Origin of the sequence: Nocardioides ginsengisoli (assembly GCF_039537225.1) — a bacterium.
Taxonomy (GTDB): Bacteria; Actinomycetota; Actinomycetes; order Propionibacteriales; family Nocardioidaceae; genus Nocardioides; species Nocardioides ginsengisoli.
This window is the reverse complement of record NZ_BAABAC010000006.1, coordinates 230348-285509: the sequence shown is the minus strand read 5'-3', so window position 1 is coordinate 285509 and position 55162 is coordinate 230348. Positions and strand designations below refer to the sequence as shown.

Here is a 55162-nt window from a genome sequence, read left to right as displayed (position 1 = left end):
GCTCTGCGTCGCCAACCGCCACCAGCTCGCCTGGCACATGGTCCGCGACGCGTCGGTGGTCGGCGCGTTGCAGGCGATGGCCCGGTTCGCGGCGCTCGGCTTCGGCGACGCGCCGGGGCCGCTGAGCCCCAACGTCTACTGGTGGGACGGCTCCGGCTACGAGCAGCTCAGCCGGATCGACGACGACGGCGCGCTCGCGATCGTCGTCGGGCCGGCCTTCCAGGCGGTGCTCGACGAGCTCACCGGCGGTCGCTGAGCACGGTCGCGAGCAGCGCCAGCGCGACCACCTGCGCCGCGGCGACGACCGCCGTCAGCACGCCCACGTGACGGGTCACCAGCGCGCCGGCGAGCCCGCCGCCGACGATCGCGCCGATGCCCTGGACGGCCGCGAACACGCCGTACCCGGTGGCCCGGCGCGACGGCGGCACCACGGCCGCCACCTGGGCCTTGACCGTCGAGTCGAGGACGCCGGTCGCGACGCCCCACAGTGCGACGCCGGCCAGCACCACCCCGACCGAGCCCGCGAAGACCAGGGGCGGGAGCGCCGCCACGAGCACCGGGACGACGAGCAGCACCCGCGCGCCCCAGCGGTCAAAGAGCACGCCGGTGCCGAGCGCCGCTACCGCGCCCGCTGCCATCGCCAGCGCGTAGACGACCGGTGCGGCGGCGATCGGGATCAGGCCGTCCTCGACGAAGCGGTAGGAGATCACGCCGAAGGTCATCAGCCCGGCCGTCGCCAGCGCTGCGGCCGTCGAGAACAGGTGGAAGCGGGCCGGCAGGTCGATGCCCACCGCGGCGCCGAGCCCCCGTCGTACCGGACGTTCGGGTCGCTCCGAGGCCGTTTCGGCGACCGCATCGTCCGGTACGTCGGGAGCGGTGATGGTCGGAGCCCGGCGGGCCAGCTGGGCGAGCATCAGCAGCGACAGCGCGCCGGGGATCGCCAGCACCGCGAAGCCCGGCCACAGCATGCCGGTGAGCGCGGTGACGCCGGCGACGGTGAGCGGTCCGGAGAAGGCGCCGACCTGGTCGAGCGCCTTGTGGACGCCGAACGCCCGGCCCATGCTGCCGCCGGCCGCGACCCGCGCCAGCAGCGCCGACTTGGCGGGGCTGCGGATCGCCTTGCCGGTGCGCTCGCCGAGGATCAGGACGGCGGCGACCACGACGCCCGCCGTCCCGAGGGCGGGGGCGACGGCCAGCAGCGGCACGCAGAGCGCGGTCAGGCCGTAGCCGAGCACGGTCAGCCGCCAGTGCCGGCCGCTCCGGTCGGCCCACGGGCCGGTGTAGAGCCGCAGCAGCAGCGCCATCGCCTCGCCGGCGCCGGTGACCAGTCCGACCACGACCGCGGACGCGCCGAGCGAGCCGAGATAGGGCCCGGAGATCGAGCGCATGCCCTCGTAGACCATGTCGGCCAGGAGGCTGACCAGGCCGAAGGCGACGACGGTCCGCCAGGGCGACCAGGTCGGCAGGACGGTGGTGCTCACCTCACGATCCTCGCAGGGACCCGGCTGCGCGCCGCGGATCCGGGGTACTTGTGCTGGGTGTCGCCCGGCGGACTGCGAGGGGGCCATGGAGAGACGTACCGTCGGGGTCGAGGAGGAGCTGCTGCTCCTCGATCCCGCGACCCGTGAGCCCGCACCGCGGGCGGAGCAGGCGCTGTCGTACGCCCGCGCGCACACCGAGGACGGGCCTCCCGACGAGCTCGACCACGAGCTCTTCCAGCACCAGATCGAGACCCGGACTCCCCCTGTCGACGACATCGCCGAGCTGCGCCGGCACGTCCTGCACGGCCGGGAGCGGGCGGCACGGGCCGCCGAGCAGTCGGGACTGGTCACCGCGGCCACGGGCGCGGCGCCGCTGCGCGGGGGCGACCCGCAGACCACCCGCGACGACCGCTACCTGACCATGGTCGCGACGTACGGCGAGGTGGCGCGGCCCGGCGGGACGTGCGGGCTGCACGTCCACGTCGCGATCGGCTCGGACGAGGAGGGGGTCCGCGCGATCGACGCGATCACGCCGTGGCTGCCGGTGCTGCTGGCGATGAGCGCCAACTCGCCGTACTTCCACGGGCGCGACACGGGCTACGCTTCGTGGCGTTCCCAGGCGTGGACGCAGTGGCCGAGCGCCGGGCCGACCGACGCCTTCGGCTCGGCCGAGGGCTACCGCGAGGCCAGCCGGCGGCTGATCGCGTCGGGGGCCGCGATGGACCCCGGGATGCTCTACTACGACGCCCGGCTCTCGCAGAGCTATCCGACCGTCGAGGTCCGGATCAGCGACGTGTGCACCGACCCGGACGAGACCGCGCTGATCGCCGCGCTGGTGCGCGCACTGGTCGACCGGGCCCTGGCCGGCCCGCCGGACACGCCCACCTGGCGGGCCGAGCTGCTGCGCGCCGCGCGCTGGCGGGCCGCGCGTTACGGGCTCTGCGACCGGCTCCTCGCTCCGGAGACCGGCGACCCCGAGCCGGCGCGCGACGTCGTCCGGCGGCTGGTGGAGCGGGTCGGCGACCACCTCACGGCCAATGGCGACCGCGAGCTCGTGGACGCCGTCGTACCGCGGACGCTCGCGCTCGGCGGCGCGGCGCGTCAGCGGGCGGCGTACGAGCGCAGCGGCAGCATGGCGGAGGTGGTGGACGACCTGGTCGCCCGCACCAACGCCGCGTGGCAGCGGGTCAGTGGCTGACGCCCCAGACGAAGCCGAAGATGCCGGCGGCGACGCCGAGGCCGACGATCACCCACAGGGAGATCCAGGCCAGGCTGTGCATGCCGTGCTGGTAGTGGTTCTCGGAGAAGCCGGGGAACTGGTCGGCGTTGATCTCGCTCATCGCGTCGCCCTTCTCATCGTCGTGCTGATCCTGCACGAACGCACGCTACTCCATCTCGGCGCGCTCGGAGGGGGATGACGACGGCCCGCCTCCCAGCGCGGAGACGGGCCGTCGAACGAGCTCGGTCAGCTGGTCACTTGTAGTCGACCTGCATCTCCTTGATCGCGTTGAGCCAGCCCGAGCGCAGGCGGCGCGGCTCGCCCGCGAGCTTGATGTCGGCGGCCAGGTCGGCGAGCGCGTTGAAGATCAGGTTGATCTGCAGCCGGGCCAGGTTGGCGCCGAGGCAGTAGTGCGCGCCGTGGCCGCCGAAGGCGACGTGGGGGTTGTTCTCACGCTTGATGTCGAACCTGAACGGGTCCTCGAAGACGGTGTCGTCGAAGTTGGCCGAGGCGTAGAAGAGGCCGACGCGGTCGCCCTTCTTGATCTTCTGGCCGGCCAGCTCGGTGTCCTGCTTGGCGGTGCGCTGGAAGACGGTGACGGGGGTCGCCCAACGGACGATCTCGTCGATGGCCGTCTCGGGGCGCTCCTGCTTCCACAGCTCCCACTGGTCGGGGTGCTCGAAGAAGGCGTGCATGCCGTGCGTGGTGGCGTTGCGGGTGGTCTCGTTGCCCGCGACGGTCAGCAGGATGACGAAGAAGCCGAACTCGTCGTTGGTGAGCGCACCGTGGTCGTCGTCCTGGCCGACGCTGATCAGCTTGGTGACGATGTCGTCCTGCGGGTTGGCGCGACGCTCGTTGGCGAGCTGGTCGAAGTAGCCGAGGATCTCCATCGAGGCGATGGCCGGGTCGGCGCCGATCTCCGGGTCGTCGTACCCCATCATCTGGTTCGACCACTCGAAGAGCTTCTTGCGGTCCTCCTGCGGGACGCCGAGGAAGTCGGCGATCGCCTGCAGCGGGAGCTCGGCCGCGATCTCCTCGACGAAGTCGCCGCTGCCCTTGGCGACGGCCTGCTCGACGATCTCGTAGGCGCGGTCCTTGAGCGCCTGCTTGAGCGAGGCGATGACGCGCGGGGTGAAGCCGCGGGAGACGATGCCGCGCATCTTGGTGTGGGACGGCGGGTCGTGGTGGATCAGCATCGCGCGCTGGACCTCGACCTGGTCGCGGGTCATGTCCGGGGCGAACCGGATGATGACGCCGTTCTCCATGGCCGACCAGTTGTCGTTGTCCTTGGACACCTGGCGGACCTCGGCGTGCCGGGTGCACGCCCAGTAGCCGGTGTCGAGGAAGCCGGCCCGCGCCTCCGGGACCTGCTCGATCCAGCGGATCGGCTCGCTCTCGCGCAGCGCGCGGAACTGCTCGTGCGGCAGGGCCACTTCGTTGATGTCGGGATCGGTGGGATCCCAACCCGTCGGGATGAGGAGCTCGGTCACGCGCTGAGCCTTTCGCTGCGGCTGATGGGGGTGAAACACGTTCTACAGGGGCTACCGTACAAAGCATCGCGCGATTACGAAAGGGTTTCGTTAAGCCTTTTCGACTGGGTGGGATGGTGCGTAGAACGTGTTCTAGTTCGGTGCTACCGTGACGGCCATGGGAACTCCCGTCATCGTCGAAGCGGTCCGCACTCCCCTCGGCAAGCGCAAGGGCTGGCTCGCCGGCCTGCACCCCGCGCAGACCTTGGGCTTCATCCAGGCCGAGGTGCTGCGCCGCGCCGGCGTCGACCCGGCCCTCGTCGAGCAGGTCATCGGCGGCTGCGTCACCCAAGCCGGTGAGCAGTCGAACGACGCCGTCCGCCGGGCCTGGCTGTACGCCGGCCTCCCCCAGGCCACCGCCGGCACCGCCCTCGACGCCCAGTGCGGCTCCGGCCAGCAGGCCACCCACCTGGTCAACGACATGGTCGCCGCCGGCACCATCGACGTCGGCATCGCCTGCGGCGTCGAGATGATGTCGCGCATCCCGCTCGGCGCGAACGTCCCCCCGGGCATGGGCGACCCCCGCCCCGCCGACTGGACCATCGACATGCCCAACCAGTTCGAGGCCGCCGACCGGATCGCCCGCCACCGCGGCATCACCCGCGCCGACCTCGAGGCCTTCGGCCTCGCCTCGCAGGAGAAGGCCGCCGTGGCCGTCGCCGAGGGCCGGTTCAAGCGCGAGATCGCCGCCATCGAGGCGCCCGTCCTCGACGCCGACGGCAACCCGACCGGCGAGACCCGCGTGATCGACAGCGACCAGGGCCTGCGTGCGACCACGGCGGAAGGTCTCGCCGGCCTCACGTCCGTGCTTCCGGACGGCCTGCACACCGCCGGCACGTCGTCCCAGATCTCCGACGGCGCCGCGGCGCTGCTCATCATGGACTCCGACAAGGCCAAGGCCCTCGGCCTCACCCCGCGCGCGCGGATCGTCTCGCAGTGCCTCGTCGGCTCCGACCCTTACTTCCACCTCGACGGCCCCATCGACGCCACCCAGCGCGTGCTCGACCGGACCGGCATGGCGATCAGCGACTTCGACCTGTTCGAGGTCAACGAGGCGTTCGCCTCCGTGGTGCTGTCGTGGGCCGGCGTGCACGGCGTCGACCTGGACAAGGTCAACGTCAACGGCGGCGCGATCGCGCTCGGCCACCCGGTGGGTGCGACCGGCGTTCGACTGATCACGACGGCGCTGCACGAGCTGGAGCGGCGGGATCAGTCGACGGCGCTGATCTCGATGTGTGCGGGTGGGGCGATGGCGACGGGGACGGTCATCGAGCGGATCTGATCTGTCTCACGGGCTGTCTCGAAAACTGCGGTTTGGGACCAAACCGCAACGGTTTCGCTGCGGTTCGTGACCAACCGACGTCCGTTCCACCCCGTCCGTGGAGTCGTGTGCCTGAGAACCCGCCCACAGGCGGTCTCAGGCACACGACTCTCCACCAGCCAGCACCCACTGCGGTTTGGGACCAAACCGCAACACTTTCCTAGCGAAAGTCCCGTGACGACTGCCGGGCCTGCAGCGCGTCCCCGGTGCCCGGCAGGACGACGTCCAGCGGCTCGACCCGGTCGGCCAGCAGGTTCGTCACCCCGTCCTGCCGCTCGACCTTCCCGCGGATCACCACCGCCACCCGGTTGCGCGCGGCCTGCCGGTGCGCGCGCATCACGCCCTGCGAGCAGATGACGTTGAGCATCCCGGTCTCGTCCTCGAGGTTGAGGAAGGTGACGCCGCCGGCGGTGCCCGGCCGCTGCCGGTGGGTGATCATCCCGGCGACGTGGACCCGCCGCCCCGGCGTGACGCCGGGCAGGGCGCCGACCGCCAGGATCCCGGCGGCGTTCAGCGTCTCGCGGAAGTGCTGGACCGGGTGGAGGTCGGTCGAGATCCGTGTCGCCCACAGGTCGGCGAGGGTCACCTCGAAGTCCGACATCGCGGGCAGCGTCGGCGCGCTCGGCGCGGGGGTGCTGCCGGGGAGCTGGCCGTCGCTCTCGGCATAGCCGGCCATCCACAGCGCCTGCCGCCGGTCGAGCCCGAAGCAGTCGAGGGCACCCGCGGTGGCCAGCGCCTCGAGCTGGGCCGAAGTGAGGGCGGCACGGCGGGACAGGTCGCGGATGTCGGCGTACGGCGTCTCCTCGCGCGCCGCGACGATCCGCGCGGCGAGCTCGCTGCCGATCCCCTTGACGGCGTCGAGGCCGAGGCGGACGGCGAGCCCGTCGTCGTAGCGGAGCGGGTCGGCGCCGCTCGGCGGGCACGGCTCGAGGCCGGCGCGGGCATCGGAGCGCTCGAGGTCGGGGCGCAGGACGGTGACGCCGTGGCGGCGGGCGTCGGCGACCAGGGACTGCGGTGAATAGAAGCCCATCGGCTGGTTGCGCAGCAGCCCGGCGAGGAAGGCCGCCGGATAGCGCAGCTTGAACCAGGACGACGCGTAGACGAGCAGCGCGAAGCTGAGCGCGTGGGACTCGGCGAAGCCGAAGCCGGCGAAGGACAGGATCTTCACGTAGATGCCGTCGGCCTGCTCGCCGGTGATCCCCTTGGCGGCCATCCCGGCGTACAGCTTGTCCTTGACCTTCTCGATCCGCTCGACACCGCGCTTGGAGCCCATCGCCCGGCGCAGCAGGTCGGCGTCGTCGGCGGTGCAGTCGCCGAGCGCGACCGCCATCTGCATCAGCTGCTCCTGGAAGAGGGGTACGCCGAGCGTCCGCTCGAGGATCGGCTCCAGGGAGGGATGGTCGTAGGCGACCTTCTCGCGGCCGGTCTTGCGCCGGATGTAGGGGTGCACCGCACCGCCCTGGATCGGGCCGGGGCGGATCAGGGCGATCTCGATGGCGAGCTGGTAGAAGCTGTCGGGCTTGAGCCGCGGGAGGGTCCCGATCTGGGCCCGGGACTCGACCTGGAAGACACCGATCGAGTCGGCGCGGCACAGCATCTCGTAGACCTCGGGCTCCTCCTTGGGGATGGTGTCGAGGGTCCAGCGGGTGCCGAGGTGCTCGTCGACGAGCCGCATCATGTGGTCGAGCGCGCCGAGCATCCCGAGCCCGAGCAGGTCGAACTTCACCAGCCCCATCGACTCGCAGCCGTCCTTGTCCCACTGCAGCACGGTCCGGTCGGGCATCCGGGCCTTCTCGATCGGGCACACCTCGCCGATCGGGCGCTCGGTGAGCACCATCCCGCCGGAGTGGATGCCGAGGTGGCGCGGGGCGCCCATCAGCTCCTCGGCGAGCTCGACGACCTGCTCGGGGATGCCGAGCCCCTCCTCGACGGTGCTCCCCCAGCCGTCGATCTGCTTCGACCACGCGTCCTGCTGACCCGGCGAGAAGCCGAGCGCCTTGGCCGCGTCGCGAACCGCCATCCGCGGCCGATAGCTCACCACATTGCAGACCTGCGCGGCATTGCGGCGCCCGTAGGTGTCGTAGACCCACTGGATCACCTCCTCGCGGCGGTCGGAGTCGAAGTCGACGTCGATGTCGGGCTCCTCCTCGCGGTGCTGGGAGATGAACCGCTCGAACGGCAGGTTGTAGAAGACCGAGTCGATCGCGGTGATGCCGAGCGCGTAGCAGACCGCCGAGCTGGCCGCCGATCCCCTGCCCTGGCACAGGATCCCCTCGCCGCGGGCGAAGGCGACGATGTCGTGGACGATGATGAAGTAGCCGGCGAAGTCCTTCGCCAGGATCACCCGCATCTCCTTCTCGACCCGCTCGCGCGCCGCGGCCGCGTGCGGCTCGTGGGCGTAGCGCCGCGCGAAGCCCTCCTCGACCAGGGCGCGCAGGTGCTCGCCCGCCGTCCGACCCTCGGGGATGCCCTGCTTGGGCAGCCGGGGCGACGCCCGGCGCAGGTCGAAGGCCAGCTCGTCGGCGAGGACGACGGAGCGTCGTACGGCGTCGGGGCGGTGGGCGAACCGGTGCAGCATCTCGTCGCCACTGCGCAGGTAGGCGCCGCCGGACAGGTCGAGCCAGCCGTCGAGCTCGGCGATGCTGCGCCGCGCGCGGACGGCGGCCATCGCCGCGGCGAGCCGGCGCTGGCCGGGGGTCGCGAGGTGGACGTTGCCGGTGGCGAGGACCGGCAGGCCGCGGTCGTCGGCGATCCGGGCGAGCAGGTCGTTGTCCTCCTCGCCGCCGGGCAGGTCGCTGGCGATCAGCTCGACGACGACGTGCTCGCGGCCGAACCGGTCGACCAGCGCGTCGAGGGCGCCCGCCGCGCCGATCGGGCCGTCGTCGCGCAGCGCCTGGCGGACGGCGCCCTTGCGGCAGCCGGTGAGCACCAGCCAGTGCCCGCGCCCCCGCTCCGCGAGCTCGTCGAGGTCGTGCGCCGGGCTGCCCTTCTCGGGCGCGCGCAGCCCTGCCTCGGTGATCGCGCCGGCGAGCCGGTGGTAGCCCTCGACCCCGCGCGCGAGGACCAGCAGGTGGCTGCCCTCCGGGTCGGGGATGCCGTTCTGCGGGCGGATCACGTCGAGGGTCAGCTCGGCGCCGTAGACCGTGCTCTGGCCGTAGTCGGTGCCCGCCTCGGCGAACAGCGGCGCGCCCGCGAAGCCGTCGTGATCGGTGAGCGCGAGCGCCGACAGACCGAGCCGGACGCTCTCCTTGACCAGGTCGCCGGGCGAGCTGGCGCCGTCGAGGAAGCTGAAGTGGCTGTGGCAGTGGAGCTCGGCGTACGGCGTCGCGCCGTCGGGCCGCACGATCGCCTCGGGCGCGGCCCGCGGCTGCTTGCGCCGGGAGACCGGCGCCTCCGGCGCCGGCGCGCGACCGGAGAGTCGTCGCTCGAGCTCGGCCCACGGGACCGGCGGGTTGTTCCAGCCCATCACTCCATCGTATTCGAACGCCTGTTCGATGCCAACGGGTGGCCCTACGCTTCCTCGGTGACGTCGCCCGGCCCCGCCGCCCCCGACCCCGCCGCCCCCGACCCCGCGGCCTCCGACCCCGTGGCCGCCGCCCACGCCCAGACGGCCCACCCGATCCGCCTCGAGTGGGGGCCGACGGGCGGCGCGGCGGTGAGCGCCGGCGCGGACATCGCGGTCGTCGTCGACGTGCTGTCGTTCACCACCACGCTGACCATCGCGACCGCCCGCGGCACCCACGTCCACCCGTTCGCCTGGAAGGACGCGCGGGCGGCGGCCTACGCCCGCGCGCACGACGCGGTCCTCGCCGTGGGCCGGCTCGAGGCGCGCGGGCTCGCCGCACCACCGCCCAGCCTGTCGCCCGCCCAGCTCCTCGACAGCGCGCCGGTCCCCCGCCTGGTGCTGCCCTCGCCCAACGGCTCGTCGGTCTGCGCCGCCCTCCGCGCCACCGACCCGGACCTGCTCGTCGTCGGCGCGTCCGTGCGCAACCGGCGCGCGGTCGCGGCCTGGCTGTCCCCGCGGATCGCCGCCGGCGCCACCGTCGCCCTCGTCCCGGCCGGCGAGCGCTGGCCCGACGGCAGCCTCCGGCCGGCGGTCGAGGACCTGTGGGGCGCGGGCGCCGTCCTCGACGCGCTCGCCCCGGGCCACGCCCTCGGCGCGGAGGCACTGCATGCTCGCGCGGCCTTCCGCGCCATCGCGGACGACGTCGCCGGCGCACTACACGACTGCGCGAGCGGACGCGAGCTGATCGGGATCGGGTTCGCGGCCGACGTCGCGGCCGCGGCCGACGTGGACGCGGACGACGTCGTGCCGCTGCTCGGGGAGGACGGCTTCGAGGCCGCTCGGTGACGTACCTGATCAGATACAATCCCCTCATGGGAGCAGCTGCCGTCGTACGCCGCATCCTGGAGCAGTCCGGGATGACGAAGTCCCGTCTCGCAGCCGAGGCAGGAGTCAGCCGAGCCCAGCTCGACCGCTACCTCTCCGGACGCACACAGCCCGGCTACGAGCAGCTCGCCCGCCTCGCCGACGCCGCCGGCTTCGACCTCGAGGTCGACCTGCGGCCCCAGCCGAGGCCGTTCCCCGAGGACCTGCTCCTCGTCCTGGAGTTCGGCGAGACCTTCGAGACCAAGCCGCCCAAGCCCCTGATCAACCTCGGCCCCGTCTGGCGCGAGGCGGCACGGAGGCGCGAGGCGATCGCCGCCCATGGCTGAGCCGGCGACGATCGGGCGCTATGAGCCGCTGCTCATGCGGCGGCTCGTCGCCGTCCATGATGCGCTCGACCGCGCGGGGTTCGCGCACGCGCTCGGCGGCGCGCTCGCGCTCGCGGTGCACGTGAAGGAGCCGCGCTTCACCAAGGACATCGACCTCAACATCCTCGCCGACGCCTCCCATCCCGAGCCGCTGCTCGCATGTCTCCCCGACGAGATCGCGGTTCCGGCGTCGGCCGCCCCGGCGATCCGGCGCGACCAGCAGGTACGCCTGACCTGGCCCGACCCCGCGACGCCGGTCGACCTCTTCTTCCCCGCCGATCCGGACTTCCACCGGATGGTGACCGATCGCGCGACGCCCTTCCGGTTCGGCAGCGCCGACATACCGGTGATGACCGCGACCGACCTGATGGTCTTCAAGATGCTGTTCGACCGAACCAAGGACTGGGCCGACATCGAGAGCCTCCTGGAGGCGGACGCCGGTGATCCCGCCGAGGCTGCGCAATGGATCGAGCGGTTCCTCGGCCCGGATGCTCCGCAGATCGGCCGGCTGGCCCGCACCCGCGAAGAGCTCGGGACCTGAGTCCGCTCAGTCCAGCAGCCGCGCGATCTCGGCCAGCACACCCTTGCGGTTCTTGCCGGCGACCTCCCGGTCACGCACCCGCCGCAGCTCCTTCGCGCTGAGCCCGGCCAGCCGCGGCTTCACCTGCGCGACCGTCAGCTCGTCGAGGTCGAGCAGCGGGTCGGCCACCGTCGCCTCAGCCGCAGCCTCGGCCGCAGACTCGGCCCGAGACTCCGGCGGAGACTCGGCGCCGCCGCGGCGGCCCGTGACCAGCTTCGGCGCCTGCAGCACGGTCTCGACGACCAGGCCCGCGGTCGCGCGGACCGGCCCGAGCACCTTGCGCGACTCCATGGAGACCGAGTCGAGGACCTGGAGCAGGGCGTGCGAGTAGGCCTTGCCGGCGCTCACCAGCTGTCCGATCAGGTGGTCGGCCTCGGCGCGGGAGAGCGTGCCGCGGGCGACCATGTCGTCCATCAGCTCCTGCAGCCGGGTCACCTGGATGGTGACGCTGTGCTCGAGCGCGCCGTGCAGCGCCCGGAGGTTCCGGGTGATCAGCTCGGCCGGGTTCACCGTCTTGCCCATGGGCGTCTCCCGTCGTCCTCAGCAGATTAACGCCGCAAGGGGCTAGCGCGGCAGACCCAGGATCCGCTCCCCCGCGACATTGCGGAGGATCTGGGTGGTGCCGCCGGCGATGGAGAGGCAGCGGGTGTTGAACTGCTCCCAGATGTCGGCGGCGAGCGCGTCGCCGGAGGTCTTGTCGATACCGTCCAGGACGGCGAGCGCGTCGCCCTGCAGCTCGACGACCAGCTCGGAGGAGTCCTGCCGGCTGCGGACGCCGAGCAGCTTCGCGACGCTCGACTCGACGCCGGGGCCGTGGCCGCCGAGGGCGCGCAGCGTGGTACGGACGCCGAGCAGCCCGCAGACCGTGGCGAGGGCGACCTGGCGGCCGACCTTGGCCCGCTCCACGGCGCCGAGGTCACGGGTGGCGGCGAGCTCAACGGCCCGCTCCACGCTCTTGGTCAGCCGGGCGCTGGCCATCGCGACGCGCTCGTTGGCGAGCGTCGTCCGGGCCAGCTTCCAGCCGTCGCCCGGCTCAGCGACGACACACTCGTCGGGCACGAAGACGTCGTCGAGAAAGACCTCGTTGAACAGCGCCTCGCCGGTGATCTCGCGCAGCGGCCGGACCTCGATGCCCGCGGCGCGCATGTCGACGAGGAAGTAGGTGATCCCCTTGTGCTGCAGGACGTCGGCGTCGGTCCGGGCCAGGCAGATGCCCCAGTCGGCGCGCTCGGCGACCGACGTCCACACCTTCTGGCCGGTCAGCGACCAGCCGCCCTCGACGCGCACCGCGCGGGTGCGCAGCGAGGCGAGGTCGGAGCCGGAGCCCGGCTCCGAGAACAGCTGGCACCAGGTCAGCTCGCCCAGCAGCGAGGGCCGCACGAAGCGCTCGCGCTGCGCGTCGGTGCCGTGGGCGAGGATGGTCGGGACCGCCCAGCCGGCGATCACCAGGTCCGGGCGGACGACGCCCGCCCGGCCGAGCTCCTGGTCGATGACGATCTGCGTGGTCGCGTCCGCGCCCAGCCCGTACGGCGTGGGCCAGTGCGGCGTCAGGTAGCCCGCGGCCACCAGCGCCTCCCGCTGCTCGTCGGCCGGCAGGCCAGCGATCCGCTCGGCGGTGGCGCGCGCGTCGGGGCGGATCGCCTCGTCGCGGCCCTCCAGGTCGACGGCCACCTGGCGGCGGACGCCCTTGACGGCTGCGGCGGTGACCCGCTCGGCGGCAGTGTCGGCCGAGCCGACCAGCGCGCGCAGGGTCAGCGCCCGGCGCAGGTAGAGGTGGGCGTCGTGCTCGTAGGTGAAGCCGATGCCGCCCAGGATCTGGATACAGCTCTTCGCGACCTCGACCGCGCCGTCGAAGCAGGTCACCTGCGCGACGTCGACCGCGAACGCCCACTGCTCGGCATCGTCCGCATCCGCGGCGACCGCGGCGTCCCAGGCGGCGGCGGTGACCGACTCGGCGGTCTCCAGCATCTGCGCGCAGAGGTGCTTGATCGCCTGGAAGGCGCCGATCTTCTGGCCGAACTGCTCGCGGACCTTCGCGTAGTCGACCGCCGTCTCGAGGCACCAGCGCGCCACGCCCGCCGCCTCGGCGGCCGCGAGGGTCACGGCGAGCAGCCGTCGGCGCTCGTCACCAGCGTCACCAGCGTCGCCAGTGCCGCCGGCGCCGGAGACCCGCGCGTGCCGGGCGCTCAGGTCGATGCCGACCTCGGGGGCGAGGTCGCCGGCGTCGAGCACCAGGGCCTCGGTGGCGTTGCCGCCGTCCCAGACCACGCCACCGGGGCGGACCTGGACGCCGTACCGGCCCGGGGTGCCGGTCAGCAGCGAGCCGAGCGACGCCCCGAGCAGCCCACCGGGCACCAGCTCGTGGGCGCACGCCTCGAGCGCGACCGCCTGGTCGAGCACCGTGCCGCCACCGCCGCCGGCCGACTCGGGGACCGCGATCGCCGCGATGCCCATCTCGTCGGCCGCGGTCCAGATCGCGGCGAAGCCCGCGCTCGCGTCACCCTCGGCGGCGCGCACGGCCTCCAGCGGGGACAGGCTCGCCGCCCACTTGCGCAGGCTGTCGGCGAGCTCGACCTGCTCGTCGCTGATCCCGATCGACATGGTGCTCCTCTAGAACTAGAACGCGTTCTAACCCTACTAGAGTGAGCGGGTGACCGACACCATGCCGTCCGCCCTGCTGGACCACGCCCGCGCCGCGAAGGGCTTCATGCCCGAGGACGAGGGCGCGCTGCTGCACCGGATCGCGCTCGAACGACTCCCTCACGGGCCCGCGCTCGAGGTCGGCACGTACTGCGGCAAGTCCGGCATCTACCTCGGCGCCGCCGCGCAGCAGGTCAGCGCCGCGACCGGCGAGACCGCCGTCGTGTTCACCGTCGACCACCACCGCGGCTCGGAGGAGAACCAGGCCGGGTGGGAGCACCACGACAGCAGCGTCGTCGACCCCGAGTTCGGGCTGATGGACACGCTCGGCCAGTTCCGCAAGAACATCGCCCGCGCCGGCCTCGAGGACCACGTGATCGCGGTCGTCGGGCAGTCCACGTCCGTCGCGCGGCACTGGCGCACGCCGCTGTCGCTGCTGTTCATCGACGGCGGCCACGGCGAGCAGCCCGCCCGCGACGACTTCGCGGGCTGGGCGCACTGGGTCGACCACGGCGGCTACCTCGCCATCCACGACGTCTTCCCCGACCCCGCGGACGGCGGGCGGCCGCCGTACGAGCTGATCTATCTGCCCGCGCTGGCGAGCGGGCAGTTCACGGAGGTCGCCGTCACCGGCTCCCTCCGTGTCCTGCAGCGCACCTCAGGAGCGGCTGGCGACCCGCTCGGCTAGATCTCCCGACGGACAGTCGCACTCGAGGGCGATCTCGTCGAAGTGCGGCGCGAGCGACGTGCCGCGCATGATCCCCGAGCCCGGGGTCGCGTGACCGTAGGTCTCGCCCAGCGCGTCGACGGCGAGCAGCACGGCAGCAGCGGTGTACGTCGTGTGCTCGTGCGGCCAGTGCACGTCGCGCGGCTCGTCGTCGGGCGCCGGGCGGGTCGGGTCGGCGTAGACCCAGCCGGTCCAGTAGCGGCCGTCGTCCTCGCGCAGGTGCTGCATGTCGGTGACCAGTCTCAGCGCGCGCTGGTGGTCGCCGATCGCGTCGAGGGCCATCGCGAGCTCGCAGGTCTCGGCGCCGGTCACCCACGGGTTGGTGTCGACGCAGTGGATGCCGAGGCCCGGCACGACGAAGTCGTCCCAGCGCCGCGCGATCAGCTCACGCGCCGCGTCGCCGCGGACCGCGCCGCCGAGGACCGGGTAGTACCAGTCCATCGAGTACGTCGACTTGTCGGCGAACCGGTCGGGGTGCGAGCGCACCGCGTGGCCCAGCCGGCCGCCGGCGAGCTCCCACTCCGGCTGCGGGTCGTCCATCAGGTCGGCGAGCGCGACGCCCGCGCGCAGCGAGTGGTAGATGCTCGCGTTGCCGGTCAGCAGGCAGAAGTCGTCGACCGGCGTCCAGCGGATGCCGCCGAAGGGCTCCTGCAGCGAGACCACGAAGTCGAGGCCGGCGCGCACGGACGGCCAGTAGCGCTCGACGAAGCGGATGTCGCGGCGCACCAGCCAGTGGTGCCACAGCCCCACCGCGAAGTAGGCCGACATGTTGACCTCGCCGCGCTCGTCGTCGGCCACACCGTCGACGATCTTCATCGGCCACGAGCCGTCGGCCCGCTGCATCGTCGGGATCCAGGCGTAGGCCCGCTCGGCCGCCTCGACCTGGCCGCCGATGAGCATCGCCATCGCGGCCTCGACGTGGTTCCAGATGTCGACGTGCTCGCCCGTCGTCCACGGGACGGCGCCCCACGGCTCCTGCATCGCCGCGATCGCGGCCGCGGTGTCGGCGACCTGCTGCGCCGTGAGGACCCCGTCGACGTAGGGCAGGCGCGAGAGCGCGACCTCGGGAACGGCCGTCATGCGGCGTCCGGCTTGCGGAAGTAGAGCACCATCGACTTGCCGATCATCGGGTCGAGGACCTTGCCGGCGAGCTGGAGCGTCTTGGGCTGCTTCATGATCTCCCAGACCAGCAGCTTGTGATAGGCCTTCGCGAGCGGGTGGCTGTCGTTGTCGACGCCGACCGCGCACTTGATCCACCAGTACGGCGCGTGCAGGCCGTGGGTGTAGCTCTTGCCCTCGAACAGCATCGCCTCGCCGGGCGTGCCGTCGTTGAACCGACCGCCCTTGGTGACCTTGTCGATCAGCTCGTGGTCGGTGTAGATGCGGATGTGGCCGCCCTCGGCGTTGTGATAGTCGGCCGAGAGGCGCCAGTTGATGACCTCGGGCAGCCAGCGGGGCACGGTGACCGCGAGGGTGCCGCCCGGGCGCAGCACGCGGATCAGCTCGCGGATCGCCGCAACGTCGTCGTGGATGTGCTCGAGCACCTCGGAGCAGACGATCCGGTCGAACTCGTCGTCGGCGAAGGGCAGCGCGAGCGCGTCGCCCTGCTTGACGTCGGCCTCGGCGCCCTCGGGCACCTCGCCGGCTTCCTTCATCGCGACGAAGAGGTTGCGGACGCCCTCGAGCTCGTCGGCGTCGAGGTCGAACGCGATCACGTCGGCGCCACGCCGGTACATCTCGAAGCTGTGCCGCCCCGCGCCCGCGCCCATGTCGAGGACGCGGTCGCCGGCCTGGAGGCCGAGCCGGTCGAAGTCAACGGTCAGCATCTGGTCAGTTCTCCTTCGTCGCGGTCTCGGCGGCGTGGTCCGCGATGACCTTCTCGTAGGCCGCGGCGACCTTCACGGCCACGGCCTTCCAGCTGAACTGCTCCTCGACCCGCTTGCGGCCCGCGGCGCCCATCCGGGCCCGGCGCTCGGGGTCGTCGAGCATCCGCTCCAGCGCGTGCAGCAGCTCGCCGACGTCGCCGGGGGTGACCAGGTCGGCGCACTCGCCGTCCTCGCCCACGACCTCGGGGATCGCGCCGGCGCGGGAGACGATGAGCGGCGTCGCGCAGGCCATCATCTCGGCGGTCGGCAGCGAGAAGCCCTCGTAGAGCGAGGGCACGCAGGCGACCTCGGCGGAGCCCATCAGCTCGACCAGCTCGTCGTCGGTGAGCCCGTGCGCGAAGCGGACGGCGTCGCCGATGCCCAGCTTCTCGATGAGCTTCTCGGTGCGGCCGCCGGCGACCGGGCGGGTGACCAGCACCAGCTCGACGTCGCGCTCGGTGCGCAGCTTGGCGAACGCCTCGAGCAGGGTCGCGATGCCCTTCATCGGGGCGTCGGCGCTCGCCATCGCCATGATCCGGCCGGGCACGCGCGGCTTGGACGGGGGCACGAAGTTGTCGTCGACGCCGAGCAGGATGACCTGCATCTTGGCGGGGTCGACGCCGAAGTCGCGGGCGATGTCGCGCTTGGACGCCTCGGACGGCGTCATGATCGCCCGCACCCGCTGTGCGACATAGGCCTGCATCCGCAGGAAGCCGTACCAGCGGCGCAGCGTGAGCTTGCGCCACGGGTTCTTGGTCTGCGCCAGGTCGATGCGCCGGTCGAAGGTGATCGGGTGGTGGATCGTGGTGATCATCGGGATGCCCGCGGCCTTCTCGACGTCGAGCATCCCGTGGCCCAGCACCTGGTTGTCGTGGGCGATGTCGAAGTCGCCCTTGCGCTCGGCCAGCACCTTGACGATGCGGCGCGAGAAGGTGCGCGGCTCGGGGAACCCGGCCAGACACATGATGAGGAACTCCTGGACGTCGATCCAGTCGCGGAACTCGCGCAGCTTGGGCACCCGGAACGGGTCGGGCTCGCGGTAGAGGTCGAGGCTCGGGACCTTGGTGAGGGCCACGCCCTCGTCGAGCTCGGGGTACGGCTGGCCGGAGAACACCTCGACGGTGTGGCCGAGCCGGGTCAGCTCACGGCTGAGGTGGCGAAGGTAGACACCCTGCCCACCGACGTGCGTCTTGCTGCGATAGGACAGCATTGCGATCCGCATCCGGATCTCCTCCCTGCTGGGTCGTGCTGGGCTCTGGGGCCTGGCTCACTTACTCACTGAGTCGCGGCGCCGAGCTCGTCGAGCAGGGCCGAAACAAAACTGGAACGTGTTCCCAATTATGCGCTACCTGCAAGTAGCCTATCTGCTGGGTACCTGACGGCCCGCCTCATCGCACCACCCCAGGGGGAACCTCCGTGACCATCGCGAACTCGTCCACGTCGGACGACCTCGGCTCGGCCGCTCAGCGGGAGCGCCGCAAGCGGATCCTCGACGCGACGTACGAGCTCGCCCGGTCGGGCGGCTTCGACGCCGTCCAGATGCGGGCCGTGGCCGAGCAGGCCGACGTCGCCCTCGGCACGCTCTACCGCTACTTCCCGTCCAAGATCCACCTGCTCGTCTCCGCGCTCGGGCGCCAGTTCGAGGACGCCGCCGGCCGGATGCACGAGAAGGAGATCCCGGGCGACACGCCCGGCGACCGCGTGCTCTGGGTGCTCAAGTGGATGGCCCGCGGCATGCAGGGCGACCCCAAGCTCACCGAGGCCCTCACCCGTGCCTTCATGTTCGCCGACAGCAGCGTCGCCGCCGAGATCCACGTGGTCGGCATGGCGATGACCTCGATCGTCACCCACGCGATGCACGGCGGCACACCCGAGGACGGCGAGATCACCGACGAGGACGTCGCCATCGCGCGCGTCATCGGCGACGTGTGGCTCTCCGCCCTGGTGGCCTGGGTGACCGGCCGCTCCACGGCCGCCGAGACCGCGGCCCACATGGAGAAAGCCGTCCACCTGATTCTCCGCGATTGATCTGACCGACCCCGTTCGGGGCCGATCAGGCCCCGAACGCGTGCGTGGACGTGACGCCGCCGTCGACGGCGATCTCCGCGCCGTTGATGTACGACGACTCGTCGCTGGCCAGGAAGACGTAGACCGGCGCGATGTCGTCGGGCGTGCCGACGCGGCGCAGCGGCACCTTGCTGGCGCCGTACTCCATCGCGGCGTCGCCGCCGTGGACACGAGTCATCGGGGTGTCGATCATGCCGGGGTGCACCGAGTTGACCCGGATCCCCTTGGGGCCGAGCTCCATCGCAGCGCACTTGGTCATGCCGCGGATCGCCCACTTGGTGGCGGCGTACGCCGTGCACGACGGCATGCCGGCCAGGCCCTCGACGGACGAGGCGTTGATGATCGAGCCGCCGCCGTTCTTGCGCATGGTGCGGCTGACCGCCTGCATGCCGAGGAAGACGCCGAGCTGGTTCACCCGCCAGAGCAGCTCGACCTCCTCGGCGGGCATCCGCTCGATGTCGCCGAAGCGCAGGATGCCGGCGTTGTTGGCGAGCACGTCGACCGCGCCGAAGCGGGCGTTGGCGTCCTCGACGACCGAGGCCCAGGAGGCGGCATCGCTCACGTCGTGGTGCGCAAAGTGGGCGGCCGCGCCGAGCTCGTCGGCGAGCGCCTGACCCTGCTCCTTCGCGACGTCCGCGATGACGACGCGCGCGCCCTCGGCGACGTAGGCACGGGCGATCGCGGCGCCCTGGCCCATCGCGCCGCCGGTGACGATCGCGATCTTGTTGTCGAGGCGCATGCTCACACCGTCAGCTTCATGATCGAGTCGGCGGCGAAGCCGACGTTCGGGTCGCGGTCGGCGAAGAAGCCGCCGAGCTGCTTGTCGAGGTCGTCGGCCGACCAGAGGTCGCCGGCGGCGTCGAAGCGCTGCTCGACGACGGGGGCGGCGACGAGGGCGACCATGCCGCCGTACACGACGAAGACCTGGCCGGTGATCCGCTCGGCGGCCGGCGAGGCGAGATAGGCGACGACCGGCGCGACGTGGTCGGGCGAGTACGGGTCGACGGCGCGGCCGGACTGGTCCTCGCCGAAGACGTCGGCGGTCATCGCGGTGCGGGCGCGCGGGCAGATCGCGTTGGCGCGGACGCCGATGCGCGACAGGCCACGAGCCGTCGACAGCGTCAGCGCGGCGATGCCGGCCTTGGCGGCGGCGTAGTTGGCCTGGCCCGGCGAGCCGCCGAGGAAGGCCTCCGAGGCGGTGTTGACGATCGAGCCGTAGACGGTGCCCGACTCGCTCTCCTTCGCCTTGCCCCGCCAGTAGGCCGCAGCATTGCGCGAGAGCAGGAAGTGGCCGCGCAGGTGGACCGCGATGACCGCGTCCCACTCGTCGTCGCCGAGGTTGAAGAGCATCCGGTCGCGGGTCATGCCCGCGTTGTTGACGACGATGTCGAGCCCCCCGAGCTGCTCGACAGCCGCGGCGACCATCGCGTCGGCGGTCGCCCGCTCGCTCACGTCACCCGGTACGACGAGCGCCTGGCCGCCGAGCCCGCGGATCTCCTCCGCGGCCTCGTCGCCCGCGCCCGGCAGGTCGTTGATGACCACCCGCGCGCCGGCCTTCGCCAGCGCCACGGCCTCCGCGCGCCCGAGCCCGGCGCCCGCGCCGGTGACGATCGCGACCTTGCCGTCGAGATCGGTGCCGTCGAGGTCGGTTGCGTGGGTCATGCTCATCCCTCCACCAGCGTGATCGCGGCACGCGGGCAGGCCGCGGCGGCACGCCGTACGTTCTCGATGTTCTCGTCGGTCGTCTCCTCCGCGTGCAGCTGGAGGAAGTCGTCGTCATCGAGCTCGAACACCTCAGGCGCCATCGCCTCGCACAGGCCGTTGGACTCGCAGAGGTCGAAGTCGACCTTGATCTTCATGACATAGGCCTTTCAGCTCATCTTCCGGTGGTCCCAGGACGCGACGCGGTCGGGGTGGATGATCACGCCCACCCGCTTGGTCGCCTGCTTCTCGACGGCCTGGACGCCGATCTCGCCGAGCGCCTCGAACGAGTCGACGCCGGCCATGCGGGCGGCGACCTGCGACCCGATCTCGAAGATCGAGTCGTAGTCGCGGACGATCTCGGCGCGGCCCTCGATGGAGACGCCGCGCAGCTCGAAGTAGTCGGTGCCGTCCTCGACCAGCGCGGTCACCCGCGGGTCACGCTCGAGGTTGACGATCTTCTGGCTGCGCGCGTAGGTCCAGAACGCGATCTTGCCCTCGCGCACGATGTAGAAGAGCGTGGTCAGGTGCGGGAATCCCTCGCGGCCGTTGGCCGCGACCTGCACCTTGAGGTTCTCCTCGAGCAGGCCCTGCACCTCCTCGTCGCTGAGTTTGACCTGGTTGCGTCCGGAGCTCATGGGGTGCTTCAGCTTCCTTCCGAGGAATGGCCGGGGAACACGTGGGCGGTCGGGTCGACCACCACGGCGGCGTTGTTGACGGCGGTCGCGGCCTCGCCGAAGCCGACGGCGATCAGCCGGACCTTGCCGGGGTACTCGGTGATGTCCCCCGCGGCGAACACGCGCGGCTGCGTGGTGCGCATCGACGGGTCGACGACGAGGTGGCGGCGCTGGGTCTCCAGGCCCCACTGCTGCAGCGGGCCGAGGTCGGCGACGAAGCCGAGCGCGGCGACGACGGCCTGCGCCGGGCGGGTCTCGACCACGCCGTCGACGGTGAGCTCGACCTCGGCGAGCGGGCCCGCCGTACCGCCGTCGGCGTCGCGCAGCGCGCTCACCTCGGCCTTGGTGACGATCGAGACGGACGACGCCCGGACCTGCTCGACGGTGCGCTCGTGGGCACGGAAGGCGTCACGGCGGTGGACCAGGGTGACCGAGCGGGCGATCGGCTCGAGGTGATGCGCCCAGTCGAAGGCGCTGTCGCCGCCGCCGACGATGACCACGTCGAGGCCGCGGTAGGGCTCGAAGCTGGGGACGAAGAACTCGACGCCGCGCCCCAGCCAGTCGTCACCGGCCGGCAACGGGCGCGGGCTGAACTTGCCGATGCCCGCGGTGATGATGAGCGCCTTGGCGCGCACCGTGCCGCCGTCGTCGAGGGTGAGCGTGAGCCCGTCGTCGTCGGTGACCAGGTCGGTCGCCGTCCGGCCGAGCAGCTGCTCCGGCTTCGCGGTGAGCGCCTGCTCGACCAGGCCCTCCACCAGGTCGCGGCCCTTGACGCTCGGGAAGCCGGCGACGTCGAGGATCGCCTTCTCCGGGTACATGGCCGTGATCTGGCCACCCAGCTCGGGCAGCGAGTCGATCAGGGCCACCCGAAGTCCGCGGAATCCGGCATAGTAGGTGGCGAACAGTCCGGTCGGCCCGGCGCCGACGACGGCCAGATCGCACTCGATGGCGCTCGTTCCGCTCGCAGGGGTGGTCACCCCCGAACTGTAACGTGTTCTAGTTCCTCTTGTCTCGCATCGCCGGGAGACGTCTCATCCGCCGTTCGCCACCGACGGCGAGGACGACGGCGAGGACGATGACGCCGGCTTCTCCCCCGGAGCGTCGGTGTCGAGCCGGTCGACGAGCCAGCCGTGGTCGGTGTGGACCATCGTCACGAGCACCTTGAACGGCGTCACCACGGTCTGCTTCTTGCCGTCGCGGGTGCGCTCGACGACCTGGTTGAGGAAGATCAGCGCCTCGAGCCGAGTGCGGTTGGCGCGGACCGCGCCCTGCGCCACCACGCTCGCCTGCACCGTCGTCTGCTGCCCGATCACCTGGTCCTTGATGTCGCCGGCGGTGGTGCGGTACTGCTTCGCGAAGCGCGTCGTCATCAGGTCGGCGGCCTTGTCGACCTCGTCGTCGTACTTCTTGTAGTCGACGGACACGATCTCCTGCGCGGCCTTGGCGGCCTGCTCGACGCCGTCGCGGACCTGAAGCGTCGCGGCGACGATCGGCCGGCCCTTCGGCACGCTCAGCGTGGCGCCGTCGCCCGCCGCCTTGTCCTTGTCACTGCCGCCGATCTGGTCGGCGAGCAGGATCGCGAACTCGGCGACCAGGGCGATGGTGACCAGCGCCAGGACGGCGATCAGGACCCGCGTGGTCTTGGGCCGGGCGAGGATCCCGGGGCTTGCGGTCTCCGGTCGTACCGGACGTTTCGGTCGCGGATTCGGCGCTGAGGCGACCGAAACGTCCGGTACGTCGGAGACCGGCCGGCCCGAGGCAGGTGCGGACGGCGTGGCCTGGCCGGCGATCTTGCGCGGACGCGGCGTCTGACCGCGCGAGCTCGCGGGACGGCGGGGCGTGGGGCGACTCATGCCGATGTCTCTCCTCAGCCCAGGGCCACGTACTGGAGGTCCTTGGTCAGCCAACGACCGTCCTCCCGTACGAGCTGCAGCTGGAGCCGGTAGTTGCGGGCCTCTTCCTTGAAGCCGGTCGTCTTGTTCTTGACCGTGCCGGACGTCGCGACGATCACCGTGGCGGTGTCGTCGTCACCGGCGACGAGGCCGGCCCACACCACCTTCGCGGTCATGTCGGACTGCGCCTTGGTGGCCAGCTCGCGCAGCCCCTGGGCGCCCTTGGCGTACTGGGTCTTGAACTCGCCGGTCGCCATCGAGCTGACCGCCTCGATGGTGCGGTCGGGGTCGCGGTAGTCGAAGTTGACGAACGCGGTGACCATCTTCGACGCGGCCTCGATCTGCTCGGCGGAGCGCGTCTGCTCCGCCTCGCTCGCGAGCGGCACCGGCTCGACGATGCCGCGGCCGACGTCCTGGCCCGCACCCGGGACGACGTCGGTGCCGCCGACCTCGGTGTCGGCCCTGCTCACGTGGATGTAGAGCAACAGGATCGCGACGCAGCCGCACACCACCGTGGCGGCGTACAGCGCGATGTTGAGGCGGACGCGACTGCGGTCGTCCGTCACTTGCCCGCCACCGGGCCCACCAACAGCCACTTCCACGCATCCCCTCCCAGGACGGACAGACTCTCCGGCTGCCGCAGCTCGACCGGCGTCCCCTCGGCATCGACCAGCCCCGGCACCGCGCCGGTCGCCGGATCGTAGGTGCCACTGTAGACGCGACCGGGCGAGGCGTTGCCGCCGCGGTTGCCCGGTGCGTACTTGCTTCCCCGCATCGCGTACGGCGGACCCGCCGTGCAGCTGACGTCGGCGGGCTTCGCGTCGGTCAGGTCCTGGGTCGAGCGCCACTCGGACGGCGGCACGTAGCCCTGGGTGCACGGCGGCACGCTGTAGTCGAGCTGCAGGTTGACGTGCCCCCAGCCGTCGGAGGTGCTGCCGGTCGGACCGCCGGAGATGAGCACCGGATAGGTCACGAGCAGCTGCTCGATGCCGTCGAGCTGGCTGACCAGCACCTGGTCGACCGACACCAGGTCGCCGAGCAGGATCGGGATGGTCGGCTCCAGCTCGCGCAGCATGCCGTCGAGCTCGCGGGCCGCGCCGGGCGTCTTGCTCAACACGGTGCGGAGGTTCTTGTCGCTCCCCCGCAGCGTCGAGGTGATCTTGTTCAGGTCACCGGCGAACTTGCGGATGTTCTCCTTCTGGCCCTGCTGCGTGCGCAGCACCGCCAGGCCGTTGTCGAGCAACGCGATCGTCTCGTCGGTGTGCGCGCTCGCCTCGGCGATGAACGTCGACCCGCCGTCGAGCAGCCGCTGCAGGTCGCCGCCGGTGTCGTTGAACATCAGACCGAGCTCCTGGACGACCTGCTGCAGGCTGCCCTTGTCGACCGAGTCGACGAACCGGCTGAGGTCGACCAGCAGGTCGCCCTCGTCGACCGGCAGCGACTTGTCGTCGCCCCTGAAGCGCGCGCCGTCGGCGGCGTAGGGGCCCTTGTCGTCGGGCGGCTGGAAGTCGAGGTACTGCTCCCCCACCGCCGACAGGTTGTGCACGAAGATCGGCGAGTCGAGCGGCAGCCTGGTGCCGTCCTCGAGGTCGAGGGTGAGGTCGACGCCGTCCTTGGTCGAGTCCATCTTGGCGACCCGGCCGATCTTCACGCCGCGGTAGGTCACCTCGCTGCCCTCGAACAGGCCGCCCGAGCCGGGCAGGCTGGCGGTGACGGTGAGGCCGCGACCGAGCGCCTTGTCGACGATGCCGAGATAGCTCGCCGCGATGTAGGTGATGCCGACCGCGCTGAGGACGACGAACGCCATCAGCCGGATCCGTACGCCCCGGGTCATGCGGTGCCTCCCAGCAGGCTCTGCTCCGATGTGTCGTACGACGTCCGTGAGCCGGTCAGGCCCTGCGCGAGCCCGCCCAGCAGGCCGTTGGGGCCGAGCAGGCCGCCGCCCTTGCCGCCGGTGAGCAGCTTGCCGAGGTCGAGGTCGGGCAGCGAGTTGAGCAGCTTGCAGACCGGGCTGGTGCGGATCTTCGGGTCCTTGCACTGGCGCTGCAGGTCCTGCAGCAGGTTGACGTCGCTGAGCACCTGCAGGCAGGCGGTGCTGGTCAGCTTGCCGCTCTTGAGGCACTTGCCGACCTGGTTGAGCACGTTGCCGAGGTCGGGCAGCTGGATCTCGGGCAGGCCGAGCGTCTTGTACAGGTTCTCGAAGTTCAGGTCGGCACGGATGATCGTGTCGGCGTAGTCGCCCTGCACGATGTGGTTGGCCGCCTGCGGGAACGGGAAGCTGATCAGCAGGTTGAGGCCGGGCGCGAGCTGCTCGTTGGCCTCGGTGAGCTTGCGCAGCACCGGGCTGAGGTCGCGCAGGATCTTGAGCACGTCCTCCTTGCTGGCGTTGATGACGCGGGTCCCGACCTCGCCCAGCTTGTCGAGCGAGCCGAGCATCGCGATCAGCTCGTCGTGCTGCGCGGAGAGGACGTCGATCGCCGGGCCGGTCGCGTCGAGCGCGTCGCCGATCGTCTTCTTCTCCTTGTTCAGCGTCGAGGTGAGGCTGTTCAGCGACTCCAGCGCGTTGATGATCTCGACCTTCTGCTGGTCGAGCGTGCCGACCACCGAGTCGAGCGACGACAGCAGCCCGCGCAGCCGGTCCTGCCGGCCGTTCATCACCAGGTTGGCCTCGCGGGTGATCGTGCCGAGCTGGGCGACACCGCCACCGCTGAGCAGGAAGGACAGCGCGCCGAGCACCTCCTCGACCTCCGGGTTGCGGCCGGTCTCGGCGAGCGAGATCTCGTCGCCGTTCGACAGCCGGCCGGTGGGGGCCTGCTCCTTCGGCGCGGCCAGGGCGACGTACTTCTCGCCCAGGAGCGAGACCTGGCGGATGTCGGCGATGCTGTTGTCGGGCAGCTTCACGTCGTTGCGCACGCGCATGGTGACCTTGGCGTTCCAGCCGGTGCGCTGCACGTCGGTGACCTCGCCGACGACGACGTCGTCGACCATCACCGGCGAGCGCGGGACGACGTTGAGAACGTCGTGGAAGTACGCCGTCACCTCGAACGAGTCGCCGGTGTCGACCGGGTGGCCGGGCAGCGGCAGGTCGTAGGCGCCGAAGTCGCCGCAGCCGGTGAGCAGGGCGAGGCCGGCCATCGCGGCGACCGCGCCGCGCATCCGGCGGCCCCAGCCGCGGGTCGTCGTACGGATGCTCATGAGCCACCTCCGAGCAGCGACTCGACCGTCGCGTCGTCGCCCGTGGAGTACGAGACCTCCGTGGGCCGCGGGACCGGGATGCCCAGGTTGCCCTGGTTGCCTGCGGTCTGCCTGCCCTTGGGCGTCGGCCCCTTGTAGGGCGGCGGCAGGAACGGCAGCTTGGTGACGATCGGCTCGATGAGCTTCTCGATCAGGGTGCAGGCGGTGTTCTTGAGCGCCTTGGGCATCGACGGGTGCTGCTGGATGAACGCGCAGATCAGGCCGTCGACGTCCCAGACCAGGCCGCCGATCGCCATCCGCGAGTTCTGGCTGTCGCTGACGTGGTCGAAGCCCATCGCCAGGTTGCCCATCGCGACCGGCGCCACCTTGACCGCGGTGTCGATGTTGTCGGTCTCGGAGGCGATCGTGCTCATCACGTCGGTGAGCTTGCGGATGTCGGCGACGAAGGCGTTGCGGTTGTTCTTGACGAAGCCCTGCACGCTGCCGACCGCCTTGGCGACCGCCGCCACCGCCTGCTCGAGCTCGTCGCTCTCGTCGGCGAGCATGCTGGAGACGCCGGTCAGGTCCTGCATGAACGCGCGGACCAGGGTGTCGTTCTCGGCGAGGGTCTGGGTGAACTTCGCGAGCTGGGTGACCGTCTCGAACAGCGGCCCGGCGCCGTCGCCGAAGGTCTGCGCGGCAGCGGCGAGGTCGCGGATCATCTGGTTGCCCTTCTCGCCCTCACCCCCGAACGCCTTCTGGCCGGCCTTGAGCAGGTGGTCGAGCGTGCCGTCGGCGTTGACGCCGTTGGGGCCGAGCGCGCGGGTCAGCGCCTGGAGGCTGCCGTAGATCCGGTCGAGCTCGACCGGGACGGCGGTCTGCTGCAGCTTGATGTCGGCGCCGTCAGCCATCACGTCGCCGCCCTGGAAGACCGGGGTGAGCTGGACGAAGCGGTCGGCGACGAGGGTGGGCGTGATGATCACGGCCTGTGCGTCGCGGGGCACCTGGTACTTCGCGTCGTACTCCATCTCGACGCGCACCGAGTTGCCCTCGGGGATCACCGCGGTCACCTTGCCGACGTTGACGCCGAGGATGCGCACGTCGGTGCCCTTGTAGACGCTGACCGCGCGCGGGAAGTGCGCCGTCACCGTCTTCGTGTCGGCCGGCGAGCGGAAGACGTTGACGAGGATGCCGAGCACCAGCACCACGCCGATCGCGACGAGGACGCGGCGGTCGACGCGCTTGAGGATCGAGGTCACCATCGCCGTCACCCCTGGAACCCGGGAACGAACTCACCGGTGGGCAGGGCCAGCAGGTTCGCCGCATAGGCGTCGAACCACGGACCGGTACCGATGATGTTGCTGAGGATGGACACGTACGGGCCGAGCGCGTGCAGCGTCCCCTTGATCTGCTTCTTCTTGGAGACCAGGAAGGACACCAGTCCGTCGACCTCCTTCAGGGCGGGCGCGATCTGGGCCTCGTTGTCCTTGACCACGCCGCGCAGCTCGACGGCCAGGCTGCGCGCGTTGACGAGCAGCGCGTGGACGGCGTCGCGGCGCTTGGTCAGCTCCTGGAAGACCAGGTCGCTGTTCTTCATCAGCTTGACGATGTCGTCGCTGCGGTCGGCGAGGACCTTGCTGACCTCCTTCGAGCTGTCGAAGAGGGTCTGGATCTCCTGGTCGCGCGAGGCGACGCTGCGCGAGAGCCGGGCGACGCCGTCGAAGGACGCCTTGATCTCCGGCGCCGACGTGTCGAGCGTGTCGGCGACCGTGTCGAGCGCCTTCGACAGCTGCTCGGTGTTGATCTCCTCGGTCGTCGTGGTCAGGTCGCCGAAGACGCCGACGATGTCGTACGCCGACTGCGTGCGCTCGAGCGGGATCGTGCCGCCCGACGCGAGCTGGCCCTTGCCGACCGGCTGCACGTCGAGGAACTTCTCGCCCAGCAGGTTGAGCACCTCGATCGAGGCGGTGCTGTCCTTGCCGAACTCGACGTCGCCGTCGAGCTCGAACTTCACGCGCACCCGGTCGCGGTCGAGCGCCACGTCGGTGACGCGGCCGACCCGGATGCCGCCGAGCTGGACGATATTGCCCTTGTGGATGCCGCTGGCGTCGCTGAACTCGGCGTAGTACGTCGTCCCGCGGAAGCCGGGGAACTTGCCCAGGTTGAAGGTCGCCGCGGACACGACAGCCATCACCACGAGGGTGATGACGCCGAGCCGGAGGACGCGGGCGTCGCGGTTCTTGTTCATCGGCGACACCTCGGAGCCGTCGACTTGAAGTTGAACTTGGTGATGTACTCCTGAATCTCCTTGATGATCGGCAGGTTCGCGATCACGGGGAGCCGGATCCGGGCGGAGACGCCGCAGACGTAGTACTGGTACCAGGAGCCGTAGGTTCCGGTCCGCGTCTGGTCGGTCATCATCTCCGGCATCCGGTCGAGGAGGCTGGCGAGGTTCGCCCGGTTCTCCTTCTTGTTGAGGAGCTTCGACAGCGCGCGCAGCGCGGCGATGTCCTCCTTCACCAGCGGCCGGCCGCGGCGCAGCAGGTCGGCCACGGTGACGGTCAGCTGCGAGATGTTGTCGAGCGAGGAGCCGATCGTGTCGCGGTCCCGCGCCAGGTCGGTCATCCAGTCCTTGAGCTCGACGATGAGCGTGCTCAGCTGCTGGTGGCGGTCGTCGACGGTCTTCAGCGTGGCGCTGAGGTTGGTGACGACGTCGCCGATCAGCTGGTCGCGGTCGGCGAGCGCCGAGGTGAGGGACGCCGTGTGGTCGAGCAGGCTGCGGACCGTGCCGCCCTCGCCCTGCAGAACCTGGACCAGGTTCATGCTCAGCTCGTTGACCTGCTTCGGCGTGAGCGCCGCGAAGAGCGGCTTGAAGCCGTCGAAGAGCACGGTCAGGTCGAGCGCCGGCTCGGTGTTGCGCACCGGGATGGTCGCGCCGTCGGTCAAGGGCTTGGCGTCCTTGGCGTCGACGCCCTCCTCCAGCGACATGTAGCGGTCGCCGACCAGGTTGAGGAAGCGGATCTTGGCGACCGAGGCGGTCGTCATCTTCACGCCCGCGTCGACCTTGAAGGTCACCTTGGCCATCGAGCGGTGGTAGTGCTCGACCTTCTTGACCTCGCCGACGTTGACGCCCGCGACCCGGACGTCGTCGCCCTTCTCGAGCATCGACGCGCTGGTGAAGATCGCCTGGTACTCGTTGCGGTCGCCGAACCCGACATTGCCCATGATGATCGCCAGCAGGCCGGTCACCATCAGCGAGACGACGGTGAAGATGCCGAGCTTGATCGCGGCGGCGGTCGTGGTGGCGTTGCGCCCGTGCCCGCTCATCCGGCCGCCCTCCCCTGGCGCACGACGGGGCCGTAGAGCAGCGAGCCCAGCGACCCGTAGGTGTCGGGCTTGCGGCCGCTCTCACCGGCGAGCATCGCGTTGACGACCTTCTGCTCGGCCTCGCTGCCGGCGTAGCCGCTGTCGATGGCGCCACCGGCACTCGAGCGTCCGAGCAGTCCCTGGAGCGGCAACGGGGAGAACCCGCCCTTCTCGTCGATGTCGGAGCCCTGGTCGAGCGGGTGCGGCGGCGCCGGGACCTGGAACTTCGGCAGGCCGAGGCACCACGGGCCGTGGCCGACCTCGCCGTAGGTCGGGAGGTCGCGCTCGTCGTACGGGCGGAACTGGGGCTGGAAGAACTCGATGTACTGCTTGACCCAGCTGTTCTCGAAGGTCTTCGACAGGATCGGCTCGTAGTTGGCGGCGCCGCGGATCAGGCACGGGAACTCCGGGGAGTACTCCGCGAGCAGGCCGATGACGGGCGCGGTGACCTGGCCCATCCGGATCAGGTTCTGCTCGTTGTCGCCGAGGATCCGGGTCGACGTGTTCGCCAGGCCGGTGAGGTCGGAGAAGAAGGTGTCGAGGTCCTTGGCCTTCTCGGTGATCGTCTTGCTGGTCACCGTGACGTTGTCGAGGACGTCGAGCAGGTCGGGCGCCGCGACGTCGTAGGCGTCGGCGACGTCGGCCAGCGCCTGGAGGTCCTTGCGCAGCGTCGGCAGGTGCTGCTCGATCCTGCCGATGTAGGAGCCGAGCTGGTCCATCGTCTCGCCGAGCTTCTCGCCCCGGCCCTCGAGCGCGGTGGCGAGCGCGTGCAGGGTCGCATTGAGGTCGGCTGGGCGGACCGCCTCGAGCAGCGGGAAGAGGTTGGCCAGCACCTGGCTGAGCTCGACATTGGTCTCGACCCGGCTGGCGGGGATCACGTCGCCGCTGCGCAGCGCGCGGGCGGGCGCGTCGGCGGGGTCGATGAGGGCCACGAACTTCTGGCCGAAGAGCGTGGTGGGCATGATCCGGACGCCGACGTTCGACGGGATCCGCTGGGCGGCGTCGGGGTCGAGCGCGAGCGTGATCTCGGCCTTGTCACCGCTCTGGTCGATCTTGTCGACCCGGCCGACGAGGACGCCGTGGATCCGGACGTCGCCGAACTTGGCGAGCTGCAGGCCCGCCCGGTCGGCCCGGACGGTGACGGTCGTGACACTGTCGAACTTCTTGTTGTAGATCGCGATCGACAGCCAGATCAGCAGGGCGATCGCGGTCAGGAAGGCGACACCGGCCACGAGCAGCCGGTTGTGCTCCTTCGCGCTGTCGTGATGGATGTTCACCAGCATCAACGGCTCACCCCGTGATCCGGACGGTGGTCGTGGATCCCCAGATCGCGAAGCTGAGGAAGAAGTCGGCGACGACGATCGTCACGATGCTCGTCCGGATCGCCTTGCCGACCGCGCGGCCGACACCGGCCGGGCCGCCCGAGGCGGTGTAGCCGTAGTAGCAGTGGATCAGGATCACCGCGACCGCGAGGAAGAGCAGCTTGAAGAACGACCACACCATGTCGATCGGCGGCAGGAACTGCAGGAAGTAGTGGTCGTAGGTGCCCGCCGACTGGCCGTAGATCAGTGTCACGATCAGCCGCGGCGAGAGGTACGACGCGCAGAGCGCCACGATGTAGAGCGGGATGACCGCGACGAAGGCGGCGATCATCCGGGTCGTCACGAGGAACGGCAGCGACGGGATGCCCATCACCTCGAGCGCGTCGATCTCCTCCGAGATCCGCATCGCGCCGAGGCGGGCGGTGTAGCCGCAGCCGACCGTCGCCGCCAGCGCGATCGAGGAGACGAGCGGCGCCACCTCGCGGGTGTTGAAGTAGGCCGAGATGAACGCGCTGAACTTCGCCACGCCGATCTGGCTGAGCGAGGCGTAGCCCTGAATGCCGACCTCGGTGCCGGCGAAGAACGCCATGAAGGCGATGACACCCACCGAGCCGAGGATCAGGCTGAGGCCGCCGGCACCGAAGGCGACCTCGGCGAGGGTGTTCATGATCTCGCGGGGATAGCGCCGGATCGCGCGCGGCACCCAGGTGAGCGCCTTGACGTAGAAGAGCAGCTGGTCGCCGTACCCCTCGACGGAGCTGCGACCGCTCTTGTAGGCGTCGCCGAGGAAGTCCCCTGCCGCGGCCATCACAGGCCCACCGGCGGAGCGACCTGGAAGTAGATGGCGGTGATCACGGCGTTGAGGAAGAACAGCGCCATGAAGGCGATGATCACCGACTCGTTGACCGCGCGGCCGACGCCGCTCGGGCCGCCGCCCGCGTTGAGCCCCTTGTAGGCGCCGATGATCGCGGCCAGCCAGCCGAAGATGATCGCCTTGATCATCGCGATGTAGAGGTCGGGCAGCGAGGCGAGCGCCGTGAACGACGACAGGAAGGCGCCCGCGGAGCCGCCTTGGACGATGACGGTGAAGAAGTAGCCGCCGCCGATGCCGGTGCCGATCACGATGCCGTTGATCATCAGCGCCACGAACATGGTCGCGACCACGCGAGGCGCGACCAGGCGCTCGAGCGGGTCGATGCCGAGCACCTCCATGGCGTCGATCTCCTCGCGGATCTTCCGCGCGCCGAGGTCGGAGCAGATCGCCGACCCCGCGGCTCCGGCGATGATCATCGCCGCCGCCATCGGGGCCGCCTCCCGCACCGTCGCCAGGACGGCGGTGGCGCCCGCGAAGGACTGCGCCCCGAGCTGGCCGGTCAGGTTGCCGACCTGGAGCGAGATCACCGCGCCGAACGGGATCGAGACCATGATCGTCGGCATCAGCGTCACGCTGGTGACGAACCAGGCCTGCTCCAGGAACTCCCGGACCTGGAACGGCCGAGTGAAGATCCGCTTGGTCACCTCGACGACCATGAGCGCGATCTCACCGGGGCCACGCACCACCGATACGGCGTTGAACGCCACCCCGTCTCCTCTCCCCGCACTGTCCTAGGACCGAGCGCCACCACAGACTTTCGCGATATTAGAACACGTTCTCATTGTGACCAAGACCGCAATCCGCATGTCGGCATTCCGCTCCCCCGGAATCCTGCCGTTGCCGGGTCAACGCGCGCTCCGGGGCTCGGGTCACGGCTCGCCGCTCCTAGGATCGACCGGTGGCGACCGACTCCGACAACGTCCCCGGGCAGCTCCCCCGGCAGCTCCCCCGGGCCCTCGCGACCCTCGGCCGGCACCCGTCGGCACTGCTCCTGGGCGCGCAGCTGGTCGTGGTGCTGGCCTACCCGGCGCTCTCCGGCTCCACCGCGGGCCGCGCGTTCGCGGGCGTCTTCCAGCTGCTGGTGCTGGGCGCGGCGGTGGCCGCCGTACGCCGTACCCCGGCGCTGACGTGGATCTCGCTGCTGCTCGGCGTGCCGGCGGTCGTGCTGACCGTCGCCGAGGCGGTGCGGCCGCAGGTCGACGGGATCGTGCTCGCCTCGGCCGTCGTCCACGCGCCGTTCCACTTCTACGTCTCCTACGCGCTGATCGCCTACCTCTTCCACGACGAGAAGGTGACCGCCGACGAGCTGTTCGCGACCGGCGCGGCGTTCACGGTCGTCGCGTGGGGCTTCGCCTACCTGTACGCCGCCGCACAGGTGCTGTGGCCGGCGTCCTTCGTCAGCTACAACAGCCCGGCGGGCGCGGTGCCGCTGGACTGGTTCGAGCTGCTCTTCCTGTCGTTCACCACGATGACCAGCGTCGGCCTGTCGGACGTCTACCCGGTGGTCGCGCACACCCGCTCGCTGGTGATGGTGGAGCAGGTGGCAGGCGTCTTCTACGTCGCGCTCGTGGTCGCCCGCCTGGTCGGGCTCAGCTCGCGCCGGGGATGACCATCGACGAGCCGCCGGCGACCTGCTCGCGGGTGGTGAGCGAGCGGATCCTGCGTCGGTAGCGCACGATCTGGATGACCCCGATGCCCCACAGCAGGTACTGGACCGACATCGCCCAGCGGAAGGCGTGGGGCGTGTAGTCACCGCTGCCCGGCGTGAGGACGTCGAGCACGACGCCGATGCCGAGGACGGCGAGCAGCGAGGCGGTGAACCCGCCGACGTTGATGATGCCGCTGGCGCTGGCGACCCGATGGTCGGGATTGCTGGTGCGGGCGACGTCGAAGCCGATCATCGACGCCGGCCCGCCGGACCCGACCACGATGATGAGCAGGATCAGCAGCGGCAGCGGAGCGTCGCCGGGCCAGAGCAGGACGACGCCCCACGTCACCGCGAGCGCGCCGACGATGATGAGCGCGGTGGTCGAGCGGTGCCACGGGTGGCGGCCGACCAGCCAGCCCAGGAACGGGCCGTAGCCGACACAGGTCAAAACGAGCAGCGACAGCAGCGCGCTCGCGACACCCGGCGAGACGTGCTCGGCGGTCACCAGGAACGGGTAGCCCCAGAGCATGCCCATCAGCCCGGTCGTGAAGGGCGTCGAGAAGTGCACCCAGAGCCCGAGCTTGGTGCCGGGCTGGGACCACGACGCGGCCAGGCTGGCGACCAGGTCGCGGGCCGACATCGGGACGCCGCGCAGGTGCGCCTGCTCCGGCGAGTCGCGCAGGAAGAGCCGCAGCGCGAGCAGCGCCACCACGCCGACCAGCGCGCCGGTGAGATAGGCACGCGTCCAGCCGAACTGCCCCAGCGCCCACGTCATCGGCGCCGCCGCGGCGATCGCGCCGAGCTGGCCGAGGTTGCCGGTGAGCTGGCTGACCAGCGGCACCTGCCGCCGCGGGAACCACGACCCGACCAGCCGCAGCACGCAGATGAAGGTCATCGCGTCACCCGCGCCGACGAGCACCCGCGCACCGAGCGCCGCCACATAGCTGTCGGCGAAGGCGAAGCCGGCCTGCCCGAGGCTGACCACCACCACCGCGGCGGTGAGGACGGTGCGGGAGCCGAAGCGGTCGACCATGAGTCCGACGGGGATCTGCATGGCGGCGTACACGAGGAGCTGGAGCATCGTGAACGACGCCAGCTGGCTCGCGGAGATGTGGAAGCGCTCGGTCGCGGCGAGGCCGGCGACGGCGAGGCTGCTGCGGTGGAAGACCGCCAGCGCGTAGATCGACAGCCCGACGATCCAGACGAGGTAGCGCCGCCCGGTCTCCGTCCCGGGCGATCGTCTGTACACGAACGTAGTGTCTCAGGCGCGGGTCGTACCGGACAAAAGGTCACGAGAACGCCGATCTCGCGACCCGATCGTCCGGTACGACGCTCAGTCGAGGCAGAACTCGTTGCCCTCGGGATCGGTCATCACCAGGAACCCGTGGCTCAGCGGCGGCGCCGGCTCGTGCCGGGCCGCCCGGCTCGCACCGAGCGCGACCAGCCGGTCGGCCTCGGTCTCGAGCGCAGCCATCCGCGCCTCGCCCTCGATGCCCGGCGCGGCGCGCACGTCGAGGTGGACCCGGTTCTTCGCGGTCTTGCCCTCCGGCACCCGCTGGAAGAACAGCTTGGGCCCCGCCCCCGAGGGGTCGATGCTCGCCGAGGCGCTGTTGCGCTGCTCGGGCGGCAAGGTGGCGGCGAAGTCGTCCCAGCTGCCGAAGCCCGGCGGCGGCGCGGGCAGCACGTAGCCGAGCACCTCGTTCCAGAACATCGACAGCGCGCGCGGGTCGGCGCAGTCGAAGGTCACCTGGACCTGGCGCACCGCGACGCCGGTCATCTCGTCGCTTCCATCATCTGTCGCAGCTCCTTCTTGAGCTCGCCGATCTCGTCTCGCAGCCGGGCCGCGAGCTCGAACTGCAGCTCGGTGGCGGCCGCCTTCATCTGGTCGGTCAGGTCCTGGATCAGCTGCGCCAGGTCGCTGCTCGGCAGGCCCGCGAGCTCGGCGGCGTGGCCGCCGACGTCGGTGGAGCGCAGCCGCGGGGTCGGGGCGACCTTCGGCTTCACGCCGCCGGCGCGTCCCTTCTGGCCCACGTCGGCCCAGGTCTGCAGCAGCTCCTGGGTGGTCTCGTCCTCGCGGGCGAGCATCTCGGTGATGTCGGCGATCTTCTTGCGCAGCGGCTGCGGGTCGATGCCGTTGGCCTCGTTGTAGGCGACCTGCTTGGCGCGGCGGCGGTTGGTCTCGTCGATCGCCGACTCCATCGACGGCGTGATCTTGTCGGCGTACATGTGGACCTCGCCGGACACATTGCGCGCCGCACGGCCGATGGTCTGGATGAGCGACTTGTCGGAGCGCAGGAAGCCCTCCTTGTCGGCGTCGAGGATCGACACCAGCGAGACCTCCGGCAGGTCGAGACCCTCACGGAGCAGGTTGATGCCGACGAGGACGTCGTACAGGCCCAGGCGCAGGTCGCGCAGCAGCTCGATGCGCTTGAGCGTGTCGACCTCGGAGTGCAGGTAGCGGGTGCGGATGCCGGCGTCGAGGAGGTAGTCGGTGAGGTCCTCGGACATCTTCTTGGTCAGCGTCGTGACCAGGACCCGCTCCTCCTTCTCCGCGCGCAGCCGGATCTCGTGGATCAGGTCGTCGATCTGGCCCTTGGTGGGCTTGACCACAACCTGAGGGTCGACCAGGCCGGTCGGGCGGATGATCTGCTCGACGACGTCGCCCTGGACCTTGTCGAGCTCGTAGTTGCCGGGGGTCGCCGAGAGGTAGACGGTCTGGCCGATCCGCTCGAGGAACTCCTCCCAGCGCAGCGGCCGGTTGTCCATCGCGCTCGGCAGCCGGAAGCCGTGCTCGACCAGGTTGCGCTTGCGGGACATGTCGCCCTCGTACATGCCGCCGATCTGCGGCACCGCGACGTGGGACTCGTCGACGACGAGCACGAAGTCCTCGGGCAAGTAGTCGAGCAGCGTGTTGGGCGCGCTGCCGCGGCTGCGGCCGTCCATGTGCATCGAGTAGTTCTCGATGCCGGAGCACGAGCCGACCTGCCGCATCATCTCGATGTCGTACGTCGTGCGCATCCGCAGCCGCTGCGCCTCGAGCATCTTGCCCTGGCGCTCGAAGGTGGCGAGCTGCTCGGCGAGCTCGGCCTCGATGCCGTTGATCGCCCGCTCCATGCGCTCCGGGCCGGCGATGTAGTGGCTCGCCGGGAAGATGTAGAGCTCCTGGTCCTCGGTGATCACCTCGCCGGTCACCGGGTGGAGCGTCATCAGCCGCTCGATCTCGTCGCCGAAGAACTCGATGCGGACCGCGAGCTCCTCGTAGACCGGGAAGATCTCCAGCGTGTCGCCCCGCACCCGGAAGGTGCCGCGGGTGAACGCCAGGTCGTTGCGGGTGTACTGGATCTCGACCAGCCGGCGCAGCACGGAGTCGCGGTCGTGCTCCTCGCCGACGCGGAGCCGGACCATGCGGTCGACGTACTCCTGCGGGGTGCCGAGACCGTAGATGCACGACACCGTCGAGACCACGATCACGTCGCGGCGGGTGAGCAGGCTGTTGGTCGCGGAGTGGCGCAGCCGCTCGACCTCCTCGTTGATCGAGGAGTCCTTCTCGATGTAGGTGTCGGTCTGCGGGACGTAGGCCTCGGGCTGGTAGTAGTCGTAGTAGCTGACGAAGTACTCGACCGCGTTGTCGGGGAACAGCTGGCGCAGCTCGTTGGCGAACTGCGCGGCCAGCGTCTTGTTGGGCTGGAGCACCAGCAGCGGCCGCTGCACCTGCTCGGCCACCCACGCCACCGTCGCGGTCTTGCCGGTTCCGGTGGCGCCCAGCAGGACGACGTCCTGGACACCGTCGTTGAGCCGCTTGGTGATCTCGGCGATCGCCGCCGGCTGGTCGCCGGAGGGCTGGTAGTCGGACTGCACGTGGAAGGGCGCGACGCGACGCTCGAGATCGGTGACCGGACGCATGGCTCCAGCGTACGAGGGGCCACCGACAGTCCCCGGTCGAGGCGGGACGAGCGCGCACCGCGCGGGCCTCGTCGTCGCACCCGGCTCACCGCGCCCGGTCGGGCTGGACCCGCAATGCGTGCAGCGCGGTGGCGAGCATCGCGTAGTGGCCGACGAGCATCACGATCTCGATCCGCTCGCGGTCGTCGAAGCGGGTGCCCAGCTCGGCCCACAGGCCGTCGGAGAGGTCCTGGTCGGCGATCAGCTCGTCGGCGGCGCGGAGCAGCAGCCGCTCGCGCGCGGTCAGGCCGGCGAGGTCGGCGAGGTCGGCGAGGTCCGCCAGGTCCGCCAGGTCCGCGTCGAGCGCCTCGATCGCCGCGATCTCGTCGCGGGTGAGGCCGGCGCGGCGGGCGAGGCGCCGATGCTGCTCCAACTCGTACGACGACCCGCGGCGCGCCGCGACCCGGACGATCACCAGCTCCGACTCGCGCCGGGTGAGGCGGCCGCCGGGCATCAGCCGGCCGGCGAAGTGCAGCCATCCCCAGAACAGCCGGCGGTGGCGACCGAGGGTGAGGAAGACGGCGGGCGGCTCGGTGCCCTGCACCCGTCCGGCCAGGCGCGCGAAGCCGGCCACGAACGGCCCGACCTCGCGCCAGCCGCCGGGGGCGATCCGCGCCGGGCCGCTCACGCGGCGTCCGCCCGTCGCGCCTGCTCGACCGCGGGCAGCACTCGGTTGGCGCCGTAGTTGAAGGCCCGCATCGCGAGCGCGTAGCCGGGCGGGAAGGAGCGCTGCAGCCAGTGGACCAGTCGGATGTCGGGCGAGGTGTAGACCCAGTACCGGTTGCGCAGCGCCCCCTTCCAGATCGCGGCGGCCGCCTGCTCCGGCGAGACGGCGCGCTTCTGGAAGTGCCGGCGGGCCCGCACGAACGCCTTGCTCTGCTGGTCGATGCCGGCGATGCGGATCGTCTCGACGAGGCCGGTGTCGACGCCGCCGGGGCAGACCAGGCTGACGCCGATCCGGTGCTTGCGCAGGTCGTAGCGGAGCACCTCCGAGACGCCCCGCAGGCCGAACTTCGTGGCGCTGTAGGCCGCGTGCCACGGCATCGCGATGATCCCCGCCGCCGACGACACGTTGACCAGCTGGCCGCCGCGCCGGGCGTCGATCATCGCCGGCACGAACTCCTCGATCACGTGGATCGGGCCCATCAGGTTGACGTCGACCAGCCGCCGCCAGTGCTCCGGCTCGAGGCTGCGTACGGTCCCCCAGATCGCGATGCCGGCGACATTGAGGACGACGTCCATCGCGCCGGCCTCTGCGGTGACCAGCGCCGCGAGCCGTCGTACGTCGGCATGGTCGGCGACGTCGGCCGCCTCCGCGGTCGCGACCCGGCCGCCGGCGGCACGGATCTCGTCGGCGACCGCGGCCAGCCGCTCGGCCTGGACGTCGGTCAGGTGCAGGACGGCGCCGCGGGCCGCGGCGTACTCGGCCACGGCGCGGCCGATCCCGCTCGCGGCACCGGTGACGAGGACCTGCTTGCCGGTCAGGTCACGCACGGGAGCACGGAACCACATCTCGAATCTCCTCAGCTCGGGAACAGGGTCGCCGCCAGGGCGACGAGAGGGGGACGGAGCCGGTCCAGCTCGGCAGGCTCGTCGAGGGTCACCCGCGCGGTGACCATCTGCACGGTCGCGGCGAGCAGGGCCTCGCACGCGAACCGCTGGCGCGCGCCGCGGGCGCCGAACATCCGGGCGAGCTCGGCGGTCGCCTGCTGCTGGACCTCGAGCCGGCGCCGCATCACGTCGGGACCGGCGGCGTAGGCCTCGACGAGGAAGAGCCGGGCCCGGCGCGGGTCGTCGGCGAGCGCGGCGAGATAGCGGCCGAGCAGCGCGTCGAACCGCTCAAGGGCCGGGCCGCTCGCGCCGAGTCCCGCGGCGAAGCTGCCGCGCAGCACGTCGGTGGCCCACTCGTAGGCGGCGATGAAGCAGTCCTGCTTGGAGTCGAAGTGCTGGTAGAAGCTCTCCCGCGAGACGCCCGCGCGCTTGACGATCTCGGCGACCGGCGTCGCGGCATACCCCCGCTCGGCCATCGCGTCGGCCATCGCGTGGAAGATCCGCTCCCGCTGCACCGCCGCCACCTCGTCGCGGCTGAGGCCGTGGCGGCCGCGCGGGAGCGTCGTCATGACCCGGAGCGTTCCACGAACACTATTGTTCGTCAATCGGTCGCACGAGGACGCGGCCCGACGCGGCCCGACGCGACCGGCGTCAGAGCAGCGGCCGCAGCGGCGCGAGCACCAGCTCGGTGAACTTGCGGTGCATGTCGCGCGCCTCCCACTCCCCGCTGGTCAGCTCGAGGCAGTGGGACTGGTCGGTCTCGAAGATCTCCTCGAGCTCGCGTGCGAAGGCCTCGTCGATGATCTCGACGTTGATCTCGAAGTTGCCCGACAGGCTGAGCCGGTCGATGTTCGCGGTGCCGACGGTCGCCCAGGTGCCGTCGACGGTGGCGGTCTTGGCGTGCACCATCGCGTCGCGGTAGCGCAGGATCCGCACGCCCGCGTCGAGCAGCTGGGTGAAGTAGCCGCGCGAGATCCAGTCGGCCACGATGTGGTTGGACTTCAGCGGCAGCAGCAGCCGTACGTCGACGCCGCGGCGCGCGGCCGCCTTGACCGCGTCGATGAAGTCCTCGTCAGGCAGGAAGTAGGCCTGCGTCATCCAGACGTTGCGGCTGGCCCGGTTGATCGCCTCGATGTACATCGCCCGGATCGGGAACATCCACAGCCGGGGGACGTTGCGCTGCACCCGCACGCGCGGCTCCCACGTCGACGCGGTCTCGAGCAGCAAAGGACGCTCGGAGGAGCGCAGCCGGCGGCGGCGGTTGAGGTTCCAGAAGTCGGCGAAGGCGCGCTTGAGGTCCCAGACCGCCGGGCCGGTGATGCGGACGTGGGTGTCGCGCCACTCCGACTCGTAGGCCGAGCCGATGTTGTAGCCGCCGACGAAGCCGACGTTGTCGTCGACGACGAGGATCTTGCGGTGGTCGCGGCCGTAGCGGCGCAGGTCGAAGAAGCGCCAGCCCGCCGAGTAGACCGGGTAGCGCAGCACCTTCACGCTCGACGGGAAGCGCTGGAAGAACGCCGGCGAGACCACCAGGTTGGCGAAGCCGTCGTAGATGCAGTGGACGTCGACGCCACGCTCGGCCGCCGCGATCAGCGCGCGCTTGAACCGCTCCCCCGTCGCGTCGGCCTTCCAGATGTAGGTCTCGAAGAGGATCTGCCGCTCGGCGCCCTCGATCGCGGCGATCATGTCGTCGTACAGATCGCGCCCGAAGGTGTACGTCGTGACGTCGCCGTCGCCGACCGCGACCGTGCGCGGCGGGGTGGTCGGGAACGGCTTGGGCCGCTTGCCCCGGCGCCGGTAGGAGTCGACGAGCGACATCGCGATCGCGACGATGAACGGGACGCCGACGAGGGTCAGCAGGACCCGCCGCAGCACGGTCCGCAGACCGGCCAGCGAGTCCTCGTCACGATGCGCCACGCACGTCAATCTATCGGGAGGGTTCTCGACAACTGCCGACGGCTACTGCTGACTCTCGTTGCTGTTGGTGCCGCTGAGCAGCTCGAGCCGGTCGACGAGCCACGCGCCGTCGACGCGCTTCATCGTCATGCTGACCCGCTGCTCCTCGATCTTGACGTCCTTGTCGGTGTCGTTGGTGATCGCCTGGTCGACGAACGCCAGCACCTCGACCTGGCTGTCGCTCACCGCGCGCGGCGCGGCGTCGACGACCTGGCCCTTGGCGGTCACCTTGCCGCCGACGATCGCCTTCTGCAGGCCGCTGACGTTGGGCGCGAGCTTGGCCTTCAGGTCGGCGTTGGCGATCTGGTCGAGCCAGCCGAAGTCGTGCTCGCCGTCCTTCCACGAGTACGTCGTGATCTGGACCAGCACCTTCTTGGCCGCGTCGAGTGCCGACTGGGCGGCGTCGTCCTTGGCGGTCAGGGCCTCGACCCGCGCCCGGGCGGTGGTGAGGTCGTCCTGGGCGCCGCGCTCCTTGACCAGCAGCCAGCCGCCGACGGCGAGACACGCCACCAGGGCGGCGATCAGCGCGATGACGAGGGTGCCGGGCTTCTTCTGTTCGCTCATCCGACCGCTCACCGTACCGGACCCGGCGCGTGCGCGGCGCCACGCTGCAGCGTGGCGAAGGACGCCGAGCACCGGCCGTCGCGCTGCAGCGGTCGGCGCTCGTTGACCTTGGGGTCGAGCCGGCGGGTGCCGTAGTCGCAGCGCGGGTCCTGGTCGGGGATGATCTCGATGCGCAGCTCGCCGTCGCGGACCTTGTTGAGCAGCGACTGCAGGCCGGGCGAGTAGTTCTGGAGCAGCGCCCGCAGGTGCGGCTCGTAGGAGCGGACGATGTCGGTGAAGCCGACGCCCGTCGTGAGGAAGCCGGGCAGCACCTGGTCGGCATCCTTGACCAGCTTGAGGAGCTCGTCGAGCTGACCGGGGCCGCGCTTGAGCAGGTCGCGCAGCTCGGGGTCGTAGTTGCGCAGGAAGTGCGCGAACTGCTTCGACGACGTCGCCAGCTGGCGCAGCGAGTCGGCGTTGTCGGTCGCGATCGACAGCACCGAGCCGGAGTTGCCGATGATCCGGTCGGTCTCGGGCCACACCTGGTCGAGCGTCTGCAGCAGCGCGGTGCCCTGGTCGAGGATCTGGCCGAGGTCGTCACCGGTGCCGTTGAGGCCGGTGCTCAGCTCGGACAGGACGACGCGCAGCTTCTTGTCGTCGATCTGGCGCAGCACGCTGTTGACCGCGACGACCGTCGAGCTGAGGCTCTTGGGCAGGTCGGTCGACGTGGCGGGGATGGTCTCCCCCGTCGTGAGGAACGGTCCGCCGGCCTTGCGCGGCTGGAAGTCGAGGTACTGCTCGCCGACCGGCGAGAGGCTGCGCACCTTGGCCAGCGAGTCCTTGGGGATCGCGGTGCCGGAGGTGATCGCGACCGTGGCCACCACGCCGTTCGCGGCGGGGACGATCCGGCGGACCTTGCCGACCTTGATGCCGCGGTAGGTCACCGCGGAACCCTCGAAGAGGCCGCCCGTCTGCGCGAGCTCGACCTTGACCTCCACCGGGGCCGACGTCAGCGGCTGGTCGAGGACGGCGGAGAAGATGTAGGTCACCGTCACGATGAGGACGGCGATCACGCCGGCGAGGCTCAGGTAGAGCTTGTTGCCCAGGATCTTCGTCATGGCTCAGGCTCCTCCGCCCAGCAGGCCGCCGAGGAGGTTGCCCAGCCCCAGCGGATCGGACGTCGTGCCCGAGCCGGACGAGCCCGGCTTCTTGGCGCCCGTCTTGGTCTTGCCGCCGAGCAGACCGGTGCCGAGCAGGCCGCCCTTCTTGCCGCCCAGGATCTTGTCGAGCCCGAGCAGGCCCAGCAGGTCCTTGACCAGGCCGTTGACGGTGCCGGTGACCAGCCCGTTGACGTTGAGATTGTCGACGTGCAGCTCGAGCGCGATGTCGAGGTAGTCGGTCGCGACCACGTTGTCGGCCGCGGCGGCGGCGTTGATGACCGCACGCAGCGAGGTCTCGAAGGTGCCGTTGTTCTTCTGGAACTCCGCCAGCACCGGCTCGATCTCCTTGAGGATCGTCAGCAGCTGGGAGCGGGTCGCGGTCACCGTGGTGTTGGCCGCGCCGGTGAACTTCTCGATCTCGGCGAGCAGCTCGGTGAACTGCGGGGTGTGCTCGCGCAGCACCTTCGCGGCCGGCCGGATCTCGCGCACCGCGCGGTTGATGGTGCCCTGCCGCGCGTTGAGGGTCTTCGACAGCGAGTCGAGCGAGGTGAGGACGCCGTCGATCGCCGAGGTCGTCGAGTTGGCCTGGGTCAGGAAGACCGACGCCTTGTCGAGCAGGGCGCGGTAGTCGCCCTCGTTGCCGTTGAGCGCCTTGTTGAGCTCCTCGGTGACCGTCTGCAGCTGGTCGAGGCCGCCGCCGTTGATGAGCAGCGAGGCCTGGGCCAGCGCGTCCTCGACCGAGGGCGCGGTCGTCGTGCTCGACGTCTTCAGCACCGCCTCGTCGGCCAGCACGCCGCCCGTGGCCGGGTTGGTGATGTCGACGAAGAGCTCGCCGAGCGGGGTCGTGTAGCGCAGCCGGGCGTGGGCGCCCTGACGCACCTCGGCGTCCTTCTTGAGCGTCAGCGTCGCCGTCGCGGTGAAGTCGTTGGCCTCGATGTCCTTGACCTTGCCCATGTCGACGCCGTTGACCTTGACCGGGGCGCCGACCGCAAGGTTGAGCGCGTCCTCGAACTCGGCCTTGATCTCGATCGTGTCGCCGGAGACGCCGGTGCCGGGGATCGGCAGGTCGCGCATCGTGGTGCTGCACGCGGTGAAGGCGGTCAGCAGCACGGCGAGCAGCAGCACGAGGGCCGCGCGCGTGGGCTTCTTCGTCGTCGTCATCGTCATCGTCATCGTCGTCATCGTCGGCCTCACGATCCCGGCTGCGAGCCGTTGATGATGGTGCACAGCGGCCCCAGCAGGTTCTTGCAGACCGTCTGGAGGACGCCGCCCAGCGGGTCGAGGATCAGCGGGTCGATGCGGACCGGGAGCCGGTCGCCGGGGATCATCCGCAGGTTCTCGAGGGCGAGCGGCATCACGCGCAGGATCTCGGCGAGCTGGTCCTGCTTCGAGAGCAGCGTCTTCATCAGCTTGGTGCCGCCGTCGAGGTTGTCGACGATGGCCTGCCGGTTGTCGACCGCGAACTTCGCGACCGTGGTCACCGCGTCGTCGAGCGAGCGCAGGGCCTGCTGGAAGTTGCCGCGCTCGTCGGCGAGCAGCTTCGAGGCCTGCGAGACCTGCTGGATGAAGGTCCGCGCGGTCGACTCGTTGTCGCTGATCGTGCTGAGCAGCACGTCGAGGGACTTCAGCGTGGCCGCGACGTCCTCGCGGTGCGCGGCCAGCCCGTCGACGCCGTCGGACAGCGAGTGGATGGTCTGGTTCAGCAGCGGGCCGCGGCCCTGCAGGGCCTTGGTGCCGGCGTCGATGAACCGCTGCACCGCCTGCGCGGTCTCCTTGTTGCCACCGATGCCGGTCGCGAAGCTGTTGAGCGACTCGAGCACCTGGTCGAAGTCGACCGGCGTCTGCGTCTTGTCGAGCCCGATCGTCGCATTGTCGCGCAGCTTGGGGCCCTGGTGGTAGACGGGCGTGAGCTCGACGTAGCGGTCGGTGGCGACCGAGCGGGCGACCACGACGGCGCCGGCGTCGGCGGGCACCGGCTGGTCGGCGTCGATCTCCATGGTGACGAGCACCTTGTCGCCGGCCGGCTCGATCGACTTGATCTTGCCGACGGTGACGCCGAGGATCCCGACGTCGTTGCCGACGAAGAGGCCTGCGGAGTCGGCGAAGTAGGCCTTGACGGTCATCTTGTCCGAGCCGCCGACGACACCGCATCCGGTGGTCAGCAACACCGCCAGGACGGCGATGAGGGCGCCGGTGGCGCGCAGGAGCCTGGTCGTGCTCATCGGCTGCACGTCCTCTCGAGCTTGCAGGTCGTGTCATCGGCGGGGATGGCCGGCGGCTTCACGTAGAGCGGCAGGAAGGGGCCGCTGCCGGTGGCGTTGGCGACGTACCGGACGGCGGGCGCCATCACCTCGAGCAGGTGGGTGAGCTGCTTGTCCTGGGCGTTGAGCGTGGCGAGGACCGAGTTGAGGTCGTCGAGGGCCGGCTTGAGCTTGCCGTCGGTCGACTTCACGATCGCAGTCAGCGCCTGCGACAGGTCGGTGGTCTCGACGAGCAGCCGGTGGATCGCCTCGCGGCGCGCGGTGATCTCGCTGACGACGAGATTGGTCTGCTTCATCAGCCCGACGATGTCCTGGCTGCTCGCGGAGAGCTGGTCGGTCACCTTCCGGGTCGCGACGAGCAGGTCGCCGACCTGGTCGGAGCGCTTCGAGACCACCTCGGAGAGCCGGGCGACGCCCTGGAGCGCCGGGCCGATCTCGTTCTGGCTGGCGCCGAGCGTGCCGGCCATCTCGGTGAGCGCCTTGGCGAGCAGCTCGGGATCGAGCTCGTCGAGCGCGCCGGAGCCCTTCTCGATGACGTCCTGCAGGTTGTAGGGCACCGACGTGCGGTCGAGCGGGATCTGACTCGACGCCAGCGATCCGCTGCCGTGCGGGTCGACCTCCAGGTAGTGGGTGCCGAGCAGGGTGGCGACCTTGACGGTGGCCGTCGACCGGTCGCCGAGCTTGATGCCGGAGTCGAGGGCGAAGGTGACCAGCACGTGGTCGCCCTGCAGCTCGACGCCGGTCACCTTGCCGGAGACGACGCCGTGCACCTGGACGTCCTCGCCCTTGCGCAGGCCGGCCGTGTGCTGGAGCACCGCGGTGTACTTGTCGGTGCCGAAGGTCGCGAAGCTGAGGTAGACGACGAAGGCGCCGATCAGCCCGATGACGACGAGGGTGACGATGCCGACGCGCAGCGGGTTGCGCTCGTTCATGGGCTTCATCGGCACACCGCCGACCACGGGCCGTTGTTGCCGGCCGGGTTGATGCCCTTGCTGTTCTTCGTCACCGCGATCGAGAGCGAGCAGACGTAGACGTTGAGCGCGTTCTCGTACGACGACGCGCGGCCCAGGGACTCGAACACCGTGGAGAAGGCGGGGATCGCCTTCACCAGGCTGCTGCGCGAGCGCTGCAGCATGTCCGCGACGCTGACCAGCCGGTCGGTCGACCTCGTCAGGGGCACCTTGACCTCCTTCAGGAGCGAGCTGGTCGCGCCGACCAGGCGGCTGACGCCGTCGATCGAGGCGCCGATCGACTTGCGGTCGCGCGCCAGGCCGGTCATCAGGCTCTTCAGCTCGCTCACCGTCCGGGTGAGCTCGTCGTTCTGTCCGGCGACGTTCTCGAGCACCGGCTGCAGGTTGGTCATCACCTGGCCGATCACCTCGTCGCGGTCGGCGAGGAAGTTGGTGAGCTGGCCGGTCTGGGCGAGCAGCTGCTCGACGGTGCCGCCCTCGCCCTGCAGCACCTTGATCAGCGAGCTGGCGAGGGTGTTGACGTCACCGGGCTGGAGCACGCGGAACAGCGGCCGGAAGCCGTTGAGCAGCTCGGTCAGGTCGAAGCCCTTGTCGGTGCGGTCCATCGGGATGGTCGCGCCGTCCTTGAGCTCGGCGCCGCGCGCCCCGGTCTGCACCAGCGCGAGATAGCGCTGGCCGAGCAGGTTCTGGTAGCGCATGACCAGCTTGGTGGTGTCGAGCACTGGCTGGGCCTTGATCAGCTGGACGCCGACCTCGGCGCCGTCGGTGGTGGCCTTGATGCTGGTCACCTGGCCGACCCGGACCCCGGCCGCCTTGACGTCGTCGCCCTTGCGCAGGCCGTTGACGTCGGCGAACTCGGCCTTGAACTCGCGGGTGTCGCCGCTGACGCCGTTCTGCATGGTGTTGACCAGCAGCAGGAGCATCAGCCCGCTCGCCAGTGCGAAGGCGGTGAACTTGATCGCGATGGTGCGCAGCCCGGTCACCGGCCGCCTCCCATCAGGCCCGCGAGCCCGGCGCGGTCGCTGCTGCCGGTGCGGTACGTCGGCCGCTGGCCGCTGCCGTAGTAGGGCGGCGGCGAGAGTCGCAGCGTCCCGTCGGTCTTCACGAATCCCTCTCGGACGGCGCTCGGCAGCGTGCGGCCGAGCGCGATATTCATGGCGAGAGCATCGGTGATGCCGGCCTGGCGGTTGTCGTAGACCGCGTCGAGCAGGACGGCGGCGCCGTTGATGAACGCGACCAGCTTGCGCTGGTTGTTCTCGAGGAAGACCCGCGAGGAGCGGGCCAGGTTGGTGCCGCCGGTGATCAGCGCGGTGAGCGACGCCTCCTGGGTGACGATCGTGTGGAAGGTCACCAGGACGTCGTCGGTGGCGTCGAGCAGGTCGGGCGCGATCTGGTCGACCAGGCGGGTCGTGGCCGCCAGCTTGGTCAGGTCGTCGCGCACCTGCGGCATCCGCGGGTTGATCCGGTCGAGGTAGGAGTTGAGCGTCTTGACCGTCTGGCCGATCTGGTTGCCCCGGCCGTCGAGCGCCTGGGCCGCCGACCCGATGGCCGAGGCCAGCTCGGCCGGGCCGAGCGCCTTGACCAGGCGGTCGATGTCGTCGAGTGCCTGCTGCAGCTCGAGGGTGCCCTGGGTGGCGTCGGCCTTGACGATCGCGCCCGCCTCGAGCTCGCCGCTGGGCGTGCCGTGGACGACGAGGTCGACGAAGGTGGTGCCGAAGACGGTGGCCGGAAGGATCCGCGCGACCACGTTGCCGGGCACCGCCTTGAGGTCGGAGCCCTTCATCGTCAGGTCGACGGTGACGCCCTGGCCGTCGGCGGAGCGGCTGATGCCGGACACCTTGCCGACGATGACGCCGTTGAGCTTGACGTCGGAGCCGTTGCGCAGCGCGCCGCCGGCGTTGGCCACCTGGGCGGTCACGTGCGGCTGGGAGCCGAAGGTGCCGTTGCTGCGCAGCGTGATGAACGCGCCGATCACGGCGAGCGCGACCAGCGTGATCAGCCCGCGCCGGGCGAGCTGCTGTCGGGATGCTTCGCGTGCCATGTCTACCTCACCCCGAGATCCGGAAGCCCGGGTCGCCACCCCAGAACAGCAGGGTGAGGACCATGTCGAGCACGACGATGGACACGATGCTCGCGCGGATGCCGGTGCCGGTCGCCTCGCCGACGGCCTGCGGGCCGCCGCCGACGCGCATGCCGTACCAACAGTGGATGAGCGCGACGGTGAGCGCGAACACCAGGATCTTGATGACCGAGAAGATGATGTCGCGGCCCTGGATGAGGGTCGAGAAGTAGTGGTCGAACTGGCCCGGTGACTGGCCGAACAGGACGACGACGGACTTCTCCGAGGCGATATAGCTGCCGATCAGGCCGATCAGGTAGAGGGGCAGGATCGCGACCATGCAGGCGATGACGCGGGTCGTCACGACGTACCGCATGGCGCTGACGGCCATCACCTCGATCGCGTCGATCTCCTCGTGGATCTTCATCGAGCCGATCTGGGCGGTGAACCGGCAGCCCACCTGAGCGCCGAGCGCGAGCGCGGCGATGAGCGGCGCGAGCTCGCGGGTGTTGACGCTGGCGGAGATGAAGCCGGTCAGCGGCGCCAGGCCGACGATCTCGAGGCCGTTGAAGCCCTCGATGCCGATCGACGTTCCGGCGGCGACGGAGAGCAGGATCATCACGCCGACGGTGCCGCCGCCGACGAGGAGGGCGCCGCTGCCCCAGGCGATGTCCTTGATCTGGCGCAGCACCTCCTTCGGGTAGAGCGCGATCGTCGCCGGGATCTCGCGGAAGACCTTGCCCGAGAAGCTCACGAACGACCCGAGCGTCGCGAGCATCGTCATCAGGCTGTCGGTGGCACCGACCAGCGCGTCGGAGAGGCGGGCTCCGGGGCCCCGGCCGAGCTTGATGTCGGTCATCAGGCACCTCCGGGGAAGAGCATCACGTAGGCCTGGGTCAGCCCGACGTTGATCACGGCGAGCAGGATCACGCTGAGGACGACGGCCTGGTTGACCGCGTCGGCGACGCCCTTCGGCCCGCCGCGGGCGCTGAGCCCCTTGTGGGCGGCGACGATGGTGGCGACGAACCCGAAGATGAAGGCCTTCATCTCGGCGAGGATCAGGTCGGCCGGCTGAGCGAGCCCGACGAAGGAGTCGAGGTAGGTGCCTGAGGAGATCTGGCCGCCGCCGACGACGATGATGAACGCCGTGGTCATCGCGGTCATCGCGACGATCACGGTCAGCAGCACCGAGACGAGCAGCGCGGCGAGGATGCGCGGGGCCACCAGGCGCTGGATCGGCGAGATGCCCATGACCTTGAGCGCGTCGATCTCCTCGCGGACCGTGCGCGCGCCGAGGTCGGAGCAGATCGCGGACCCCACCGCACCCGCGATCATCAGCGACGTGACCAGGGGTGCGCCCTGCCGCAGCACGCCGATGCCGTTGACCGCGCCGATGAACGACTGGGCGCCGATCTGGTTGGCCGCGGCGCCGATCTGGACCGAGGTGATGACGCCGAACGGGATCGACACCAGGATCGTCGGCAGCAGCGAGACCCGGGTCATGAACCAGCACTGGAGTAGGAACTCCGACCAGGAGAAGCGCCGGGCCACGATGTCGGAGAAGCCCCACTGGATCGACTCGACGGCGAGCTTGACCAGCTCGCCGGTCGTGATGATCCCGGCCTTGAACCGGCCGGTGAGGCTGTCGACGACGGAGCGGCCGCCGGCCACCACGGCGCTCATGCGGCGGCCTTCGGGATGTCGAACGCCGAGCTGAGCCGCAGCGCCGCGGTCTTGTCGCCGCGCACGCGCAGCTGGCCGCGCAGTACGCCGGTCACCGCGCTGAGGTGGCCGGTGACCAGCCGGAGGAAGTCGTAGGCCTCGCAGGTGACGGTCGCGTCGCGATCGTCACGGACGGCGTCGGCCGCCTCCCCCGCGAGGACGGTCGCACGACCGTCACTGAGTCGGAGCACGTAACGGTCCACCTCTCCGTCGGGGCGCCCGGTCAGCCGGAAGCCGACCGTGATCTGGACGCCGGCTGCCTTACGGCCGTTCACATGGGCCGGCATGCGCTCGAAGATCTCGTCGAGCACGACCGGCCGGAAGCCGGACGCCATCACCGCGCGCAGGTGCTCGGCGCTCACGCCGTGCAGTGCCCGGGACACGTCCAGCGGGTCGATGGCGCGGGGGTCGCCGAAGAGCCCCGCGACCGCCAGGGCGAGGTCGCTGTCGCCCTCGATCTCCAGGCCGGCGCCGAGGTAGCCGACGGCGACGTCGAGCTCGCCGGTGATGAGGCGCAGCAGCTGCACGGGGGTGCCGCGGACGGTGACGTCGGGCGCGGCGCCGGGGGCCGGCGTCGCCGTACCGTCGTGGAGGCGGACCGTCGCGGCCGCGCGCGCGTCGGTGGCCTCCCAGCGCACGACGGCGTCGACACCGGCGAGCGTTCCGGGCAGCGCGAAGTCGGCGAGACGGGACGTCACGCTCTCGACAACGGCCGAACCCCGCTCGGCGTCATGCACCAGCGCGCGCAGGTCGTCGTCGGACGCCGCCCGGAGCGCCGCCAGCAACGCGCCGGGGTCGGCGGTGAGCAGCGACGACGCGAGCTCCTCGCCCGTCGCGCGAGCCCACGCGCCCAGCCGCACCCGCCCCATGCGCTCCCCCATTCCGCTGCATCCGACTGCCTGTTGCTCGGTGTAACAGATATCACGCGATTTGGTCACGGGGGGAGAGGTGTTCACGTGGCGCCATCCGCGGGCCGCGTCGCGGACGGTGCAGACCGGCCGCTCCGACGAGGAAGGGGACCCGCCCGCGATGCCCCGTCCACGGCACCAGGAAGCGGGCCAGCTCGGCGTCGTCGAAGGGAGTGCCGGTGAGCGCCCAGCCGACGTCTTTGGCGACGTGGTAGTCGCCGTACGAGACGGCGTCGGGGTCGCCGAGCGCCCGCTGCCGGACCTCGGCGGCGGTCCACACCCCGATGCCCGGCAGGCTGCGCAGCCGGCGCTCGGCCTCCTCGCCGGACAGGGACGCCATCCGCTCGATCGCGTCGGCGCGCGCGGCGGCGGTGACCACGGCCCGGCTGCGGGCGGGGTCGATGTGGAGCCGCAGCCACTCCCACGACGGGATCGCGCGCAAGGTGTCGCCGTCGGGCTGGATCATCAGGCCGCAGGCGGCGCCGGGGCCGGGCGCCGGCGTGCCGTGGCGCCGGACGAGGGCGCGGAAGCCGCCGAAGGCCTCCTGGCCGGTGACCTTCTGCTCGATGATCGACGGCACCAGCGACTCGAACACCAGCCCGGTGCGGCCCAGCCGCAGGTGCGGGTGCTGACGGCGGGCCTCGACGAGGACCGGGTGCTGCGGGTCGAAGCCGGTCCAGTCGTCCTCGTCGCCGAGCAGCGCCGGCAGCTGCTCGAGCGCCCACCGCGCGCCGGGACCCCAGGCGCGGGCGTGGACGTCGCCGTCGGCGTCCTGGGCGCGGACGGCGAGTGTCGCGGGGCCCTCCGGCGTCCGACTCCCCCGCCAGTGCCACCCGTCGACGTCGAACCGGTGGGTCGGGTCACCGCCGCCGCGCCGCTGCTGGCGCAGGATGGCGACGACGGGGACGGGACGCCCCGGACGCCAGACGCGGGTCCCGTCCGGTGAGCTCACCGCAGCACTCTACGGTCCGAGTTGGACTAGGCTTTGTCATGCAGGGACGAATACCTTTCGTCCCGCACCCACTTCCACGCTCCCGGAGGGCAGTTGAGCATCGACACGACGCGCCGTCGCGCCCGCCTCGACCAGGAGGCGGTGCTGCAGGCGGCCGAGACGCTCGTCGACCGGGACGGCTACGACGCGCTGACCATGACCTCGCTCGCCGCCGAGCTCGAGGCACGCGTGTCGTCGCTCTACAACCACGTCGCCAACCTCGAGGACCTGCGCGCGATGATCCAGGTCCGCGCGATGCGGCTCCTGGGCGACCACGTCCGCGCCGCCGCGATGGGCCACGCCGGCGTCGCCGGCCTGCGCGCCCTGAGCCACGCCCTCCGCTCGTTCGCCCGCGCGCACCCGCAGCGGTACGCCGCGCTGACCCGGCCGCCGATCGACCGCGAGGAGTTCTACGCGGCCGCCCTCGACGCGATCGAGGCACTCGCCATCATGGGCCGCTCCGCCGGCCTCCCCGACGAGCGGCTGCTCCAGAACGCGATGGCCCTCTTCGCCTGCCTGCACGGCTTCGTGTCACTGGAGGTCGCCGGCTACTTCGGCGACCTGTCCGGCACCAACGCCGAGCTCGACCTCGACGACGTCTACGAGCACGTCATCGACGGCGCCGTCACCGCCGCCTCGCTCGACGCCACCCGCTAGCGATGCTGCTGCGCGACCTGGTCGACGTGTCCCGCGCGGTCGGGGCGACCCGGTCGCGCAAGGAGAAGACCGCGCTGATCAGCGCGCTGCTGGTCGCGGCCGAGCCCGCCGAGCGGGCGCTCGTCGCGCACTACCTGTCGGGGCGCCTGCGGCAGCGGCGTACCGGGCTCGGGTGGCGCAGCCTGCAGTCGCTTCCCTCCCCCGCCGACGCGCCGTCGCTGTCGGTGGCGGAGGTCGACGCCGCGTTCGCGGCGATGTCCGTCCTGTCGGGGGCGGGCTCCGCCGGGCGGCGGGCTGCGTTGGTGGCCGAGCTCTTCGGGCGGGCGACCGCCGCCGAGCAGGAGTGGTTGCGCGCGGTCGCCGTCGGCGAGGTGCGCCAGGGCGCGCTGGAGGCGGTCGTCACCGAGGCGCTGGCGCTGGCCGCGGGCGTGCCGCTCACAGCCGTACGGCGGGCCGCGATGCTGGCCGGCGGCGCGACGTACGTGGTCGACGCGGCGTTCTCGGGCCCGGCCGCCCTCGACGAGGTCGGGCTGACCGTCGGCCGGCCCATCCTGCCGATGCTCGCGTCGTCGGCGCCGGACGTCGCGGCGGCGATCGCCAAGGCCGCCTCGGGCGGCGCGGCCGGCGTGGGGGTCGACGCGAAGCTCGACGGCATCCGGATCCAGGTCCACCGCTCCGGCGACGACGTCGTCGTCGCGACCCGCAGCCTCGACGACATCACCCACCGCCTCCCCGAGGTCGTCTCCATCGTCCGCGCCCTCCCCGCCACCGACCTGGTCCTCGACGGCGAGGCGCTCGCGCTCGCCGCCGACGGCCGCCCGCGCCCGTTCCAGGAGACCGCGTCCCGGACCGCGACCGAGGTGACGGCAGCGGGCGGCGCGGCGGTCACGCCGTACTTCTTCGACGTGCTGCACGTCGATGGCACCGACCTCATCGACCACCCCGCCCACGAGCGCTGGCAGGTGCTGGAGGACCTCGTCCCGCCCGAGCACCGCGTCCAGCGCTGGGTCGGCACCGACGTCGCGCTCGCGGAGGCGTTCACGTCGTCCGTGCTGGCGTCGGGGCACGAGGGCGTCGTCGTGAAGTCGGTCGACGCGCCGTACGACGCCGGGCGCCGCGGCGCCGCCTGGGTGAAGGTCAAGCCCGTCCACACCCTCGACCTCGTCGTCCTCGCCGTCGAGCACGGCTCCGGCCGCCGCCGCGGCTGGCTCTCGAACATCCACCTCGGCGCCCGCGACCCGTCGTCGCCCTCGGGGTTCGTGATGCTCGGCAAGACCTTCAAAGGGATGTCCGACGAGATGCTGGCCTGGCAGACCACCCGCTTCCGCGACCTGGAGGTCGCCGACGACGGCTGGGTCGTCACCGTCCGTCCCGAGCAGGTCGTCGAGATCGCGTTCGACGGGCTGCAGCGCTCGACCCGGTATCCGGGCGGGCTGGCGCTGCGGTTCGCGCGGGTCGTCCGCTATCGCGACGACAAGACGGCCGACGAGGCCGACACGATCGACGCCGTCCGCGAGCTACTGCCTTAGGGAAGCAGCGGGCAGACGACCGCGTCGAGCGTGGCGGTCAGCGCGAACGCCGCGTCGCCGAGCGGCGTCTTCGGCGAGCCCGGCGAGCCGAGCAGCGGCGCGAGCAGGGTCGTGATCGGGCCGCTCGGGCGCGAGCCCGGCGGGGTGCAGGTGCTGCCGGCCGCCTGCGCGGTGCCGGCGCCGACGCCGACCAGGACGGACGCGGACATGCCCACGACGGCGGCGCGCGCCGCCCACCTCTGCTTGCTGGTCATGGTGGAGCCTCCTATGACTGGTAACCCCCCCAATAACGTGGGAACGGTAGCGCTCGCGCGCCAGGGTCCGCCAGAGGCCGCCCGTCCCGAGTTGGGTGGGTCAGCGTGACGCGGGCGTCACGCTCACCCACCCCACCCCTTCGGAAGATGTTGCAACACCGAGTTGCACGTCCCGTACACTTCTCCCATGGCGACCAACGCACCGGCCACCGACGGCCGTCGCAAGGCGGCGGCCGCGCGCCGCAAGGCGCGGCAGGCGGACATCATCGCCGCGACCCGCCAGATCTTCGACTCCAAGGGTGTGCGCGACGTCCAGATCGAGGAGATCGCGACCGCGGTCGGGATCAACCGGGCGATCGTCTACCGGCACTTCACCGGCAAGGAGGAGCTGTTCGCGCTCACCCTGGTCGGCTACCTCGAGGAGCTGCGCGAGGCGATGCTCGCGGCGGCGGGCGGGGCCGAGGCGCCGAGGGAGCAGCTCGAGGCGATCGTGGGCGCCTTCGTCGACTACGGCGTCGCGCACCCGGCGTTCGTCGACTGCGCGCAGGCACTGATGGTCCGGCCCGGCGAGGAGCTGCTGCTCGAGATCGCGGAGGGCCCGCTGTTCAAGCTCGGGCGCGGGATCACGTCCTGCCTGGCGGTGCTGTCCCAGACCCTGGCCGACGGCGTCGCCAAGGGCGCCTTCAACCTGCCCGACGACCCCGACCTGCTCGCCAACGCGCTCTACGCCAGCGGGCTGGGGGCGCTCTCGCTCGCCCGGCTCGGCATCCTGGTCAGCGAGGTCGCGCCCGGCATCCCGACCGTCGGGCAGATCTCGCCCGCGCAGGTCCGGTCCTACCTGGTCCGCTCCGCGGTCGCGCTCGTCACCGCCTGAGTTTGAGCCTGGCCCCGAGCCCGCACCACGACGAACGACCCGCCCCCACCAGGGGACGGGCCGTTCGCATACAAAGGGGTCAGCGCTCCAGGATCGCCACCACGCCCTGGCCACCGGCCGCGCAGACCGAGATCAGCGCGCGGCCGCCGCCGTTGGCCTGGAGCAGCTTGGCCGTGTTGGCCACGATCCGGCCACCGGTGGCGGAGAACGGGTGGCCCGCGGCGAGCGAGGAGCCCTTGACGTTGAGCTTGGCGCGGTCGATCGAGCCGAGCGGCGCGTCGAGGCCGAGGCGCTCCTTGCAGAACACCGGGCTCTCCCAGGCGGCCAGCGTGGAGAGCACCTGCGAGGCGAAGGCCTCGTGGATCTCGTAGAAGTCGAAGTCCTGCAGGGTCAGGCCGTTGCGCTCGAGCATCCGCGGAACGGCGTACGCCGGCGCCATCAGCAGGCCCTCGGCGCCGTTGACGAAGTCGACCGCCGCGACCTCGGAGTCGACGAACCAGGCGAGCGCCTCGAGGCCGTGCGCCTCGGCCCACTCCTCCGAGCCCAGCAGGACGGCGGACGCGCCGTCGGTCAGCGGCGTCGAGTTGGCCGCGGTCATGGTCGCCGCCTCGCCCTTGCCGAAGACCGGCTTGAGCTTGGCGAGCTTCTCCAGCGAGGAGTCGGCGCGCAGGTTGTTGTCGCGCTCGAGGCCGCGGAAGGGCGTGATCAGGTCGTCCTGCCACCCCTCGTCGTAGGACGCCGCGAGGTTGTGGTGCGAGGTGACGGCGAGCTCGTCCTGCGCCTCGCGGCTGATCTGCCACTCCAGCGCGGTCAGCGCCTGGTGCTCGCCCATCGACAGGCGGGTGCGCGGCTCGCCGTTGGACGGGATCGCGAGGCCGATGTCGCCGGGGCGGATGGTCGCGAGGATCGCGAGCCGGTCCTTGGTGGAGCGGGCGTTGTTGAGCTG

Annotated in this window: 56 protein-coding genes (2 of these 56 cut by a window edge); 12 read left to right on the top strand and 44 right to left on the bottom strand. The window is 71.1% G+C overall.

Annotated elements, in window-relative coordinates; genetic code table 11:
* Positions 1–256 carry the 3' end of a hypothetical protein gene (locus AB4880_RS04915; RefSeq protein ID WP_367918085.1) on the top strand. The gene continues 707 nt to the left of window position 1, outside the view, so 256 of the gene's 963 nt are visible here — the last part of the coding sequence; its start codon lies beyond the left edge, outside the window; the stop codon is at positions 254–256.
* Here the strand turns inward: AB4880_RS04915 and AB4880_RS04910 are convergent.
* On the bottom strand, positions 240–1481 hold the full coding sequence (locus tag AB4880_RS04910; protein ID WP_367918084.1) for an MFS transporter: 1242 nt from the start codon (positions 1479–1481) through the stop codon (positions 240–242). The genes AB4880_RS04915 and AB4880_RS04910 overlap by 17 nt on opposite strands.
* Positions 1482–1566: 85 nt before the next feature.
* Here AB4880_RS04910 and AB4880_RS04905 point away from each other — a divergent pair, with 85 nt between their 5' ends.
* A complete protein-coding gene (locus AB4880_RS04905; protein WP_367918083.1) occupies positions 1567–2679 on the top strand; it encodes a carboxylate-amine ligase in 1113 nt (370 codons plus the stop codon).
* Here the strand turns inward: AB4880_RS04905 and AB4880_RS04900 are convergent.
* Both AB4880_RS04900 and AB4880_RS04895 read right to left on the bottom strand, forming a co-directional pair.
* Positions 2669–2857, bottom strand: coding sequence for a hypothetical protein (locus tag AB4880_RS04900; RefSeq protein ID WP_367918082.1), 189 nt, complete (start codon positions 2855–2857; stop codon positions 2669–2671). The genes AB4880_RS04905 and AB4880_RS04900 overlap by 11 nt on opposite strands.
* A gap of 97 nt (positions 2858–2954) precedes the next feature.
* A complete protein-coding gene (locus tag AB4880_RS04895; protein WP_367918081.1) occupies positions 2955–4190 on the bottom strand; it encodes a cytochrome P450 in 1236 nt (411 codons plus the stop codon).
* A gap of 157 nt (positions 4191–4347) precedes the next feature.
* Here AB4880_RS04895 and AB4880_RS04890 point away from each other — a divergent pair, with 157 nt between their 5' ends.
* A complete protein-coding gene (locus AB4880_RS04890; RefSeq protein WP_367918080.1) occupies positions 4348–5511 on the top strand; it encodes a steroid 3-ketoacyl-CoA thiolase in 1164 nt (387 codons plus the stop codon).
* 199 nt (positions 5512–5710) lie between these two features.
* On the opposite strand, the gene AB4880_RS04885 is transcribed toward AB4880_RS04890, so the two are convergent.
* Complete coding sequence (locus tag AB4880_RS04885) at positions 5711–9016, bottom strand: error-prone DNA polymerase (protein ID WP_367918079.1); 3306 nt, start codon at positions 9014–9016, stop codon at positions 5711–5713.
* Positions 9017–9073: 57 nt separating this feature from the next.
* Here AB4880_RS04885 and AB4880_RS04880 point away from each other — a divergent pair, with 57 nt between their 5' ends.
* The 3 genes from AB4880_RS04880 to AB4880_RS04870 are packed head-to-tail and all read left to right on the top strand — an operon-like array spanning position 9074 to position 10846.
* Positions 9074–9901 (top strand): 2-phosphosulfolactate phosphatase, encoded by an 828-nt coding sequence (locus AB4880_RS04880; protein WP_367918078.1) that lies wholly within the window; start codon positions 9074–9076, stop codon positions 9899–9901.
* Between the two features lie 26 nt (positions 9902–9927).
* Positions 9928–10266: a helix-turn-helix domain-containing protein gene (locus AB4880_RS04875; RefSeq protein WP_367918077.1), complete on the top strand. Its 339-nt coding sequence runs from the start codon at positions 9928–9930 to the stop codon at positions 10264–10266.
* Entirely contained in the window at positions 10259–10846 is a 588-nt protein-coding gene (locus tag AB4880_RS04870; protein ID WP_367918076.1) for a nucleotidyl transferase AbiEii/AbiGii toxin family protein, read from the top strand. The genes AB4880_RS04875 and AB4880_RS04870 overlap by 8 nt, the downstream gene beginning before the upstream one ends.
* A gap of 6 nt (positions 10847–10852) precedes the next feature.
* On the opposite strand, the gene AB4880_RS04865 is transcribed toward AB4880_RS04870, so the two are convergent.
* Positions 10853–11407, bottom strand: coding sequence for a hypothetical protein (locus AB4880_RS04865; protein ID WP_367918075.1), 555 nt, complete (start codon positions 11405–11407; stop codon positions 10853–10855).
* Between the two features lie 42 nt (positions 11408–11449).
* Positions 11450–13486, bottom strand: coding sequence for an acyl-CoA dehydrogenase family protein (locus AB4880_RS04860; protein ID WP_367918074.1), 2037 nt, complete (start codon positions 13484–13486; stop codon positions 11450–11452).
* A gap of 49 nt (positions 13487–13535) precedes the next feature.
* Between AB4880_RS04860 and AB4880_RS04855 the strand changes: the two genes are divergently transcribed.
* Entirely contained in the window at positions 13536–14213 is a 678-nt protein-coding gene (locus AB4880_RS04855; protein ID WP_367918073.1) for a class I SAM-dependent methyltransferase, read from the top strand.
* On the opposite strand, the gene AB4880_RS04850 is transcribed toward AB4880_RS04855, so the two are convergent.
* The 3 genes from AB4880_RS04850 to AB4880_RS04840 are packed head-to-tail and all read right to left on the bottom strand — an operon-like array spanning position 14184 to position 17339.
* Positions 14184–15332 (bottom strand): prenyltransferase, encoded by a 1149-nt coding sequence (locus AB4880_RS04850; RefSeq protein WP_367918072.1) that lies wholly within the window; start codon positions 15330–15332, stop codon positions 14184–14186. The genes AB4880_RS04855 and AB4880_RS04850 overlap by 30 nt on opposite strands.
* On the bottom strand, positions 15329–16078 hold the full coding sequence (locus tag AB4880_RS04845; protein WP_367918071.1) for a class I SAM-dependent methyltransferase: 750 nt from the start codon (positions 16076–16078) through the stop codon (positions 15329–15331). The genes AB4880_RS04850 and AB4880_RS04845 overlap by 4 nt, the downstream gene beginning before the upstream one ends.
* 4 nt (positions 16079–16082) lie before the next feature.
* Positions 16083–17339, bottom strand: a complete 1257-nt coding sequence (locus AB4880_RS04840; RefSeq protein WP_367918070.1) for a glycosyltransferase family 4 protein — start codon at positions 17337–17339, stop codon at positions 16083–16085.
* A gap of 194 nt (positions 17340–17533) precedes the next feature.
* On the opposite strand from AB4880_RS04840, the gene AB4880_RS04835 reads away from it, so the two are divergent.
* Entirely contained in the window at positions 17534–18145 is a 612-nt protein-coding gene (locus tag AB4880_RS04835; RefSeq protein WP_367918069.1) for a TetR family transcriptional regulator, read from the top strand.
* Between the two features lie 25 nt (positions 18146–18170).
* Here AB4880_RS04835 and AB4880_RS04830 read toward each other — a convergent pair whose 3' ends face one another.
* Genes AB4880_RS04830 through AB4880_RS04760 form a run of 15 tightly spaced genes read right to left on the bottom strand, consistent with a single transcriptional unit; the run spans position 18171 to position 31846 of the window.
* Positions 18171–18923 (bottom strand): glucose 1-dehydrogenase, encoded by a 753-nt coding sequence (locus tag AB4880_RS04830; protein ID WP_367918118.1) that lies wholly within the window; start codon positions 18921–18923, stop codon positions 18171–18173.
* Positions 18924–18925: 2 nt separating this feature from the next.
* Positions 18926–19846, bottom strand: coding sequence for a 3-oxoacyl-ACP reductase (locus AB4880_RS04825; RefSeq protein WP_367918068.1), 921 nt, complete (start codon positions 19844–19846; stop codon positions 18926–18928).
* Between the two features lie 2 nt (positions 19847–19848).
* Positions 19849–20043 (bottom strand): ferredoxin, encoded by a 195-nt coding sequence (locus tag AB4880_RS04820; protein WP_367918067.1) that lies wholly within the window; start codon positions 20041–20043, stop codon positions 19849–19851.
* A 12-nt stretch (positions 20044–20055) separates the two neighbouring features.
* Positions 20056–20523 (bottom strand): pyridoxamine 5'-phosphate oxidase family protein, encoded by a 468-nt coding sequence (locus tag AB4880_RS04815; protein WP_367918066.1) that lies wholly within the window; start codon positions 20521–20523, stop codon positions 20056–20058.
* Between the two features lie 8 nt (positions 20524–20531).
* Entirely contained in the window at positions 20532–21539 is a 1008-nt protein-coding gene (locus AB4880_RS04810) for an NAD(P)/FAD-dependent oxidoreductase (RefSeq protein ID WP_367918065.1), read from the bottom strand.
* 54 nt (positions 21540–21593) lie between these two features.
* Complete coding sequence (locus AB4880_RS04805) at positions 21594–22415, bottom strand: hypothetical protein (protein ID WP_367918064.1); 822 nt, start codon at positions 22413–22415, stop codon at positions 21594–21596.
* 14 nt (positions 22416–22429) lie between these two features.
* Positions 22430–23020, bottom strand: a complete 591-nt coding sequence (locus tag AB4880_RS04800; protein WP_367918063.1) for an Rv1363c family protein — start codon at positions 23018–23020, stop codon at positions 22430–22432.
* Complete coding sequence (locus AB4880_RS04795) at positions 23017–24288, bottom strand: MCE family protein (RefSeq protein WP_367918062.1); 1272 nt, start codon at positions 24286–24288, stop codon at positions 23017–23019. The genes AB4880_RS04800 and AB4880_RS04795 overlap by 4 nt, the downstream gene beginning before the upstream one ends.
* The gene (locus AB4880_RS04790; RefSeq protein ID WP_367918061.1) at positions 24285–25649 is read right to left on the bottom strand and encodes an MCE family protein; all 1365 of its coding nucleotides are present in this window, start codon (positions 25647–25649) and stop codon (positions 24285–24287) included. Before AB4880_RS04790 ends, AB4880_RS04795 begins: the two co-directional genes overlap by 4 nt.
* Positions 25646–26890, bottom strand: coding sequence for an MCE family protein (locus AB4880_RS04785; protein ID WP_367918060.1), 1245 nt, complete (start codon positions 26888–26890; stop codon positions 25646–25648). Before AB4880_RS04785 ends, AB4880_RS04790 begins: the two co-directional genes overlap by 4 nt.
* A gap of 5 nt (positions 26891–26895) precedes the next feature.
* Positions 26896–27876: an MCE family protein gene (locus tag AB4880_RS04780; protein WP_367918059.1), complete on the bottom strand. Its 981-nt coding sequence runs from the start codon at positions 27874–27876 to the stop codon at positions 26896–26898.
* Positions 27873–28955, bottom strand: a complete 1083-nt coding sequence (locus AB4880_RS04775; RefSeq protein WP_367918058.1) for an MCE family protein — start codon at positions 28953–28955, stop codon at positions 27873–27875. The genes AB4880_RS04780 and AB4880_RS04775 overlap by 4 nt, the downstream gene beginning before the upstream one ends.
* On the bottom strand, positions 28952–30277 hold the full coding sequence (locus AB4880_RS04770; protein WP_367918057.1) for an MCE family protein: 1326 nt from the start codon (positions 30275–30277) through the stop codon (positions 28952–28954). Before AB4880_RS04770 ends, AB4880_RS04775 begins: the two co-directional genes overlap by 4 nt.
* A gap of 7 nt (positions 30278–30284) precedes the next feature.
* On the bottom strand, positions 30285–31124 hold the full coding sequence (locus tag AB4880_RS04765) for an MlaE family ABC transporter permease (RefSeq protein ID WP_367918056.1): 840 nt from the start codon (positions 31122–31124) through the stop codon (positions 30285–30287).
* Positions 31124–31846 (bottom strand): MlaE family ABC transporter permease, encoded by a 723-nt coding sequence (locus AB4880_RS04760; RefSeq protein WP_367918117.1) that lies wholly within the window; start codon positions 31844–31846, stop codon positions 31124–31126. Before AB4880_RS04760 ends, AB4880_RS04765 begins: the two co-directional genes overlap by 1 nt.
* Before the next feature lie 242 nt (positions 31847–32088).
* Between AB4880_RS04760 and AB4880_RS04755 the strand changes: the two genes are divergently transcribed.
* On the top strand, positions 32089–32799 hold the full coding sequence (locus tag AB4880_RS04755) for an ion channel (protein WP_367918055.1): 711 nt from the start codon (positions 32089–32091) through the stop codon (positions 32797–32799).
* Here AB4880_RS04755 and AB4880_RS04750 read toward each other — a convergent pair.
* The 18 genes from AB4880_RS04750 to AB4880_RS04665 form a co-directional block, all read right to left on the bottom strand.
* Positions 32780–34087: an MFS transporter gene (locus tag AB4880_RS04750; RefSeq protein WP_367918054.1), complete on the bottom strand. Its 1308-nt coding sequence runs from the start codon at positions 34085–34087 to the stop codon at positions 32780–32782. The genes AB4880_RS04755 and AB4880_RS04750 overlap by 20 nt on opposite strands.
* A gap of 84 nt (positions 34088–34171) precedes the next feature.
* The gene (locus AB4880_RS04745) at positions 34172–34615 is read right to left on the bottom strand and encodes a VOC family protein (protein ID WP_367918053.1); all 444 of its coding nucleotides are present in this window, start codon (positions 34613–34615) and stop codon (positions 34172–34174) included.
* Positions 34612–36741, bottom strand: coding sequence for an excinuclease ABC subunit UvrB (gene uvrB, locus AB4880_RS04740; RefSeq protein WP_367918052.1), 2130 nt, complete (start codon positions 36739–36741; stop codon positions 34612–34614). The genes AB4880_RS04745 and uvrB overlap by 4 nt, the downstream gene beginning before the upstream one ends.
* Positions 36742–36826: 85 nt before the next feature.
* A complete protein-coding gene (locus AB4880_RS04735; RefSeq protein ID WP_367918051.1) occupies positions 36827–37408 on the bottom strand; it encodes a carboxymuconolactone decarboxylase family protein in 582 nt (193 codons plus the stop codon).
* Positions 37405–38274, bottom strand: a complete 870-nt coding sequence (locus AB4880_RS04730) for an SDR family oxidoreductase (protein WP_367918050.1) — start codon at positions 38272–38274, stop codon at positions 37405–37407. The genes AB4880_RS04735 and AB4880_RS04730 overlap by 4 nt, the downstream gene beginning before the upstream one ends.
* 29 nt (positions 38275–38303) lie before the next feature.
* Entirely contained in the window at positions 38304–38900 is a 597-nt protein-coding gene (locus AB4880_RS04725; RefSeq protein WP_367918049.1) for a TetR/AcrR family transcriptional regulator, read from the bottom strand.
* Positions 38901–38982: 82 nt separating this feature from the next.
* On the bottom strand, positions 38983–40248 hold the full coding sequence (locus AB4880_RS04720) for a phospholipase D-like domain-containing protein (RefSeq protein WP_367918048.1): 1266 nt from the start codon (positions 40246–40248) through the stop codon (positions 38983–38985).
* Positions 40249–40290: 42 nt separating this feature from the next.
* A complete protein-coding gene (locus AB4880_RS04715; RefSeq protein ID WP_367918047.1) occupies positions 40291–40851 on the bottom strand; it encodes a hypothetical protein in 561 nt (186 codons plus the stop codon).
* A gap of 8 nt (positions 40852–40859) precedes the next feature.
* Positions 40860–41948 (bottom strand): MCE family protein, encoded by a 1089-nt coding sequence (locus tag AB4880_RS04710; protein WP_367918046.1) that lies wholly within the window; start codon positions 41946–41948, stop codon positions 40860–40862.
* 3 nt (positions 41949–41951) lie between these two features.
* A complete protein-coding gene (locus AB4880_RS04705; protein ID WP_367918045.1) occupies positions 41952–43163 on the bottom strand; it encodes an MCE family protein in 1212 nt (403 codons plus the stop codon).
* 17 nt (positions 43164–43180) lie between these two features.
* On the bottom strand, positions 43181–44212 hold the full coding sequence (locus AB4880_RS04700) for an MCE family protein (RefSeq protein ID WP_367918044.1): 1032 nt from the start codon (positions 44210–44212) through the stop codon (positions 43181–43183).
* Positions 44209–45192, bottom strand: coding sequence for an MCE family protein (locus AB4880_RS04695; RefSeq protein ID WP_367918043.1), 984 nt, complete (start codon positions 45190–45192; stop codon positions 44209–44211). Before AB4880_RS04695 ends, AB4880_RS04700 begins: the two co-directional genes overlap by 4 nt.
* Positions 45189–46205 carry an MCE family protein gene (locus AB4880_RS04690; RefSeq protein ID WP_367918042.1) on the bottom strand — a complete coding sequence of 339 codons (1017 nt, stop codon included), beginning with the start codon at positions 46203–46205 and terminating at the stop codon, positions 45189–45191. The genes AB4880_RS04695 and AB4880_RS04690 overlap by 4 nt, the downstream gene beginning before the upstream one ends.
* The gene (locus AB4880_RS04685) at positions 46202–47263 is read right to left on the bottom strand and encodes an MCE family protein (protein ID WP_367918041.1); all 1062 of its coding nucleotides are present in this window, start codon (positions 47261–47263) and stop codon (positions 46202–46204) included. The genes AB4880_RS04690 and AB4880_RS04685 overlap by 4 nt, the downstream gene beginning before the upstream one ends.
* Before the next feature lie 7 nt (positions 47264–47270).
* The gene (locus AB4880_RS04680; protein WP_367918040.1) at positions 47271–48140 is read right to left on the bottom strand and encodes an MlaE family ABC transporter permease; all 870 of its coding nucleotides are present in this window, start codon (positions 48138–48140) and stop codon (positions 47271–47273) included.
* Complete coding sequence (locus AB4880_RS04675; protein ID WP_367918039.1) at positions 48140–48964, bottom strand: MlaE family ABC transporter permease; 825 nt, start codon at positions 48962–48964, stop codon at positions 48140–48142. Before AB4880_RS04675 ends, AB4880_RS04680 begins: the two co-directional genes overlap by 1 nt.
* Positions 48961–49884 carry an SCP2 sterol-binding domain-containing protein gene (locus AB4880_RS04670; protein ID WP_367918038.1) on the bottom strand — a complete coding sequence of 308 codons (924 nt, stop codon included), beginning with the start codon at positions 49882–49884 and terminating at the stop codon, positions 48961–48963. The genes AB4880_RS04675 and AB4880_RS04670 overlap by 4 nt, the downstream gene beginning before the upstream one ends.
* 40 nt (positions 49885–49924) lie before the next feature.
* A complete protein-coding gene (locus AB4880_RS04665) occupies positions 49925–50863 on the bottom strand; it encodes a DNA-3-methyladenine glycosylase family protein (RefSeq protein ID WP_367918037.1) in 939 nt (312 codons plus the stop codon).
* Positions 50864–50956: 93 nt separating this feature from the next.
* Here AB4880_RS04665 and AB4880_RS04660 point away from each other — a divergent pair, with 93 nt between their 5' ends.
* Entirely contained in the window at positions 50957–51559 is a 603-nt protein-coding gene (locus tag AB4880_RS04660) for a TetR/AcrR family transcriptional regulator (protein ID WP_367918036.1), read from the top strand.
* A 2-nt stretch (positions 51560–51561) separates the two neighbouring features.
* On the top strand, positions 51562–53088 hold the full coding sequence (locus AB4880_RS04655; RefSeq protein WP_367918035.1) for an ATP-dependent DNA ligase: 1527 nt from the start codon (positions 51562–51564) through the stop codon (positions 53086–53088).
* On the opposite strand, the gene AB4880_RS04650 is transcribed toward AB4880_RS04655, so the two are convergent.
* The gene (locus tag AB4880_RS04650; RefSeq protein WP_367918034.1) at positions 53085–53342 is read right to left on the bottom strand and encodes a hypothetical protein; all 258 of its coding nucleotides are present in this window, start codon (positions 53340–53342) and stop codon (positions 53085–53087) included. The genes AB4880_RS04655 and AB4880_RS04650 overlap by 4 nt on opposite strands.
* Positions 53343–53529: 187 nt before the next feature.
* Between AB4880_RS04650 and AB4880_RS04645 the strand changes: the two genes are divergently transcribed.
* Complete coding sequence (locus tag AB4880_RS04645) at positions 53530–54216, top strand: TetR/AcrR family transcriptional regulator (protein ID WP_367918033.1); 687 nt, start codon at positions 53530–53532, stop codon at positions 54214–54216.
* A 79-nt stretch (positions 54217–54295) separates the two neighbouring features.
* Here the strand turns inward: AB4880_RS04645 and AB4880_RS04640 are convergent, their stop codons facing one another.
* Positions 54296–55162, bottom strand: partial view of an acetyl-CoA C-acetyltransferase gene (locus tag AB4880_RS04640; RefSeq protein WP_367918032.1) — the 3' portion only. Its footprint extends 414 nt past the window's final position; the window shows 867 of its 1281 coding nt (coding positions 415–1281); the start codon falls outside the window, past its right edge; its stop codon occupies positions 54296–54298.

What these genes read in the sequence shown, in the direction of transcription:
- AB4880_RS04905 (WP_367918083.1), top strand. Translation starts at nt 1,567, where the DNA reads ATGGAGAGACGTACCGTCGGGGTCGAGGAGGAGCTGCTGCTCCTCGAT.
- AB4880_RS04890 (WP_367918080.1), top strand. Translation starts at nt 4,348, where the DNA reads ATGGGAACTCCCGTCATCGTCGAAGCGGTCCGCACTCCCCTCGGCAAG.
- AB4880_RS04885 (WP_367918079.1), bottom strand. Translation starts at nt 9,016, where the DNA reads ATGGGCTGGAACAACCCGCCGGTCCCGTGGGCCGAGCTCGAGCGACGA.
- AB4880_RS04875 (WP_367918077.1), top strand. Translation starts at nt 9,928, where the DNA reads ATGGGAGCAGCTGCCGTCGTACGCCGCATCCTGGAGCAGTCCGGGATG.
- AB4880_RS04870 (WP_367918076.1), top strand. Translation starts at nt 10,259, where the DNA reads ATGGCTGAGCCGGCGACGATCGGGCGCTATGAGCCGCTGCTCATGCGG.
- AB4880_RS04865 (WP_367918075.1), bottom strand. Translation starts at nt 11,407, where the DNA reads ATGGGCAAGACGGTGAACCCGGCCGAGCTGATCACCCGGAACCTCCGG.
- AB4880_RS04860 (WP_367918074.1), bottom strand. Translation starts at nt 13,486, where the DNA reads ATGTCGATCGGGATCAGCGACGAGCAGGTCGAGCTCGCCGACAGCCTG.
- AB4880_RS04850 (WP_367918072.1), bottom strand. Translation starts at nt 15,332, where the DNA reads ATGACGGCCGTTCCCGAGGTCGCGCTCTCGCGCCTGCCCTACGTCGAC.
- AB4880_RS04845 (WP_367918071.1), bottom strand. Translation starts at nt 16,078, where the DNA reads ATGCTGACCGTTGACTTCGACCGGCTCGGCCTCCAGGCCGGCGACCGC.
- AB4880_RS04840 (WP_367918070.1), bottom strand. Translation starts at nt 17,339, where the DNA reads ATGCGGATCGCAATGCTGTCCTATCGCAGCAAGACGCACGTCGGTGGG.
- AB4880_RS04830 (WP_367918118.1), bottom strand. Translation starts at nt 18,923, where the DNA reads ATGCGCCTCGACAACAAGATCGCGATCGTCACCGGCGGCGCGATGGGC.
- AB4880_RS04825 (WP_367918068.1), bottom strand. Translation starts at nt 19,846, where the DNA reads ATGACCCACGCAACCGACCTCGACGGCACCGATCTCGACGGCAAGGTC.
- AB4880_RS04820 (WP_367918067.1), bottom strand. Translation starts at nt 20,043, where the DNA reads ATGAAGATCAAGGTCGACTTCGACCTCTGCGAGTCCAACGGCCTGTGC.
- AB4880_RS04815 (WP_367918066.1), bottom strand. Translation starts at nt 20,523, where the DNA reads ATGAGCTCCGGACGCAACCAGGTCAAACTCAGCGACGAGGAGGTGCAG.
- AB4880_RS04805 (WP_367918064.1), bottom strand. Translation starts at nt 22,415, where the DNA reads ATGAGTCGCCCCACGCCCCGCCGTCCCGCGAGCTCGCGCGGTCAGACG.
- AB4880_RS04795 (WP_367918062.1), bottom strand. Translation starts at nt 24,288, where the DNA reads ATGACCCGGGGCGTACGGATCCGGCTGATGGCGTTCGTCGTCCTCAGC.
- AB4880_RS04790 (WP_367918061.1), bottom strand. Translation starts at nt 25,649, where the DNA reads ATGAGCATCCGTACGACGACCCGCGGCTGGGGCCGCCGGATGCGCGGC.
- AB4880_RS04785 (WP_367918060.1), bottom strand. Translation starts at nt 26,890, where the DNA reads ATGGTGACCTCGATCCTCAAGCGCGTCGACCGCCGCGTCCTCGTCGCG.
- AB4880_RS04780 (WP_367918059.1), bottom strand. Translation starts at nt 27,876, where the DNA reads ATGAACAAGAACCGCGACGCCCGCGTCCTCCGGCTCGGCGTCATCACC.
- AB4880_RS04775 (WP_367918058.1), bottom strand. Translation starts at nt 28,955, where the DNA reads ATGAGCGGGCACGGGCGCAACGCCACCACGACCGCCGCCGCGATCAAG.
- AB4880_RS04770 (WP_367918057.1), bottom strand. Translation starts at nt 30,277, where the DNA reads ATGCTGGTGAACATCCATCACGACAGCGCGAAGGAGCACAACCGGCTG.
- AB4880_RS04765 (WP_367918056.1), bottom strand. Translation starts at nt 31,124, where the DNA reads ATGGCCGCGGCAGGGGACTTCCTCGGCGACGCCTACAAGAGCGGTCGC.
- AB4880_RS04760 (WP_367918117.1), bottom strand. Translation starts at nt 31,846, where the DNA reads ATGGTCGTCGAGGTGACCAAGCGGATCTTCACTCGGCCGTTCCAGGTC.
- AB4880_RS04745 (WP_367918053.1), bottom strand. Translation starts at nt 34,615, where the DNA reads ATGACCGGCGTCGCGGTGCGCCAGGTCCAGGTGACCTTCGACTGCGCC.
- uvrB (WP_367918052.1), bottom strand. Translation starts at nt 36,741, where the DNA reads ATGCGTCCGGTCACCGATCTCGAGCGTCGCGTCGCGCCCTTCCACGTG.
- AB4880_RS04725 (WP_367918049.1), bottom strand. Translation starts at nt 38,900, where the DNA reads ATGACGACGCTCCCGCGCGGCCGCCACGGCCTCAGCCGCGACGAGGTG.
- AB4880_RS04715 (WP_367918047.1), bottom strand. Translation starts at nt 40,851, where the DNA reads ATGAGCGAACAGAAGAAGCCCGGCACCCTCGTCATCGCGCTGATCGCC.
- AB4880_RS04710 (WP_367918046.1), bottom strand. Translation starts at nt 41,948, where the DNA reads ATGACGAAGATCCTGGGCAACAAGCTCTACCTGAGCCTCGCCGGCGTG.
- AB4880_RS04705 (WP_367918045.1), bottom strand. Translation starts at nt 43,163, where the DNA reads ATGACGATGACGATGACGACGACGAAGAAGCCCACGCGCGCGGCCCTC.
- AB4880_RS04700 (WP_367918044.1), bottom strand. Translation starts at nt 44,212, where the DNA reads ATGAGCACGACCAGGCTCCTGCGCGCCACCGGCGCCCTCATCGCCGTC.
- AB4880_RS04695 (WP_367918043.1), bottom strand. Translation starts at nt 45,192, where the DNA reads ATGAAGCCCATGAACGAGCGCAACCCGCTGCGCGTCGGCATCGTCACC.
- AB4880_RS04685 (WP_367918041.1), bottom strand. Translation starts at nt 47,263, where the DNA reads ATGGCACGCGAAGCATCCCGACAGCAGCTCGCCCGGCGCGGGCTGATC.
- AB4880_RS04680 (WP_367918040.1), bottom strand. Translation starts at nt 48,140, where the DNA reads ATGACCGACATCAAGCTCGGCCGGGGCCCCGGAGCCCGCCTCTCCGAC.
- AB4880_RS04675 (WP_367918039.1), bottom strand. Translation starts at nt 48,964, where the DNA reads ATGAGCGCCGTGGTGGCCGGCGGCCGCTCCGTCGTCGACAGCCTCACC.
- AB4880_RS04670 (WP_367918038.1), bottom strand. Translation starts at nt 49,884, where the DNA reads ATGGGGGAGCGCATGGGGCGGGTGCGGCTGGGCGCGTGGGCTCGCGCG.
- AB4880_RS04655 (WP_367918035.1), top strand. Translation starts at nt 51,562, where the DNA reads ATGCTGCTGCGCGACCTGGTCGACGTGTCCCGCGCGGTCGGGGCGACC.
- AB4880_RS04650 (WP_367918034.1), bottom strand. Translation starts at nt 53,342, where the DNA reads ATGACCAGCAAGCAGAGGTGGGCGGCGCGCGCCGCCGTCGTGGGCATG.
- AB4880_RS04645 (WP_367918033.1), top strand. Translation starts at nt 53,530, where the DNA reads ATGGCGACCAACGCACCGGCCACCGACGGCCGTCGCAAGGCGGCGGCC.